55 protein-coding genes and 2 pseudogenes (1 of these 57 only partly in view) are annotated in these 55,788 nt (G+C 69.2%); 30 read left to right on the forward strand and 27 right to left on the reverse strand.

Features of this window, described 5'->3' with window-relative positions:
- The first annotated feature begins 212 nt into the window (after positions 1 to 212).
- Together msrA and ASD25_RS07220 are read left to right on the forward strand one after the other, a co-directional pair.
- Positions 213 to 854 carry a peptide-methionine (S)-S-oxide reductase MsrA gene (gene msrA / locus ASD25_RS07215; protein ID WP_056615643.1) on the forward strand — a complete coding sequence of 214 codons (642 nt, stop codon included), beginning with the start codon at positions 213 to 215 and terminating at the stop codon, positions 852 to 854.
- 64 nt (positions 855 to 918) lie between these two features.
- Positions 919 to 1,209, forward strand: a complete 291-nt coding sequence (locus ASD25_RS07220; RefSeq protein WP_056615646.1) for a hypothetical protein — start codon at positions 919 to 921, stop codon at positions 1,207 to 1,209.
- Positions 1,210 to 1,213: 4 nt separating this feature from the next.
- On the opposite strand, the gene ASD25_RS07225 is transcribed toward ASD25_RS07220, so the two are convergent.
- Positions 1,214 to 1,834, reverse strand: a complete 621-nt coding sequence (locus tag ASD25_RS07225; protein WP_056615648.1) for a TlpA disulfide reductase family protein — start codon at positions 1,832 to 1,834, stop codon at positions 1,214 to 1,216.
- Positions 1,835 to 1,892: 58 nt separating this feature from the next.
- Between ASD25_RS07225 and argH the strand changes: the two genes are divergently transcribed.
- Genes argH through lysA form a run of 3 tightly spaced genes read left to right on the forward strand, consistent with a single transcriptional unit; the run spans position 1,893 to position 4,785 of the window.
- Positions 1,893 to 3,260, forward strand: a complete 1,368-nt coding sequence (gene argH / locus ASD25_RS07230) for an argininosuccinate lyase (protein ID WP_056615652.1) — start codon at positions 1,893 to 1,895, stop codon at positions 3,258 to 3,260.
- 10 nt (positions 3,261 to 3,270) lie between these two features.
- Positions 3,271 to 3,507, forward strand: coding sequence for a hypothetical protein (locus tag ASD25_RS07235; RefSeq protein ID WP_056615655.1), 237 nt, complete (start codon positions 3,271 to 3,273; stop codon positions 3,505 to 3,507).
- A gap of 3 nt (positions 3,508 to 3,510) precedes the next feature.
- Positions 3,511 to 4,785, forward strand: coding sequence for a diaminopimelate decarboxylase (gene lysA / locus ASD25_RS07240; RefSeq protein ID WP_056615658.1), 1,275 nt, complete (start codon positions 3,511 to 3,513; stop codon positions 4,783 to 4,785).
- Here the strand turns inward: lysA and ASD25_RS07245 are convergent.
- Together ASD25_RS07245 and ASD25_RS07250 are read right to left on the reverse strand one after the other, a co-directional pair.
- Positions 4,782 to 5,312: a phosphoribosyltransferase gene (locus tag ASD25_RS07245; RefSeq protein WP_056615662.1), complete on the reverse strand. Its 531-nt coding sequence runs from the start codon at positions 5,310 to 5,312 to the stop codon at positions 4,782 to 4,784. The genes lysA and ASD25_RS07245 overlap by 4 nt on opposite strands.
- A complete protein-coding gene (locus ASD25_RS07250; protein WP_056615665.1) occupies positions 5,305 to 6,246 on the reverse strand; it encodes an MJ0042-type zinc finger domain-containing protein in 942 nt (313 codons plus the stop codon). Before ASD25_RS07250 ends, ASD25_RS07245 begins: the two co-directional genes overlap by 8 nt.
- Positions 6,247 to 6,313: 67 nt before the next feature.
- Here ASD25_RS07250 and ASD25_RS07255 point away from each other — a divergent pair, with 67 nt between their 5' ends.
- The 4 genes from ASD25_RS07255 to ASD25_RS07270 are packed head-to-tail and all read left to right on the forward strand — an operon-like array spanning position 6,314 to position 9,313.
- Complete coding sequence (locus ASD25_RS07255; RefSeq protein WP_056615667.1) at positions 6,314 to 7,024, forward strand: cell division ATP-binding protein FtsE; 711 nt, start codon at positions 6,314 to 6,316, stop codon at positions 7,022 to 7,024.
- Entirely contained in the window at positions 7,021 to 7,902 is an 882-nt protein-coding gene (locus ASD25_RS07260; protein ID WP_056615670.1) for an ABC transporter permease, read from the forward strand. The genes ASD25_RS07255 and ASD25_RS07260 overlap by 4 nt, the downstream gene beginning before the upstream one ends.
- Positions 7,903 to 7,911: 9 nt before the next feature.
- Positions 7,912 to 8,541, forward strand: coding sequence for a YdcF family protein (locus tag ASD25_RS07265; protein ID WP_056615674.1), 630 nt, complete (start codon positions 7,912 to 7,914; stop codon positions 8,539 to 8,541).
- A gap of 1 nt (position 8,542) precedes the next feature.
- The gene (locus ASD25_RS07270; RefSeq protein WP_056615677.1) at positions 8,543 to 9,313 is read left to right on the forward strand and encodes a 1-acyl-sn-glycerol-3-phosphate acyltransferase; all 771 of its coding nucleotides are present in this window, start codon (positions 8,543 to 8,545) and stop codon (positions 9,311 to 9,313) included.
- On the opposite strand, the gene pdeM is transcribed toward ASD25_RS07270, so the two are convergent.
- Positions 9,252 to 9,983: a ligase-associated DNA damage response endonuclease PdeM gene (gene pdeM / locus ASD25_RS07275; RefSeq protein WP_056615680.1), complete on the reverse strand. Its 732-nt coding sequence runs from the start codon at positions 9,981 to 9,983 to the stop codon at positions 9,252 to 9,254. The two genes, ASD25_RS07270 and pdeM, sit on opposite strands and share 62 nt — an antisense overlap.
- The gene (locus ASD25_RS07280; protein ID WP_056615683.1) at positions 9,980 to 12,532 is read right to left on the reverse strand and encodes a DEAD/DEAH box helicase; all 2,553 of its coding nucleotides are present in this window, start codon (positions 12,530 to 12,532) and stop codon (positions 9,980 to 9,982) included. Before ASD25_RS07280 ends, pdeM begins: the two co-directional genes overlap by 4 nt.
- A 91-nt stretch (positions 12,533 to 12,623) precedes the next feature.
- Between ASD25_RS07280 and ASD25_RS07285 the strand changes: the two genes are divergently transcribed.
- Complete coding sequence (locus tag ASD25_RS07285) at positions 12,624 to 15,449, forward strand: ATP-dependent DNA helicase (RefSeq protein WP_200943588.1); 2,826 nt, start codon at positions 12,624 to 12,626, stop codon at positions 15,447 to 15,449.
- Positions 15,450 to 15,594: 145 nt separating this feature from the next.
- Here the strand turns inward: ASD25_RS07285 and ASD25_RS07290 are convergent, their stop codons facing one another.
- Positions 15,595 to 16,029, reverse strand: a complete 435-nt coding sequence (locus ASD25_RS07290) for a VOC family protein (protein ID WP_056617051.1) — start codon at positions 16,027 to 16,029, stop codon at positions 15,595 to 15,597.
- 223 nt (positions 16,030 to 16,252) lie between these two features.
- Between ASD25_RS07290 and ASD25_RS07295 the strand changes: the two genes are divergently transcribed.
- The 3 genes from ASD25_RS07295 to hisC are packed head-to-tail and all read left to right on the forward strand — an operon-like array spanning position 16,253 to position 19,085.
- Entirely contained in the window at positions 16,253 to 17,290 is a 1,038-nt protein-coding gene (locus tag ASD25_RS07295; protein WP_056615686.1) for a DUF2125 domain-containing protein, read from the forward strand.
- Positions 17,290 to 17,973 carry a hypothetical protein gene (locus tag ASD25_RS07300; protein WP_056615689.1) on the forward strand — a complete coding sequence of 228 codons (684 nt, stop codon included), beginning with the start codon at positions 17,290 to 17,292 and terminating at the stop codon, positions 17,971 to 17,973. Before ASD25_RS07295 ends, ASD25_RS07300 begins: the two co-directional genes overlap by 1 nt.
- Before the next feature lie 20 nt (positions 17,974 to 17,993).
- Positions 17,994 to 19,085 (forward strand): histidinol-phosphate transaminase, encoded by a 1,092-nt coding sequence (hisC, locus tag ASD25_RS07305; RefSeq protein ID WP_056615691.1) that lies wholly within the window; start codon positions 17,994 to 17,996, stop codon positions 19,083 to 19,085.
- Here the strand turns inward: hisC and ASD25_RS07310 are convergent, their stop codons facing one another.
- From ASD25_RS07310 to ASD25_RS07320, 3 genes are all read right to left on the reverse strand, one after another.
- Complete coding sequence (locus ASD25_RS07310; RefSeq protein WP_156389211.1) at positions 19,086 to 19,895, reverse strand: TIGR02186 family protein; 810 nt, start codon at positions 19,893 to 19,895, stop codon at positions 19,086 to 19,088.
- Positions 19,892 to 20,815 carry a sulfite exporter TauE/SafE family protein gene (locus tag ASD25_RS07315; RefSeq protein ID WP_056615693.1) on the reverse strand — a complete coding sequence of 308 codons (924 nt, stop codon included), beginning with the start codon at positions 20,813 to 20,815 and terminating at the stop codon, positions 19,892 to 19,894. The genes ASD25_RS07310 and ASD25_RS07315 overlap by 4 nt, the downstream gene beginning before the upstream one ends.
- 123 nt (positions 20,816 to 20,938) lie before the next feature.
- On the reverse strand, positions 20,939 to 23,713 hold the full coding sequence (locus ASD25_RS07320) for a hypothetical protein (RefSeq protein ID WP_235562644.1): 2,775 nt from the start codon (positions 23,711 to 23,713) through the stop codon (positions 20,939 to 20,941).
- Between the two features lie 228 nt (positions 23,714 to 23,941).
- Between ASD25_RS07320 and ASD25_RS07325 the strand changes: the two genes are divergently transcribed.
- The 3 genes from ASD25_RS07325 (at position 23,942) to ASD25_RS07335 (ending at position 25,323) form a co-directional block, all read left to right on the forward strand.
- Positions 23,942 to 24,136 carry a hypothetical protein gene (locus ASD25_RS07325; protein WP_235562645.1) on the forward strand — a complete coding sequence of 65 codons (195 nt, stop codon included), beginning with the start codon at positions 23,942 to 23,944 and terminating at the stop codon, positions 24,134 to 24,136.
- 60 nt (positions 24,137 to 24,196) lie between these two features.
- A complete protein-coding gene (locus ASD25_RS07330; RefSeq protein ID WP_056615702.1) occupies positions 24,197 to 24,706 on the forward strand; it encodes a pyridoxamine 5'-phosphate oxidase family protein in 510 nt (169 codons plus the stop codon).
- A gap of 101 nt (positions 24,707 to 24,807) precedes the next feature.
- A complete protein-coding gene (locus ASD25_RS07335) occupies positions 24,808 to 25,323 on the forward strand; it encodes a hypothetical protein (protein WP_156389212.1) in 516 nt (171 codons plus the stop codon).
- A 32-nt stretch (positions 25,324 to 25,355) separates the two neighbouring features.
- Here the strand turns inward: ASD25_RS07335 and argF are convergent.
- From argF to ASD25_RS07350, 3 genes and pseudogenes are all read right to left on the reverse strand, one after another.
- Positions 25,356 to 26,221 (reverse strand): annotated as a pseudogene (gene argF / locus ASD25_RS07340) (ornithine carbamoyltransferase).
- Positions 26,222 to 26,223: 2 nt separating this feature from the next.
- On the reverse strand, positions 26,224 to 27,417 hold the full coding sequence (locus tag ASD25_RS07345; protein WP_255356145.1) for an aspartate aminotransferase family protein: 1,194 nt from the start codon (positions 27,415 to 27,417) through the stop codon (positions 26,224 to 26,226).
- Positions 27,418 to 27,530: 113 nt separating this feature from the next.
- Entirely contained in the window at positions 27,531 to 28,358 is an 828-nt protein-coding gene (locus ASD25_RS07350; RefSeq protein WP_056615711.1) for an ABC transporter permease, read from the reverse strand.
- A gap of 260 nt (positions 28,359 to 28,618) precedes the next feature.
- Between ASD25_RS07350 and ASD25_RS07355 the strand changes: the two are divergent.
- Positions 28,619 to 29,094, forward strand: a pseudogene (locus ASD25_RS07355) (GcrA family cell cycle regulator); the annotation flags it as partial.
- 197 nt (positions 29,095 to 29,291) lie between these two features.
- Here ASD25_RS07355 and ASD25_RS07360 read toward each other — a convergent pair.
- Positions 29,292 to 30,101: a phytanoyl-CoA dioxygenase family protein gene (locus ASD25_RS07360; RefSeq protein WP_056615716.1), complete on the reverse strand. Its 810-nt coding sequence runs from the start codon at positions 30,099 to 30,101 to the stop codon at positions 29,292 to 29,294.
- 78 nt (positions 30,102 to 30,179) lie between these two features.
- On the reverse strand, positions 30,180 to 30,587 hold the full coding sequence (gene apaG / locus ASD25_RS07365) for a Co2+/Mg2+ efflux protein ApaG (RefSeq protein WP_056615719.1): 408 nt from the start codon (positions 30,585 to 30,587) through the stop codon (positions 30,180 to 30,182).
- Between the two features lie 91 nt (positions 30,588 to 30,678).
- Between apaG and ASD25_RS07370 the strand changes: the two genes are divergently transcribed.
- The gene (locus tag ASD25_RS07370) at positions 30,679 to 31,710 is read left to right on the forward strand and encodes a 2'-deoxycytidine 5'-triphosphate deaminase (RefSeq protein WP_056615724.1); all 1,032 of its coding nucleotides are present in this window, start codon (positions 30,679 to 30,681) and stop codon (positions 31,708 to 31,710) included.
- 129 nt (positions 31,711 to 31,839) lie between these two features.
- On the opposite strand, the gene ASD25_RS07375 is transcribed toward ASD25_RS07370, so the two are convergent.
- The gene (locus ASD25_RS07375; protein ID WP_235562646.1) at positions 31,840 to 33,123 is read right to left on the reverse strand and encodes an MFS transporter; all 1,284 of its coding nucleotides are present in this window, start codon (positions 33,121 to 33,123) and stop codon (positions 31,840 to 31,842) included.
- Positions 33,120 to 33,590, reverse strand: coding sequence for a cupin domain-containing protein (locus ASD25_RS07380; protein ID WP_056615727.1), 471 nt, complete (start codon positions 33,588 to 33,590; stop codon positions 33,120 to 33,122). The genes ASD25_RS07375 and ASD25_RS07380 overlap by 4 nt, the downstream gene beginning before the upstream one ends.
- A gap of 48 nt (positions 33,591 to 33,638) precedes the next feature.
- Here ASD25_RS07380 and dapE point away from each other — a divergent pair, with 48 nt between their 5' ends.
- Positions 33,639 to 34,799, forward strand: coding sequence for a succinyl-diaminopimelate desuccinylase (gene dapE, locus ASD25_RS07385; protein ID WP_056615729.1), 1,161 nt, complete (start codon positions 33,639 to 33,641; stop codon positions 34,797 to 34,799).
- Positions 34,800 to 34,963: 164 nt separating this feature from the next.
- A complete protein-coding gene (locus ASD25_RS07390; protein ID WP_156389213.1) occupies positions 34,964 to 35,899 on the forward strand; it encodes a helix-turn-helix domain-containing protein in 936 nt (311 codons plus the stop codon).
- Between the two features lie 2 nt (positions 35,900 to 35,901).
- Here the strand turns inward: ASD25_RS07390 and ASD25_RS30230 are convergent, their stop codons facing one another.
- Positions 35,902 to 36,039, reverse strand: coding sequence for a hypothetical protein (locus ASD25_RS30230; RefSeq protein WP_156389214.1), 138 nt, complete (start codon positions 36,037 to 36,039; stop codon positions 35,902 to 35,904).
- Between the two features lie 73 nt (positions 36,040 to 36,112).
- Positions 36,113 to 37,435: an amidohydrolase gene (locus ASD25_RS07395; protein WP_056615735.1), complete on the reverse strand. Its 1,323-nt coding sequence runs from the start codon at positions 37,433 to 37,435 to the stop codon at positions 36,113 to 36,115.
- 82 nt (positions 37,436 to 37,517) lie between these two features.
- Between ASD25_RS07395 and ASD25_RS07400 the strand changes: the two genes are divergently transcribed.
- From ASD25_RS07400 to ASD25_RS07410, 3 genes are read left to right on the forward strand one after another with little or no spacing between them, the layout of a single operon-like run.
- Positions 37,518 to 37,868, forward strand: a complete 351-nt coding sequence (locus ASD25_RS07400) for a hypothetical protein (RefSeq protein WP_056615738.1) — start codon at positions 37,518 to 37,520, stop codon at positions 37,866 to 37,868.
- 31 nt (positions 37,869 to 37,899) lie between these two features.
- Positions 37,900 to 39,243: an MFS transporter gene (locus ASD25_RS07405; protein ID WP_056615741.1), complete on the forward strand. Its 1,344-nt coding sequence runs from the start codon at positions 37,900 to 37,902 to the stop codon at positions 39,241 to 39,243.
- Positions 39,244 to 39,286: 43 nt separating this feature from the next.
- The gene (locus ASD25_RS07410) at positions 39,287 to 39,721 is read left to right on the forward strand and encodes an SRPBCC domain-containing protein (RefSeq protein WP_056615744.1); all 435 of its coding nucleotides are present in this window, start codon (positions 39,287 to 39,289) and stop codon (positions 39,719 to 39,721) included.
- 1 nt (position 39,722) lies between these two features.
- Here the strand turns inward: ASD25_RS07410 and ASD25_RS07415 are convergent, their stop codons facing one another.
- From ASD25_RS07415 to ASD25_RS07435, 5 genes are all read right to left on the reverse strand, one after another.
- Positions 39,723 to 41,381: an MFS transporter gene (locus ASD25_RS07415; protein WP_056615747.1), complete on the reverse strand. Its 1,659-nt coding sequence runs from the start codon at positions 41,379 to 41,381 to the stop codon at positions 39,723 to 39,725.
- Between the two features lie 187 nt (positions 41,382 to 41,568).
- Positions 41,569 to 41,706, reverse strand: a complete 138-nt coding sequence (locus ASD25_RS07420) for a hypothetical protein (RefSeq protein ID WP_055831752.1) — start codon at positions 41,704 to 41,706, stop codon at positions 41,569 to 41,571.
- 41 nt (positions 41,707 to 41,747) lie between these two features.
- Positions 41,748 to 43,511 (reverse strand): sensor histidine kinase, encoded by a 1,764-nt coding sequence (locus tag ASD25_RS07425; RefSeq protein ID WP_369816556.1) that lies wholly within the window; start codon positions 43,509 to 43,511, stop codon positions 41,748 to 41,750.
- 24 nt (positions 43,512 to 43,535) lie between these two features.
- Positions 43,536 to 44,147, reverse strand: a complete 612-nt coding sequence (locus ASD25_RS07430; protein WP_056615750.1) for a sigma-70 family RNA polymerase sigma factor — start codon at positions 44,145 to 44,147, stop codon at positions 43,536 to 43,538.
- Entirely contained in the window at positions 44,144 to 44,344 is a 201-nt protein-coding gene (locus ASD25_RS07435) for a NepR family anti-sigma factor (protein ID WP_056615753.1), read from the reverse strand. The genes ASD25_RS07430 and ASD25_RS07435 overlap by 4 nt, the downstream gene beginning before the upstream one ends.
- Positions 44,345 to 44,537: 193 nt before the next feature.
- Here ASD25_RS07435 and ASD25_RS07440 point away from each other — a divergent pair, with 193 nt between their 5' ends.
- Positions 44,538 to 45,335 carry a response regulator gene (locus ASD25_RS07440; RefSeq protein ID WP_056615756.1) on the forward strand — a complete coding sequence of 266 codons (798 nt, stop codon included), beginning with the start codon at positions 44,538 to 44,540 and terminating at the stop codon, positions 45,333 to 45,335.
- 69 nt (positions 45,336 to 45,404) lie between these two features.
- Here the strand turns inward: ASD25_RS07440 and ASD25_RS07445 are convergent, their stop codons facing one another.
- Positions 45,405 to 45,779, reverse strand: coding sequence for a hypothetical protein (locus ASD25_RS07445; protein ID WP_056615758.1), 375 nt, complete (start codon positions 45,777 to 45,779; stop codon positions 45,405 to 45,407).
- Between the two features lie 318 nt (positions 45,780 to 46,097).
- Here ASD25_RS07445 and ASD25_RS07450 point away from each other — a divergent pair, with 318 nt between their 5' ends.
- Entirely contained in the window at positions 46,098 to 47,120 is a 1,023-nt protein-coding gene (locus ASD25_RS07450) for an NADP-dependent oxidoreductase (protein WP_056617063.1), read from the forward strand.
- 10 nt (positions 47,121 to 47,130) lie between these two features.
- A complete protein-coding gene (locus tag ASD25_RS07455) occupies positions 47,131 to 47,538 on the forward strand; it encodes a hypothetical protein (protein WP_056615760.1) in 408 nt (135 codons plus the stop codon).
- A 60-nt stretch (positions 47,539 to 47,598) separates the two neighbouring features.
- Here ASD25_RS07455 and ASD25_RS07460 read toward each other — a convergent pair whose 3' ends face one another.
- Both ASD25_RS07460 and ASD25_RS07465 read right to left on the reverse strand, forming a co-directional pair.
- Complete coding sequence (locus tag ASD25_RS07460) at positions 47,599 to 48,390, reverse strand: SapC family protein (protein WP_056615762.1); 792 nt, start codon at positions 48,388 to 48,390, stop codon at positions 47,599 to 47,601.
- A gap of 107 nt (positions 48,391 to 48,497) precedes the next feature.
- Positions 48,498 to 50,528: a TonB-dependent receptor gene (locus ASD25_RS07465; protein WP_056615764.1), complete on the reverse strand. Its 2,031-nt coding sequence runs from the start codon at positions 50,526 to 50,528 to the stop codon at positions 48,498 to 48,500.
- 105 nt (positions 50,529 to 50,633) lie between these two features.
- Between ASD25_RS07465 and ASD25_RS07470 the strand changes: the two genes are divergently transcribed.
- From ASD25_RS07470 to ASD25_RS07485, 4 genes are all read left to right on the forward strand, one after another.
- On the forward strand, positions 50,634 to 51,116 hold the full coding sequence (locus tag ASD25_RS07470; RefSeq protein WP_056615767.1) for a Fur family transcriptional regulator: 483 nt from the start codon (positions 50,634 to 50,636) through the stop codon (positions 51,114 to 51,116).
- A gap of 52 nt (positions 51,117 to 51,168) precedes the next feature.
- On the forward strand, positions 51,169 to 52,059 hold the full coding sequence (locus ASD25_RS07475; protein WP_056615770.1) for an alpha/beta fold hydrolase: 891 nt from the start codon (positions 51,169 to 51,171) through the stop codon (positions 52,057 to 52,059).
- A gap of 83 nt (positions 52,060 to 52,142) precedes the next feature.
- Positions 52,143 to 53,645: a CoA-acylating methylmalonate-semialdehyde dehydrogenase gene (locus tag ASD25_RS07480; RefSeq protein WP_056615772.1), complete on the forward strand. Its 1,503-nt coding sequence runs from the start codon at positions 52,143 to 52,145 to the stop codon at positions 53,643 to 53,645.
- A gap of 124 nt (positions 53,646 to 53,769) precedes the next feature.
- Complete coding sequence (locus ASD25_RS07485; RefSeq protein WP_056615775.1) at positions 53,770 to 54,666, forward strand: hypothetical protein; 897 nt, start codon at positions 53,770 to 53,772, stop codon at positions 54,664 to 54,666.
- Here the strand turns inward: ASD25_RS07485 and ASD25_RS07490 are convergent.
- Positions 54,663 to 55,788, reverse strand: partial view of an aminotransferase class V-fold PLP-dependent enzyme gene (locus ASD25_RS07490; protein ID WP_056615778.1) — the 3' portion only. Its footprint extends 41 nt past the window's final position; 1,126 of the gene's 1,167 nt are visible here — the last part of the coding sequence; its start codon lies beyond the right edge, outside the window — the gene reads right to left on this strand; the stop codon is at positions 54,663 to 54,665. The two genes, ASD25_RS07485 and ASD25_RS07490, sit on opposite strands and share 4 nt — an antisense overlap.

Here is a 55,788-nt window from a genome sequence, read left to right on the forward strand (position 1 = left end):
CGCGCCACCATCGGCATCAACTTCCGCTAATCCCGGAAGGCCGATCGGCCCCCCTTCGGCCCACGGGCCGAAGGGAACCAAGGCAAGACAACATCAGCCCCCCGTCCTCGAAAGAGGGCCGGGGGTTTTTGCTTGGGGCCTTGAAACCCGGCGCTGCGAGGTCTCGTATATCCGGGGCGGGACGCCGGACGCGTCCGCCGGAGATCGTCTTCATGTCGCGCCGCGCCCTCGTCAGCCTGATCTTCCTTGCCATCGCCGCCTGCTCGCCCGGTGATCCCGCCGAAAGCGCGCCCTCGCCGGCCGCATCCTCTCCCCAAGCCCGGGACAGCGGCCGGCGCGAGGTCGCTGTCTTCGCCGGCGGCTGCTTCTGGTCGACGGAAGCCAATTTCGAACACATGCCCGGCGTGGTCGCGGCCGTGTCCGGCTTTGCCGGAGGACGAGTCGCCAACCCCGGCTATGAACAGGTGGTGCGCGGCGGAACCGGGCATCTCGAGGCGGTCCAGGTCACCTTCGATCCGGCCCGCATCACCTATCGCCAGCTGGTGGATCGCTTCTGGCTGACCATCGACCCGACCGATCCCGACGGCCAGTTCTGCGACCAGGGCCCCTCCTACGCGACGGCCGTCTTCGCCAGCGCCGCCCAGAAACCGGCCGCCGAAGCGTCGCGCGCCGCCGCCGCCGCCCGCATCGGGGCCGCCCGCTTCGTCACGCCGGTCCGCAACGCCACGCGGTTCTGGCCGGCGGAGGCCCACCATCAGGATTTCGCCCGGCTGCACCCCGAGCGCTATGCGGGATACACGCGGTTCTGCGGCCGGGCGGCTCGCCTGCGCGCCGTCTGGGGCGCGCCAGCCTGACGCGCAACCGCGTCCCCTCCTCCGCGTTTACCGCCAAGGTTCCAACGCTGAAGGGGGATTTCCCATGCGCATCCAGACCGTCGCCCTCGCCGCCCTCGCCGCCCTGTCACTCGCCGCCTGCAGCCAGGCCGAGCAGGACAACGCCCAGGCCGACGCCAACGAGGCCGCCGCCGACACCGGCCAGGCTGCCGAGGAAGCCGGGGCCTCGCTCAAGGAGGAAGCCGCACAGGTCGGCTCGGCCATCGCCGCCGGCGCCAGCGAGGCCGCGCAGGAAGTCGACGAGGCCACCGACAAGCTGGCGGAAAAGGCGGACGACCAGAAGGCCGAGACCGCGACGGACAGCCGGGGCAACTAGGGCCCTAGGCCGACTCCGCCAGAAGCGCGTCGATCAGGGCGCGGACTTCCGGGCTGGCCCAGTCGGCCTCGCCCGAGAAATGCGCGCGGATGCGGCCCTGCCGGTCCAGCACAACCGTCTGGGGCATCTTGCCCTTGCCCGGCAGTTCGAAGGGCAGCTGGAATTTCGGGTCGCTGTACAGCGGCAGCGGCTCGTGGACGTCGATGAAGCTCTTCGCATCGGCGATCCGGTCGGCGTCATTGTCGACGTTGATCGGCAGAACGAGCACGTCCTGGCCCTCATAGGCCTCGGCCAGACGGGCCAGGGTGGGCATCTCGGTGCGGCACGGCAGGCACCACATGGCCCAGACGTTGACCACCACGACCTTGCCGCGGAAGTCCGCCAGCCGGGCGTCCGCGCCGTCGCGGGTCTTGAACACATAGGCCGGGGCCGGCTCCAGCGCGGCCGGGGTTTCCAGCGAGGCGATCGAGCCGCGGGCGAACCGCGCCAGCTCGCTTTTCGCGGCGACCGGCGGCGGCGCTTTGTCGATCGCGCCGGGTTTCGCGTATAGCAGCGCAGCGCCGCCGATCACGCCGATCAGCAGCACGCCCGCCGCAACGCCCAGAACCGCTTTCGAGACCTTCATGTCCGATCCTACGCCCCCCGCCCCGACCAAAGCCGATCCGAATGCTCAAGGTCAAGACATGTGGGGCGGACGCTTCTCGGCGCGCCCCGCCGACATCATGCAGGCGATCAACGTCTCGATCGGCGTCGACCGTCGCCTGTGGGCCCAGGATCTGGCCGGGTCGCGGGCCCACTGCCGCATGCTGGCGGCGCGCGGCATCGTGACCGGGGCTGACGCCGACGCCATCCTGAACGGGCTGGAAGCGATCGAGGGCGAGATCCGCGACGGCTCCTTCCCGTTCCGTGACCAGTTCGAGGACATTCACATGAATGTCGAGGCGCGGCTGGCCGAACTGATCGGCGAGCCGTCAGGCCGGCTGCACACGGCGCGCAGCCGCAATGACCAGGTGGCGACCGACTTCCGCCTCTGGGTCCGCGACGCCTGCGACCGGGCGGTCGAGCAGCTGAGGGGCCTGCAGACGGTCCTGCTGACGCGCGCCGAACAGCACGCCAGCGACCTGATGCCCGGCTTCACCCATTTGCAGACGGCCCAGCCGGTGACGCTGGGCCATCACCTCATGGCCTATGTCGAGATGTTCGGCCGCGACGCCGGACGCTTCGCCGACGCCCGCGCCCGGATGAACGAGAACCCGCTCGGCGCGGCGGCGCTTGCCGGGTCGCCCTTCCCCATCGACCGTCACATGACGGCGTCTGAACTGGGCTTCGACCGCCCGATGGCCAATTCGCTGGACGCCGTCTCGGACCGCGACTTCGCGCTGGAAAGTCTGGCCGCCGCCTCGATCGCCGCCGGCCACCTGTCGCGGCTGGCCGAGGAGATCGTGATCTGGATGACGCCGATGTTCGGTTTCGCCAGCCTGCCGGACGATCTGACCACCGGCTCGTCCATTATGCCGCAGAAGCGCAACCCCGACGCCGCCGAGCTGGTCCGGGCCAAGACGGGCCGGATCATGGGCTCGCTGGTCGCCCTGTCGACGGTGATGAAGGGCCTGCCGCTGGCCTATTCCAAGGACATGCAGGAGGACAAGCCGCCGGTGTTCGAGGCTTTCGACGCCCTGACCCTGGCCCTCGGCGCCATGACCGCCATGGTGGCCGCCCTGCAACCGGATACGGAGCGGATGCGCGCCGCCGCCGGCGCGGGCTTCTCGACCGCCACCGATCTGGCCGACTGGCTGGTGCGCGAACTGAACCTGCCGTTCCGCAAGGCGCACCATGTCACGGGCGCGGCGGTGAAGCGGGCCGAGGCGCTGGGGCTGGACCTGTCGCAAATTCCCCTGTCCGAACTGCAATCGCTTGAGGCGGGAATTACGGAAGAGGTGTACAAGGTCCTCACCGCTGAAGCCTCCTGCGCCAGTCGCCAGAGCTTCGGAGGGACGGCGCCGGAACAGGTCCGCGCGCGTATCGCCGAATGGAAGGCGCGTCTTGCGTAGGGGCATTGGGATGAAAAGCATCGTCAGCCTGGGCGTCCTCGCCCTGTTCGCCGTTTCCGCCGCCGGTTGCGGCCGGATGGCCGACCTCGAGGCCCCGCCCGCAAAGAAGACCGAGCGTAGCCAGCGCGACGGCCGCGCCCCCGGCCTGCCCGAGCCCGCCACCGTCTACCGTCCGCCCAGCACCGCGCCGATCGAGGGAGGGCCGACCAGTCCCTACAACGGCCCGGGCGCCCAGCCGAACCGCTAGACCTTGCACCATTTCGACCGGATCGACGGCGCGCTCCACGCCGAGGGCGTGCCGCTGGAAGCGCTCGCCGAGGCCGTCGGCACGCCCGCTTACGTCTATTCCAGTGCGACCCTGACGCGGCACTACGGCCTGCTGCGCGCGGCCGTGGACAGCCACCGGGATGCGCTGGGCGACGCCCTGATCGCCTTCGCGGTCAAGGCCAACTCCAACCTGTCGGTACTGGCGACGCTGGCCCGGCTGGGCTGCGGCGCGGACACCGTGTCCGAGGGCGAGATCCGGCGGGCGCTGGCGGCGGGCGTCCCCGGCGACCGCATCATCTTCTCCGGCGTGGGCAAGACCGACGCCGAACTGGCCTTCGCCATCGAGGTCGGGGTGCGCCAGATCAACGTCGAGAGCGGCGCCGAACTGGACCGGTTGATCACCGTCGCCGCTTCAATGGGCGCGGCCCCGGCCATCGCGATCCGGGTCAATCCGAAGATCGGCGCCGGCGGTCATGCGAAGATCACTACCGGCGGCGCGACCGACAAATTCGGCGTGCCGGTCGAGGAGGCGATCGCGCTTTACGCCCGCGCCTCGGCCTCGCCGCATCTGACGCCGGTCGGGCTGGCCTGCCACATCGGCAGCCAGATCACCTCGCTGGAGCCGATGGAAGCCGCCTTCCGCACCCTGCGCGACGTGGTCCGGACCATCCGCGCCAACGGCCATTCAGTCACCCGCCTCGACCTCGGCGGCGGGCTGGGCGTGCCCTATCACGGCCAGACGGACACCCCCTCGATCGCCGACTACGCCACCATGTGCGCGAGGGTGCTCGAAGGCCTGGATGTCGAGGCGGCCTTCGAGCCGGGCCGGCTTCTGGCCGCCAACGCCGGCCTGCTGCTGAGCCGCGTCATCCAGGTCAACCAGCGCGCCGACGGCAGGCGGTTCCTCGTACTGGACGCGGGCATGAACGACCTGATGCGCCCGGCGCTGTACGACGCCTTCCACGATCTGGTCCCGGTGCGCCCGCGTGAGGGCGAGTTGCTGGCCTATGATCTGGTCGGGCCGATCTGCGAGTCCACCGACATCTTCGCCCGTGACCGGATGCTCCCGCCCCTTCAGGCCGGCGACCTCGTCGCCTTCATGAGTGCGGGCGCCTACGGGGCGGTGCTGGCCAGCGAATACAATTCCCGGCCTCTGGTCCCGGAAGTGCTGGTGGACGGCGATCGCTGGGCCGTCGTGCGGTCGCGGCCCACATACGACGAGATGTGGGCCCGCGAGCCCCGCGCCGACTGGCTCTAGTCCAGCGCGCAGACGTCCGGCAGGCCGCGCAGGGCCCCGGCGTTATCGAGACCGTATCCCACGAGGAACCGGTTCGGCGCCTCCCAGCCGACGAAGTCCGGTTCCGGCGCGCGCGGCAGGGGCCAGGGCTTTTTGGCGAAGACCACGGTCAGGACCTCGGACGCGCCCGCCTCGGTGGCGATCCGCACCGCCTCGGCCAGCGACAGGCCGGTGTCGAAGACGTCGTCGATGATCAGCACCCGACGGCCCGCGATCGGCCGCTGGAACGGGGCGTAGACGTCGATCTTGCCCCGGCTCTCCTTCTCGTCGCCGTAGGAGGCCAGCCACAGGGCGTCGAAGCGGACATTACGGCCCAGACGCGACAGGGCGCGGGTCAGGTCGGCGGCAAACCACAACCCGCCGGTCAGCAGGACGGCGGCGACGGTTTCGTCGTCGATGACGGGCGCGATCTGCGCCGCCAGTTCGGCGACGACGCGCTGAACCTCGGCTTCGGGCAGGAGAACGGTCGGCGCGGGGGTCTCAGCCATTCGTGGCGGATACCGCCTCGACCCCATGCGTGTCCACCACCGGAACGGCGTCGATCGGCTGCATGTCCAGCGGCGCCGACGATCCCGGCGACAGGGCGGGCCGCAGGCCGACGGCGCCGGCCTCGTGCAGCGGCGCGGAACTGGGCGCGTGAACGGCGGGCGGGGCGGCGCGGCGGGTATCGGCCCGGACCGGCGCGGGCGCATGAGGTTTGGCGGCCGCCGTAGCGGCAGGCGCATCCAGCACGAAATCGACGCCGATGCCCTGACCGCGCGCGCCCGGATCGGCGATCACGGCGGCGAAACCTTGCACCTTGCCCGGCAGGACGGGAGCGGCGTCGATGCGGACGACCGCGTGACCGATCTCGGCGCCCTGCGCATCCAGCAGGGCCACCCGCACCGGCGGAGCGGTCCGTTCATTGTCGCGCACATTCCTCAGCGCGCCCGAGACCAGCACCTTGCCCGGATCGCTGGGCAGGGGTTTGGCGGTGATGGCTTCGAAGTCGAGACCCGTCGGGTTCACCGTCAGGCCGACGGCGGCATAGGCCTGGGCCGCGCGCGGGGCCATCTCGACCACCTCGACCCGGAACAGCCATGCGCTGGCCAGAAGGGCGGCGAACCCAGAGGCGATCCCGGCCCAGACCACGCCGTGGGTCGCGGCGCGGCGCAGGCGGCGCTGCTGTTCGGCGCGGGCGCGGAAGGCGCGGGGCAGTTCGGGCGCGGGCGTCTCGGCCAGCGATTCGGGTTCGACCTCTTCGCGCGCGCTGAAAATGTGGACCTCGGCCGGGTTCGACGAGACCGACAGCTCCAGCGGCTCGTCCAGCGTGGCCCGCCACGTGTGCTTGCAGTCCTTGCAGCGCACGGTGCGGCCGCCGGGCCCGATCGCCTCGTCGGGGGTGAAATAGCTGGTGGCGCAGGACGGGCAGGTCAGTATCATGTCGGCTGACTGCGAGGCTCTTCGCCCCCTCCCGTCGCGGTGCGAACCGCGTCCTGACCCAAAATCGATGTCCGTCCAGCCCCGCCGCGCCACACGATCCGCCTCCGCGACCGACACCGTCCGCCTGTCAGGCGTGGGTTTCGGCTATGCGGCGACGCACCGCACACTGCGGGACGTTAACCTCACCTTGCCATCGGGCTCTTTCCACTTCCTTACCGGGCCGTCCGGGGCGGGAAAGTCGACCCTGCTGAAACTTCTGACATTGCAGGCCCGTCCTGATGTCGGGACCCTGCACCTGTTCGGCGAGGACGCCACCGCGGCTCCGCGCCGCGACCTGCCCGATTTCCGCCGGCGCATTGGCGTGGTCTTCCAGGATTTCCGCCTGCTCGACCATCTGTCGGTGTTTGACAACGTGGCCCTGCCGCTGCGGCTCGCGGGTGGAAAGCAGATCGACTACGCCGGGGACGTCGAGGAGATGCTGGACTGGGTGGGTCTGGGCGACCGGATGGACGACCTGCCGCCGTCCCTGTCCGGCGGCGAGCAGCAGCGGCTGGCCATCGCCCGCGCCGTGGTCGCGGGCCCGGACCTGATCCTGGCCGACGAACCGACCGGCAGCGTCGATGCGCAGATGGGCGAGCGGCTGCTGAAGCTGTTCCAGACCCTGAACCGGCTGGGGACCACCGTCTTGATCGCCAGCCATGACGAGGCCCTCGCCGAACGGTCGGGCGCGACCATCCTGCGCCTCGACGGCGGCCGTCTGAGCGGAGGCGAGGCGTGATCTCCGGCCTGTTCGCACGACGCGCCTCCCTGCTGCCCCGCGACGCGGGCGGCGAGCGCTGGCTGGCGTCCCTGATCGCCGTCCTGTGCTTCCTCGCCTGCCTGTCGGCGGTCGGAGCGATCGCCGCCGACCGGGCCGCCCACGGCTGGGCACGCCAGCTTCGCTCCGAGGCCACGGTTCAGGTTCGCCCCCGCGTCGGTGAGACCGGCGCCGAGGCCGCAGCCCGCGCTGCCGAGACGCTGGCTGGTGTCACCGGCGTGACCGAGGCCGAGGCCATGGACCGCAAGACCGCCGAGGCCCTGCTGCGGCCCTGGCTGGGCGACGCCGTCCTGCCCGACCTGCCCATCCCCCATCTGGTCACCGTGCGGCTGGACCGGGCTGCACCCGCCAGCGCCGTCAGCCTGAGCCGCGCCCTGTCCAGCGCCGGTCTCGACGCCACCGTCGACGACCACAGCCTGTGGCGCGGCGAAGTCGAGCGGTCCGCCGCCTTGATCACCGTCCTGGCCCTGGCCGCCTTCCTCTTGACCGCCGGCGCCGCGGCGGCCGCCGTGGCCTACGCCACCCGCGCGGGCATGGCGGCCCAGACGGGCGTCATCGAGACCCTCAGCCTGAACGGCGCCTCGGACAGCGCCATCGCCGGCCTCTATCAGGTTCGCTACGGGCTCGTGGCGGCCGTCGCGGGCGGCATCGGCGCCCTGACCGCCATGATTCTGGTCGCGGGCCTGCGTTTCCTCGGCGGCGCCGAGGGCGTCACCCCCGCCCTGCCGCTGATGTGGAGCGACGTGCTGATCCTCTCGCCATGCCCGCTGCTGGCCGCTACGGTAGCGCTTGCAGCGGCGCGCTTCACGGCGCTGGCGCGATTGAAGGGGCGTCACTAGGTTAACCGCATGAAGTTTCTGACCTTCATCGCGACTCTGGCGCTCATCTGGGCGATCGGACTGTTCGCCTTCGCCGACCGGGTGCGCGGTTTCACGCCTGCGCCCGAGCCCGAGCGCGCCGACGCCATCGTCGCCCTGACCGGTCCCTCGGCCGAGCGCGTCAACGCCGCCATCCGCCTGTTGGAGCAGGACAAGGGCGAGCGCGTGCTGATCTCGGGCGTCAACCGCGAGGTCCGCCGTCAGGAACTGCGCGCCCTGACCCCGGGCTCGAACAAGCTGTTCAACTGCTGCGTCGATCTGGGCTTCGAGGCCGAGGACACCCTCGGCAACGCCCAGGAGATCGCCGCCTGGGCCGCGTCCAAGGACTATGACAGCCTGATCGTGGTCACCTCGGACTATCACATGCCCCGCGCCCTGACCGAGATCCGCGCCGCCGCTCCCGGCGTGCGCCTGACTCCCTATGCGGTCGAGACGCCGTCGCTGGACAATTCGCGCTGGTGGAAGGCCGCGGTCACCGCCCGGCGGATGACGCTGGAATATATGAAATACTTGGCCGCCCTCGGCCGGGCCACGATCGGCGGCGGCCGCCCGTCCCCCGACGCCGCACCCGCGGATGCGCCCGCCGAAAAGGCGGCCTGACGTGACCACCATCCGGTCGTTGCTGTTCGTCGCCTGGCTCTATCTGTCGATGGCCCTGTTCGCCGTCGGCCTGTCGCCGGCCCTGCTGATGCCCTACCGCCAGTCGATGTGGGTGATCCGCAGCTGGTCGAAATTCTGCCTCTTCGGCCTGCGCTGGATCGCCGGGGTCAAGGTCGAGTTCCGGGGGCTCGAGCACCGGCCCACCGGCTCGGCCCTGATCGCCGGCAAGCACCAGTCGATGCTGGACGTGATCGCCCCCTTCGCCGTCCTGCCCGACAACTGCTTCATCATGAAGCAGGAACTGGCCCCCCTGCCCTTCTTCGGCTGGTTCGCGACGAAGACGAAGATGATCGCGGTCGACCGCTCGGCCCATTCGAAGGCGCTGAAGGACATGGTCCGTCAGGCCCGCGCACGTCACGCCGAGGGCCGCCAGATCCTGATCTTCCCCGAAGGCACCCGCGCGCCCGTGGGCGCCCCCGCCGACTACAAGCCCGGCATCGCCGCCCTCTACCGCGACCTCGAGGCCGACTGCACCCCCATGGCCACCAACTCCGGCGTCCACTGGCCGGCCCACGGCTTCCGCCGGTATCCCGGGACGATCGTCTATGAGTTCCTGCCGGCGATCCCGGCGGGGCTGAAGCGGGGGGAGTTCATGGAAGTGCTGGAGGCGCGGCTGGAAGGCGCGTCGAACGCCCTGCTGGCGGACGGTCCTATCGCAGGGATTTCCATGCCAGCGCATGCACCCGATCCCGCCCGAGCGCCGCAGCCATAGGCGGGTCGCCGAACAGGCCGGCGATCGCCGGGTCTCTCACATCCAGCCCGCCTGTGAACGCTCCGAACGCCGGCAGCACCGCGCGCCGACCATCCGTCACGAAACACGGCCGCCGCACGCCGCGCCCGTAGGCCGCCACCCGCGCCGCCGGGTGCAGGTGGCCCGCGATCTCGCCCGGCCGCACGCCCGCCTGCGGCTCGTGGATCAGGCGCAGCGAGCCGAGGTCCATCGTCTCGACCACCTCGCCGACAAGATCGTCCATCGATCCGGCGAGGGCGGCGATGTCGTGGTTGCCCTCCAGCCAGATCCAGTCGCGTCCTGTCGCCAGCCGGTCCAGCCGCGCCTTGTCGTCGGCCGCCATCCGGCCCACCGATTTCGCATCGTGGAAGCTGTCGCCCAGCAGGACCACCGCCTTCGGCTGCAGGGCGTCGATCTCGGCTTCCAGCCGGTCCAGCGTCGCCCGGCTGTCGTAGGGCGGCAGCATCTGGCCGCGCGCGGCGAAGGCCGAGCCCTTCTCCAGATGCAGGTCCGCGGCGATCAGGGTGCGATGGTTCAGCACCCACAGCGCTCCCGAACAGCGCAGCACGCAGGCCTCGCCCTCGATATGCACCCGCAGCCCGCCGCACGGATGCCGCGCCGGCGACAGCGCCTGCCTGAGCGCCGCGTTCATTGCGCCGCCCCAAGGAAGTCGGGCGGAACGTCAGCCATGACCTCGGCGATCAGATCGGCCTCGTCGAAGCCATAGGCCGACGCGTCGAGGATCATCTCGGCCGCCTGCCCGCCCCCGACCCGCTCGCGCCCGATCTGCACCAGCACGGGCACGCAGAAGGGCGAGGGCCGCTCCAGCTTCACGTGCCGGATCTGGCCCTGGATCCGCGCCAGCATCTGCCCCAGCCGCGCCACGTCCAGCGTCTTCTCGTTCCCCGGCTGGCGCCGCTCGATCAAGCCCGAGATCAGGGCGCAATTGCGGAAGGTGCGCTTCATCATAAAGCTCTCCTCCAGCCAGCTTTCCAGATCGTCGCCCAGCATGTCGGGCTCGAACAGCCGGTCCAGATCCAGCTCGTCCATCGGCTTGATCGACCAGATGGCCAGCGAATAGTCGGTGCAGACGAACCCCAGCGGCCCGATCCCCAGCCGGTCCAGCCGCCGCGTCAGCAGCATGCACAGCGTCGCATGGGCCAGCCCGCCCTCGAACGGATAGGCGACGAGGAAATGCCGCGAACCGCGCGGAAACGTCTCGACCAGCATGGTCTGCGCGTCGGGAATGAGCGACCGCTCCTCCTGCAGCTCCAGCCATTCCTGAACGTCGGGCGGCAGGACGCGCCAGTGGTCGCGGTCCTGGATCATGGCCCGCACCCGGTCGGCCAGCGAGGTCGACATGGGGAATTTCGACCCGCCCCACGACGGGATCTTCGGGTCCTTGTCCTGCGCATGGGTGACCAGCGCATCCATGCCGCTGATGCCCTGGAAGGCCCAGACCTGACCGGCGAAGATGAAGGTGTCGCCGGGCGTCATCTGCTCGAAATAACTCTCCTCGGCCTCGCCCACCTTGCGTCCGCCGATCAGCTGTTTCGCCGCCCCGCCTCTTCGCGAGGCGATGCGCACGTTCAGCGTCGCCGCCGCCACGATGGCCCCGACGTTCATCCGGTGCCGCTGCGCCGTCTGGGCGTTGCGCACCTTCCACTTCCCGTCCCGCGTCCGCACGACCCGCGCGAACCGCTCATAGGTGCGCAGGGCGTAGCCGCCGGTGGCCACAAGATCGACCACCTCCTCGAACTGCTCATAGGTCAGCTCGCGATAGGGGCCGCAGCCGATGACCTCCGTATACAGATCATCCATCAGGAACGGCTCGGAACAGGCGCAGCCCATGACGTGCTGGGCCAGCGTATCCAGCGTCCCCGTATGCACCGGCTCCCAGTCGAAAGCGTTCTCGGCCACCGCCTCCCGCGCGGCCTGGCATTCCAGCATCTCGAACCGGCTGGCCGGCACCATCAGCGCGCGGGACGGCTCATCCAGCCGGTGGTTGGCCCGGCCGATCCGCTGCACCAGCCGCGAGGCCCCCTTGGGCGCCGCCAGCTGGATGACCAGATCGACGTCGCCCCAGTCGATGCCCAGGTCCAGGGTCGAGGTGCAGACCACGGCCCGCAGCTCGCCCCGCGCCATCGCCGCCTCGACCTTGCGCCTTTGCTCCGCCGCCAGCGAGCCGTGGTGCAGGCCGATGGGCAGGTCGTCGTCATTGATCGACCACAGCTGCTGGAAGACGAACTCCGCCTGCCAACGCGTGTTGACGAAGATCAGGCTCATCCCCGACCGCTTGATCGCCTCATAGACCTCCGGGATGGCGTGCTGGCCGGTGTGCCCGGCCCACGGCACCTTGCCCTCGCTGACCAGCACATCCACCACGGGGGGCGCGCCGGGGTCGCCGCGGACGATGGTCACTTCTCGTGCGAGCGGTGACCCCTCCACCGCTTCGCGGTCCCCCTCCCCATCGCTTCGCGACAGGGAGGAGACAGGACGCGCCGTCTCCTCCCCATGAAATGGGGAGGGGGACCCCGAAGGGGTGGAGGGGTAGGCAACCGCACCCGGTCGCAGCCAGTCCGCGATCATCTCCGGGTCATCCACCGTCGCCGACAGGGCCACCCGCCGCATCCCCGGCGCGAACTGCTGCAGCCGGCCCAGCCCCAGAGACAGCAGGTCCCCCCGCTTGCCGCTCCAGATCGCATGCACCTCGTCCAGCACCACGCATTTCAGATCGGCGAAATAGGCCCGCGCCCCGTCCCAGGCGCAGAACAGAGCCAGCTGCTCCGGGGTCGTCAGCAGGATGTCCGGCGGAAACTCCCGCTGCCGCGCCTTCTTCGACTGGTTCGTATCCCCGGTGCGGCTCTCGACATGGATGTTGAGACCGATTTCGCGGATCGGCGTCATGAGGTTGCGCTCGACGTCCGTGGTCAGCGCCTTCAGCGGCGACAGATAAAGCGTGTGGATCCCGCTGCCCGGCCCGAACGCCGGCCTCGGCCCCCGCTCGGCCAGCTCGACCAGAGACGGCAGGAACCCCGCCAGCGTCTTCCCGCCCCCGGTCGGCGCGACCAGCAGGGCATGCGACCCGGCGTCGGCGGCCGCGATCATCTCCAGCTGGTGTCGCCTCGGCGACCAGCCGCGCCGCGCGAACCAGTCGGCGAAGAGGGGTGAAAGCGTTGCAGGAGCGGGCGGCGGCGTCACATCGCGCCTATAGCATGTTCCCGTTCCGTTTCACCTGCGGAACGGCTATCTATCGCAGGTGTCCGTCGACTCCCTCACATCCTCCGCCGTCCTGACCGGCGCCGAGCCGTGGCTGGTCCTGCCGCCCGCGCTCGCCATCCCGCCCGGGTCCGGCGCGATCTGCGACGCCGACGGTCCGCGAAAGATCGGGCGCGGCGCGGCCGAGGGCGCCTTCACCACCGCCCCGGTCATGGTCGCCCACGCCAGCCTGACCGCCCGCCGCCTCGGCATCGCCCCGCCGCCGCGCTCGGCCGAACTGCTCGACGTGCTGGAGTTGTTCGCCTTCGTCCGCCCCGCCCGTTTCTGCGCCCCCTCGCCCAGCGGTCTGGCGCTGGCCATGGGCATGAGCGAACCGAAGGGCGCCGAGGCTCAGGCGCAGGCCCTGATGGACGCCGCGGCCGGCCTGCTCAAGGAACTCGCAGACCCCGCCTACCCCGGACGCGAAGACGCCTTCACCCTCGCCGAGACCCTCGGCCGCGCCGGCTGGTCGTGGTCATGGCGCGTCTCGGGCGCCCTGCAGCATCACCCCGTCCGCGAACGCCAGCATCGCGGCAGCGGTCTCGACGCATGGTCCCGCCTGCCCGAATGGGAAGACGAGGCCCCGCGCGGCGAGGCCGGCTCGGCCCCGGTCGATTCCGAGTCCGCCCGCATCCGTCTGGAGAAACTGCTTCAGGCCTCGGGTCTCGACGAGACCCGCCCGACCCAGTCCGACTACGCCGCCGAGGCCGCCTTCGCCTTCTCGCCGCGCAACGAGGAGGGCCGGCCCCGCTTCCTGCTGGCCGAGGCGGGCACCGGCACGGGCAAGACGCTGGGCTACCTCGCCCCCGCCAGCCTTTGGGCCGAGCGCAACCAGGGGGCCGCCTGGGTCTCGACCTACACCCGCGCCCTGCAACGCCAGATCGACCGCGAGAGCGCCGCCCTGTGGCCCGATCCCGTCGAGCGCAGGAAGAAGACCGTCGTCCGCAAGGGACGCGAAAACTACCTCTGCCTGCTGAACCTGCAGGAGATGGTTCAGGCCGCCCAGCTGGGGAACGGCGACCTGATCGGCATGGCGCTGGCCAGCCGCTGGGCCATGCATTCGCGCGACGGCGACATGACCGGCGGCGACTATCCGGGCTGGCTGCCCGGCCTGTTCGCCACGGGGCCGAGCCATCAGGCCAGCGCGGCCAATCTGGTCGACCGGCGCGGCGAGTGCGTTCACGCCGCCTGCCCCCACTACCGCACCTGTTTCGTCGAGAAGACGATCCGCGCCAGCCGCCGGGCCGATCTGGTGGTGGCCAACCACGCCCTCGTCATGACCCAGGCCGCCTTCGACGGCGCGCGCTCGGCGCGCGGCCTGAAGCAGGACGGCGAGACGGCGGCCCTGAAACGGATCGTCTTCGACGAGGGGCACCATCTGTTCGACGCCGCCGACAGCGCCTTCTCGGCCTGTCTGTCGGGTCAGGAGGCCGCCGAACTGCGCCGCTGGCTGCGCGGGCCCGAGGGACGCGGCCGGCGGGGGCGCGGTCTGGAGCAGCGTCTCGGCGACCTGTGCGCCGACAACGAGGCGGCGACCAAGGCGCTTCAGGACGCGGTCCGCGCCGCCGCCCAGCTGCCCGGAGAAGGCGTCTCGGGCCGCATCGCCCCGGCCTCGGGCGAGGTCAATCCGGTCGGGCCGATCGAACGCTTCCTGCTGGCCGCGCTGGAACAGCTCCGTGCACGGACGTCCGAGAACGCCTCGGGCAGCGGCGCCGAGTTCGGCATGGAGTGTTCGCTGCGCCCCGTCACCGAACCGGTGCTGGAAGCCGCCCGCGAAGCCGCCGCGGCGCTGGCCGCCGTCGAGGCGCCGCTGCTGGCCCTGTCGCGGCACCTCGAAGACATCCTCGACGACGAGGCGTCCGAGCTGGACGGCGCATCCCGCGCCCGCATAGAAGGCGCCCTGCGCGGCCTTGATAGGCGCGCCCGCATGACCCTGCCCGGCTGGCGCTCCATGCTCGCGGCGTTGGAAGTATCGTCCGACGAACCGGACCCCGACTTCCTCGACTGGCTGTCGGCCGAGGCCGCCTTCGGCCGCATCATGGACGTGGCCCTGCGCCGTCACTGGATCGACCCGACCGTTCCGCTGGAGGCCGCCGTCATCATGCCGGCGCACGGCGTGCTGGTGACCAGCGCGACGCTATCCGATCCGAACTCGGACGATCCTTTCGACATGGCGCGCCTGCGCACCGGCTCAGCCCGGCTCATCGAACCCGCGCGGACGCTGAAGGTCGAAAGCCCGTTCGACTACGCCGCCAACAGCCGGGTCATCGTCGTCAACGATCTGATCAAGGACGACACCCGCCAGACGGCGGCGGCCATGCGCGAACTCTTCCTCGCGGCCGGCGGCGGGGGCCTCGGCCTGTTCACCGCCATCCGCCGGCTGAAGGCGGTCTATGAGCGGCTGGGTCCCGACCTCGCGAAACAGGGCATCCCCCTCTACGCCCAGCACGTCGATCCGCTGGAGGTGGGGGCGCTGGTCGATGTGTTCCGCGCCGAACAGGACTCCTGCCTTCTGGGCACCGATGCGGTGCGCGACGGCGTCGACGTGCCGGGCCGGTCCCTCCGCATCCTCGCCTTCGACCGCGTGCCCTGGCCGCGCCCTGACCTGTTGCACAAGGCGCGCCGTCTGCGCTTCGGCGGCGAGGGCGCAGGAGGTCGCAATTTCGACGACGCCCTCGCCCGCGCCCGCATGGCGCAAGCGTTCGGCCGGCTGATCCGCCGCGCCGACGACAAGGGCGTCTTCGTCATGCTGGACGCCGCCGCCCCGACCCGCCTGTTCGCCAGCCTGCCGCCGGGCACGGAGGTCCAGCGCATGGGTCTGGCCGAGGCGGTGGAGCTGGTGGGGAGCTTCCTCGCCTGATGTCTCCTCCCTGTCGGCGAAGCCGATGGGGAGGGGGACCGCGAAGCGGTGGAGGGGCTCCAAGCCGCGCTCCCTGCTTCTCCCCCTCCGTCACGGCGCAAGCGCCGCGCCACCTCCCCGTTCGCTGCGCGAACAGGGAGGAGACTTATTGTTCGAACCTGATTTCCACGCTCTTCGCCGACCGCTCGGCCTCGCCGTGGAACACCGCCTCGATATTGTTGCCGTCCGGATCCAGCAGGAAGGCGGCGTAATAGCCGGGGTGATACGGCCGCTCTCCGGGCGCGCCATTGTCCGTGCCGCCCGCCGCGCATCCGACCTTGTGGAAGGCGTCCACCATCGCCCGGTCCTGCGCCTGGAAGGCGAGGTGATGCCGTCCGGTCAGCTTGCCCGCCGCCGCCTCGCTATCGGCGGTGGAGATGAACAGCTCATCGACCCAGAAATAGTTGTCGCCCTCCCCGCCCAGCGGCAGGCCGAGGACCTCGAACACAGCGTCATAGAACCGGCGCGTCGCGTCCAGATCCCTCACCACCAGCTGGATGTGGTCGATCAGACGACCCCGGTGCAGCGACTGCGTTTCCATCATGGGCTCCCGCTTTTCCGGGACGAAAAACGACAGAGATCCGGGCCCAGTTCCCGCACGTCCCGACTTGCTCAGCCGCGCTGGCTTCACCATATCGTTTTGCCCGCCGCCCCTGTGCTTCGGGACGGATGAGACTGATGAGACTCTTGAGACTGTTTTTCGCCGGCCCGGTTCCGGGTTTCAGACGTTTCAGATCGTAGAACACCTTTATCCCGGAGCCCTGATGTCTGCCGAACCCCGCCACAGCCGCAGAGGCCTGCTCGTCCCCTTCGTGATCGTCGGGGTGCTGCTGGCCGCCTGGACCGGCTGGTGGTTCTATCTGACGCAGCAGATCGAGGCCCGGCTGGACGCCCAGGTGGCGGCCATGAGGCAGGACGGCTGGCGCATCACCTACGCCTCGCGCACCACCACAGGCTGGCCCTTCCGGGCGCGCGTTTCCATTCCCCACGCCGACATCGCCGCGCCCTCCGGTCACGGGATCGCCGCGCCGGAACTGGTCGCCGAGGCCAACGCCTACAACCCGGACCGCTGGGTGGTCGTCGCCCCCGACGGCCTGACCCTGACCCGCGCCGACAAGGGCAAGGTGGGCATCAACGGCGACGGGCTGCGCCTCAGCGTCAGCCATCTGCGCGAACGTTTCCCCGACCTGCGGGTCGAGCTGATCCGCCCGACCTTCACCGCCCATCAGGACGCCGAACCCTTCCCCATCGCCTCGGCCGAACGCATCCTGCTCAACGTCCGCCCGCACCTGACCGACGGGCGCGCCGTGACCGACGAGATGGACGTGGCCTTCAGCCTGATCGACGCCCGCGGCCGTCCCGGCGGTCCGGTCGAGGGCGCCACGCAGCAGGGCCGTCTGACCGCCCGGATCGAGGGCACGGTCGTCAACGCCAGCAAGCTCAGCGGCATGGACAGCGCCGGCGTCTTCGCCGCCTGGACCGCCTCGGGCGGCCGCTTCACCGCCATCAAGGGCGAACTTGAGGCCGGCGACAGCCGCGCCCGCATCGACAGCGCCGGCCTGTCCGCCGACGCCGACGGTCGGCTGCAGGGCGAGGTCGCCCTGACCGCCGAGAAACCCGGCGCCGCGATCGCCGGTCTGGCCCGCTCACAGTCCGGGGCCGTCAACCGTCTTGGGGCCGCCGGGGCCGCGGCGGCCACGGCCGTCTCGGGCGACCGGGGCGTCGATCTGGTCATCCGCTTCCGCGACGGCCGCACCTGGCTGGGGCCCTTCGCCCTCGCCCCCGCGCCGAAGCTGTTCTGATGCTGATCGAGCCCGACGAGGACGCCGAACGGCTGGCTCTCGACCGGGCCGTGGCGAACGCCGTCCGCGCCCGTCTGGCCGCCGGCCCGCGCCCGCGGCCCGACGCCGACGCCATCGCCCTGCGTCAGACGCTGGCGGGCGAGCCTCCGGCCGGGTCCGCCGTGCTCCGGGCCGTGCTGGGCCGCATCGACGCTGTGTCGGGCGCGCCGCTGGTGGTCTGGGGTTCGGCCAGCCAGACCCTGGCCGCTGATCGCTACGGCCTGACCGCCCGCACCGCCGCCGACCCGGATCAGGCCCTCGCCGTCGTCCGCGACGGGGCCCGCGCCCTGCTGGACCTGACGCCGTCATCGGCGTGGTGGGGCCGGCTGCTGGCCGAGCCCGCCCTGCGCGTCGTCGGCGCCCTCCCCGATGACCGCCACGGCGTCCCGCGCGCCCTCATGGTCCAGAAGGCCGAACCCGGCCCGACCGGCGACGACCGCACCTTCTGGATCACCGACAGCGCCGCCCCCGCGGCCACAATCGTCGAGGCCCTCGCCGCCGCCGGCCTGGCCGCCAGCCCCCTGATCGCGGCGGGCGGCTTGAAGCTGTTCATGCTCGCGGGCTATGTGCAGGCCGAGGACGGGCGGCTTTCATCCGCGCCCGGCGGCCTCAGCGGCGTCATCGGCGCCGCCCCCCAATTCTAGCCGGACTTCTGAAAGCGCCCATGACCGACGCACCCGCCTCCAAACCCGGCATCCTCGACATCGCCCCCTATGTCGGCGGCAAGTCGCGCATCGAGGGCGTCGCCACGCCCATGAAGCTGTCGTCGAACGAGAACGCCCTGGGCGCGGGCGAAAAGGCCCGCGAGGCCTACCGGTTGGCGGTCGACAACATCCACATGTACCCCGACGGCCGCGCGACGAAGCTGCGCGACGCGGTCGCCGACCACCATGGCCTCGAGCCCGATCGCCTGATTTTCGGCAACGGCTCGGACGAGGTCTTCGCCCTGCTGAACCAGACCTATCTGACGCCGGGCGACAACATCGTCACCGGCCAGTACGGCTTCCTCGCCTACCGCATCAGTGCCCTCGCCAACCAGGCGTCGGTCAAGCTGGCCCCCGAGCCGGGCTTCAAGGCCGAGGTCGACGCCCTGTTGGCGCAGGTCGATGAGCGGACGAAGATCGTCTACATCTCCAGCCCCTCCAACCCGACCGGCAGCTACAACACCGCCGAGGAAACACGCCGCCTGCACGCGTCGCTTCCGCCGCACGTCCTGCTGGTCATCGACGAGGCCTATGCCGAGTTCGTCGCCGAGCCCGACTGGGAAACCAGCTTCCCCCTCGCCCGCGACGCCGACAACATCGTCGTCACCCGCACCTTCTCCAAGATCCACGGCCTCGGCGGCCTGCGCATCGGCTTCGGCTACGCCCCGCTGAAGGTGGCCGAGGCGGTCGATCGCATCCGCCTGCCCTTCAACGTCTCGGTTCCCGGCCTTGAAGCCGCCCTCGCCGCGCTCGGAGACGAGGCGCACCAGAAGGCCTCGCGCGAACTGGTCGAGGCCTGGCGCCCGCGCCTGACCCAGGCCATCAAGGGCTTCGGCTTCGACGTCTTCCCGTCCGCCGGCAATTTCGTTCTGGTCCGCTTCCCGGACGAGGCCCGCAACGCCGCCGCCGCCAACGACTATCTGAACTCGAAGGGCATCATCGTCCGCCCCGTCGGCGGCTACGGCCTGCCCGACTGCCTGCGGATCACCGTCGGCACCGAGGACCAGAACCGGGCTGTCATCGATGCGCTCAGCGAGTTCGCGGCGCGCTGACTACTGCCGCCTGAACACCCGGCTGGCCGCCCAGCCGGTGAAGGCCGCCAGCAGGACGCATAGCAGTCCGTAGGTCCACGGGTGGCGATGGGCGAACTCGAAGACGTCGCGCTCGAAGCCGACCTTTTCGACCGTCAGGGTCAGATTGCTGACCGACACCGGCTCCCCCTCCTGGAACAGCCAGACCTCGGCGAAATAGCGGCCCGTCGGGGCCACGGCGGGCAGTTTGACCTCGGCCCGGAACAGGCCCCGGTCCACGAACTCCACGCCGTCCGGGTCGGTGTTGTACAGGGCCGCCGCCTCGCGCAGCCGGATCACCGCGCGGCGGAAGTCCAGATAGTCCTCGCCCAGCCGGCTGACGACCACGTCGCGCACGCCGTAGCGGGTGACCGTGCGGCTCTCCTGCGGCGCATTGATCCGCAGGTGATCGACGCCCACGCCCAGCCGCCGCAACTGGCCGAAGTCCGCGATGTCGGACAGCGGCCGCGTGGAGGCGGTCATGTAGAAGCCCGGCGCGCCCTCGAACAGCACCGGCCGGCTGTTCAGCCAGACGCCGGTGTTGCGCGTCTTCTTGACCAGACGCACGGGCCCGTCCGGCCCGCGCACCACCACCACCACGTCGGCGGGCTGGTCGCCCGGATTGAAGACCGCACCGTACAGGACGATCGAGGCGCCGCGGAAGCTGGAGTCGACCATCACCCGGGCGTCGGTCAGGGCGGCGGCGACTCGCACCTGATCCGTCGTGCCGACCGAGCGTTCCGGCGCGGGCGCGACGATGGCGGGCGGCGGCGGCGGCAGCGCGGCGATCACTGGGCCACCCCCGGCGCAAAGGCGAACAGATCCGACGGCCGGACGAACAGCTCCAGCCCCATATAGATGCCGACCCCCAGAACGATCAGGCCAAGCAGCAGCCGCAGCTCCTCGGCGCGGAACCGACCCGACAGTTTTGCTCCGTACTGGGCCCCGACCACGCCCCCCAGAAGCAACAGGGTCGACAGGACGATGTCGACGGTCTGATTGCGGCCGGCCTGAAGGATGGTGGTCATGGCGGTGACGATGATGATCTGGAACAGGCTGGTGCCCACCACCACCCCGGCCCGCATTCGCAGCACATACAGCATCACCGGAACCAGGATGAAGCCGCCGCCCACCCCCATGATGGCCGACAGAATCCCGACGAAGCCGCCCAGCGCAAACGGCGGAATGGCGCTGATGTAGAGGCCCGAGCGCGGGAAGCGCATCTTCAGGGGCAGGCCGTACAGCCACAGCGGCCGTCGGCGCTCCCTGTGCGGAGCAACCTCGCCGCGCACCCGGCGCATGATCTGGCCGAGGCTCTCGTAGAGCATCATGGAGCCGACCGAGCCGAGCAACAGCAGATAGGACAGGGCCACGACCAGATCCGCCTGACCCAGCAGGCGCAGGTATCGGAACAGCTCGACGCCGAGAAGCGCGCCCAGCACCCCGCCGGCGGCCATCAGACATCCGATCTTGTAGTCCACCGCCTTCTGGCTGGTGTAGCTGATCACGCCCGAGGTCGAGGAGGCGACGACGTGACTGGCCTGGCTGGCCACCGAGACGGCCGGCGGGATGCCGAGGAAGATCAGGACGGGGGCCATCAGGAAGCCGCCGCCGATGCCGAACAGGCCGGACACGAATCCGACCACCGCCCCCAGCAGGACCAGGAGCGGCCAGTTCACCGAAACCTCGGCGATTGGCAGATAGATATCCAAAGGACGCGCCTTCGGCTGGAACTGAAGTCAGGCGCCGGGAAGGCGACGATGGAAGTCTGGTTGTCCTAGACCCACCCGATGGCCCCTGCCACCCGATGCGCCTGAAAAGCTTGCCGTCCCGTATCAGGCGAGCGGTTCGACCTGGAATTGCTCGGCCTCGGCGCGGACCTGATTGCGGGTCGCCGCGGCGATCGTCTTGTCCAGCCGCTCGACCGCCGCCTGCGCGTCGCCGTCGCCGGCGCGCGCTGCGATCAGGTACCACTTGTAGGCCTGGGCCGCGTCGGGCTGGATAGCGTCGTCGCCGGTCTCGTACAGCTTGGCGACGTTGAACTGGCTGTCGACCAGACCGCGCTCCGCCGCCTTCCTGAGCCAGGCCAGGGCCTCGCCCTGATCCTTGGCGCCGCCGACGCCCTCGAACAGATACATGCCGTAGGCGTGCATGCCCTTCGCGTCGCCGCCGTCCGCCGCACGGCGGGCCCAGACGCGGGCTTCGGGCAGGTTCACCGGCACGCCCTTGGCGCCGTCCTGATACAGGCTGGCGAGATGCAGTTGCGCCGGGGTGTAGCCGGTCCCGGCGGCGCGCTTCAGCGTATCGACGCCGCTTGCGGCGTCTGCGTCGAGAAGCTCGATCGCCTGCTGGTACAGGTCCGCGCCGCGCTCCAGATCGCCCTGGGTCGGCGCGGTCGGCAGGACAGCCAGCGCCGCAATGGGCTGAACTTCGGGGGCCGGCGTCAGGCCGGGGATGTTCATGCCCGAGCCGGTGAGCTGGCCGGTCGCGTATGCGCCGCCGCCCGTCAGCAGGACGGCGATGGCCGAGGCGCCCAGCGCCTTGCGCACCGTGCTGCCGCCGCGCGAGGCCTGTTTGTCGAGGCGCTCCTGCAGCTTGGACTTGCCGCCCTTCTTGAGGCCGAAACCGGTCCGGGCCGGCGCTTCGGCCGGCTCGGGCGATGCCATGGCCGCGCGCGCCGCGTCGATGGCCTGACGGGTCGAGGAGGCGCGTCCCTGGGCCGCGGCGGCGCGCAGGGCGCGGGGGTCGACGAAGTCGGTCTCGCCGTCGAAGTCATCGGGTCCTGCGTCGAAGGCGCCCGGGGCCGTGGCCTCCAGCGCATCCGACACATCGGCCCCGCCGAAGCCGTGGCCGAAGGCGGCGGGTTGAGGCTCGGGCTGCGGCGCCGGGGCGACCGGCGCGGGCTCCACGGCCGCGCTGAAGACGGGCTCGGCCGGCATGTCGGTCGCCGGCGGCGCAGGACGACTGCCGAACGGGGTGGTGTCCGCAGGCGTCTCCGGCTCGGTGCGAGGCCCGCGCATGACGGCGTCGAAGATCGAGTCGGCGCTCAGCACCTCTTCGCGGGGCGCGGCGGGCTCAGGCTCGGGCGGCGCGAGATCCGCCGACCAGGCCTGCTGCTCGGCGTAGACCGGATCGTCGAAGGCGGTCTCGCCGAATCCGGCGTCCGGGAAGGCTGCATCGGGGAAGGCGGCGGCGCGCCAGTCGGGTTCAACCGGGGCCGGACGCGCCGGCTCTGCGCGACGTTCGATATTGCCGCGGGCCTCGGCGATCAGCGCGGCCGTCCGTTCCTCGGACAGGCGCATGCGCTCGGCCAGCTCGCCCGACGCACGGTCGTAGCCCTGTTCGATCTTGCTGGAGCTGTCGGCCAGCCGGCGGCCGATGTCTTCCAGCGCCTGCTGGGAACGGCGCTCCGACTGGGCGATCCGCTCGCTCAGGCGGTCGGAGATGCGGGTGATCTCCCCGCCCAGCTTCTCCAGCGCCAGGGCGTGGCGGTCGTCGGCGGCGGTCAGCCGCTGTTCCAGTCCCTGGGCCAGCCGACCCATGTCGCTCTCGACCTTGCGGGTGATCGCATCCAGCTGAAGCGGTGCGCTCTCGATCGACTGGACCCGGCCGTTCAGGTTCTGGGCGATGCGCAGGACCTCGCGGCCCATGGCCTCGACAGCCTTGGCCGAGCGCTCCTCGGACGACTTGACCTGTTCGCCGATGGACAGGACGGCGCGCTCGATGCGGTCCATCCGGCCTTCGGTCTCGGCGGTGTCGAGCCGCCGCATCATCTCGGCGCGGTTGCCCTCGACCTGACGGCTCAGGGTTTCAGCCAGCTTTTCAAAACGGGCGGCCTCGCGGGCGCCTTCGGGCTCGACCCGGCTCTCGGCGGCGCGCAGGCGCTGGTCCAGACCGGCGAATGAGCGCTCCAGCCCGCGCAGGGCCTCGGTCGTGCGCGTCTGGGCCTGATCGAGCCGCTGTCCGACCTGCGACAGCAACTCGGAGCCGACGCCGGGACCCGCGGCCTTTTCGACCGCGTCCATGCGCTGGCGCAGTTCGTTCGCGCCCGTGCGCTGGCGCTCCTCGATGTCGTACAGGCGGCCGGCGAGCGCGCCCAAGGTCGTCTCGACCTTGCCGAAGGTCTCTGCCGTCTGGGGTCCGACCTCCTGCTCGAAGCGGCGCAGGCGGCGATGGCCCTCTCGCAGCTCCTCGGCGATATCGTCGATGCGGCGAACGTGAGCCTTGTCGCTCTGATCCTGATTGTCGAGACGACGAACGAGGCCGGAGACGGCCTGGTCAACGCCCTGAATGGCGATGGTCGAGCGGCGCTCGGCGGCTTCCAGCCGGGCGGCGATGGCGTCGATCGAGGCGCCGAGGCGTCCCAGCTGATCGTCGGAGCCGCCATAGGCGTCGTCCATCCGGCGACTGCGGCCGCGGCGCTCATAGCTGTCGGCGGCGTGCGGCCGGCGCGACAGCGGAACGACGCCCTCGTCGTCGTCGCCGTCTTCCATAATGATCGTGTTCAGCCACTCACCCAGCGTCATGCCGGAGCGACGGGCGAGGTCCTTGGCGATCTCGCGCGCCTTGGGCTCGATGCCCTTTACGCTCCACGGCGCTGCTGCGCTCACTGATTCGCTCCCACCTACTTGGCGAACGCTAGACGCCAAGATCATGCGTGTAAACGCGTGGTTAACCCCAAGATGTGGTGGCTCGCCAATCTTCCTGTGGAAAGCGCCGACACCGGACGGATTCTCGCGCCGCGGAGGTTAACGACCGGTGAAGATTAACCTGTTGGAAAGGTCTCGGGGCTTGCGCAAGACCCCTGTTCGCGCCACCTCGCGCCGATGGACATGACCATGACCCTGGCCCTCACCGGCGCCGCCATCGCCCTGGCGATCTTCGCCGGCTGGCGGGGCGCCCGGCCGTGGGATCCGAGGCGCGGCGTCCGGATGATGCCCTGGCGTCTGATCATGCTGCTCGCCGGGGCCGGCGTGTTCATCCTCGTCGTCCACCTCGGGACCCTGCTCGGCGTGCCGCAAAGGCCGTACTGACGGAACCCCGCACCCCGCCCGGCCATTCCTGATCGAACCCACCGATCAAGGAGACTCCCCATGGGCGACAAGACCCTGACCGCCGCCGAGGCCGAGAAGGAATTCTGGGACCACCTCAAGAAGTCCAACACCGGCATGCTGGGCCTCGACCAGCCCGGCTACCACGCCCAGCCGATGACCGCCTTCCGCGAGGAAGAGACCGGGACGATCTGGTTCTTCACCCGCGATGACACCGATCTGGCGAAGGACGCTGCGGTCGGCAGCGGCCAGAGCGCCATGTTCCACTACGGCTCGAAGGACCAGAACGTCTGGGCCTGCATCCACGGCCAGCTTTCGGTGCACGGGCAGGACCGCGAGATCATCGACCGCTACTGGAACCCGATCCTCGCCGCCTGGTACCCCGGGGGCAAGGACGACCCCCACCTGACCATCCTCCAGTTCGACGCCGATGATGGCCGCATCTGGGTCAACGAGGGCGGCTTCTTCAAATTCTTCTACGAGGTCGCCAAGGCCAATGTGACGAAGACGTTGCCGGACGCGGGCGGCGTCGTGGACGTCAATCTGAACTGAGCGCTCCAGCAACGCGGAAAGGCTTCGACAGGCGAGGCCTTTCCGCTAACGATGCGGGCTGGGAGTTAACGGGGGCAGACTTGGCCAGCATACTGACCCCCTTGGCGGCCGCGTTGTCACTTGGCGTTACGGGTGCGTCAGGCGTGGCCGGACAGGACGCCGCCCGGCAAGGTCTGGCTTGGGGCGAGACCCCGCAGGCGGTTCAGGCGGCGATGCCGAATCTTCGCGAGGTCCGAAATGGCGATCGACTGGATGCGGGTCGCGTGCGCCTTCGCGGGGAACAGGCCTTCGCAGGCCTGACCGTCGAAACCAGGTATTATTTCAACGATGACGGCCTGAGCATGATCGCCCTCGAGGGGCCCCGTCGGAAATGCCGCGAGATGATCGCCGCGATCGACAGCCGATACGGCCCTACCCTGCGGATCGCCGACGAAATGATCTTGCTGAACGCCATCTGGCACAGTGAGGAAGACGGCGCGCGGATCAGGCTGATGACATCGCCTGCAGCTGGCATTTGCACACTGCATTACGAGCCGCTGCATCTCTACCGCGAGCATGACCTGGCCAGCCCCGGGCTACTTCGCCGCGATCCGAGACGGGATCCGCCGTTCGGCTAGGCGGAACTGAAGCGTCGACCGGCGACGACGGACTACCCGCGGAAACACCAGGCCAGCACGGCCTTCTGGGCGTGGATGCGGTTTTCGGCCTCGTCCCAGACCAGCGACTTCGGCCCGTCGATGACGGCGTCCGTCACCTCCTCGCCCCTGTGGGCGGGGAGGCAGTGGAGGAAGACCGCGTCACTGCTGGCGCCGGCCATGAGGCTGTCGTCGACGCCGTAGCCCTCGAAGGCTTCGAGGCGGGCCTCATAGTCACCGTCGCCCATCGACACCCAGGTGTCGGTCACGACGACGTCGGCGCCGGCGACCGCCTCGCGCGGATCGCTGGTCAGGGTGACGTGATTGCCGCCCTTGGCCAGATCGTGGAGATCGGGGTGGTAGTCCGCCGGGCAGGCAACGTTGAAGTGGAAGCCCAGCTTCGGCGCCGCATGCATGAAGCTGTGGCAGACGTTGTTGCCGTCGCCGACCCAGGCGATCGTCTTGCCGGCGATCGGGCCGCGATGCTCCTCGATCGTCATCAGATCGGCGAGGATCTGGCAGGGGTGCGAGCGGTCGGTCAGGCCGTTGATCACCGGCACGGTCGCGACGCGGGCGAAGCGCTCGACGTCCTCATGGCTATTGGCTCGGATCATTCGCCGCGGCCCAGCTGCATGTCGCCGGCGTTGGCGATGATCGAGGCCCCGCCCAGCTGGCGGATGGCGGCGTCGAAGCTGAAGCGGGTGCGGGTCGAATTCTTCTCGAACACCATGGCCAGGACGCGGTCCCTGGCCGGAGCGTCGGCGTCGACGCGGCCCTTGGGCCAGCCCTTGCGCGCCTGTTTGCGGGCGTGGGCGTCGTCGAGAATGGCGCGCAGCTCTTCGGCTTCGAGCCTGTAGATGTCGAGGAAGTGCCGGACCATGTTCAGGCCGCCATCTTCGAGCGGGCGAACTCGCATGTGCGCTCGAACCGTTCAACCGCCTCGCGGGCCTCTTCGAGAGTCAGGTTCAGCGGCGGCAGGATGCGGCAGCAGTTGTCGCCCCCGCCGGCCACCAGCAGATGCTGCTCGTCGCGCGCCCAGCCCATGAATTCGCGGTTGTTGGGGACCAGTTTGACGCCCAGCAGCAGGCCCTTGCCGCGCACGTCCACGATCACGTCGGGGAACCGCTGCGCCAGACCGTGCAGCTGCTGCTTCAGATAGCCGGCGATCTCGTTGACGTGGGCCAGGGTCTCGGCCTTCGAAATCTCGCCGAACGCCGCCTGACCGACAGCCATGGCCAGCGGATTGCCGCCGAAGGTCGAGCCGTGGACGCCGACGGTCATCCCCTTGGCCGCGTCCGCCGTGGCGAGGCAGGCGCCGATGGGGAAACCGCCGCCGAGCGCCTTGGCGATCGCCATGATGTCGGGGGTCATGCCGGCCCATTCGTGGGCCCACAGCTTGCCGGTCCGGCCCATGCCGCACTGGACCTCGTCGAAGATGATCAGGACGCCGTTCTCGTCGGCCATCTGGCGCATCCAGCGCAGGTCCTCGTCCGGCGTTGCCCGGCAGCCGCCCTCGCCCTGCACGGGCTCGAGGATGATGGCGCAGGTGGTCGGGTTGCGGAACGCGGCCTCCAGAGCCTCCTTGTCGCCCCAGACCAGCTGATGGAAGCCTTCCATCTTCGGACCGAAGCCCTCGGTGTAACTGGGGTTGGCGGCGGCGTTGATCGCGCCATAGGTCCGGCCGTGGAACGAGCCGTCGAAGCCGTAGATGTCGATCCGTTCGGGATGGCCGTTGGCGACGTGGTGGCGACGCGCCGTCTTCAGCGCGCATTCGACCGCTTCCGTGCCCGAGTTGGTGAAGAAGACGACGTCGGCGAACGACTTCTCGCACAGGGCGTCGGCCAGGGCTTCCTGCCCCGGAATCTTGAAGATGTTCGAGACGTGCCAGAGCTTTTCGGCCTGGTCCTTGACCGCCTGCACCAGCACCGGATTGGCGTGGCCCAGGGCGTTGGTCGAGATGCCCATGACGCAGTCGAGATATTCGGTCCCGTCCTTGCCCCAAAGACGCGCGCCCTGTCCGCGATCCACCTCCAGCGGCGCGCGGTTGTAGACACCCATCAGATGTTCAGTGGACACGGGGCAGACCTCCAAAAGCGAGACGGCCCCGGCGCCGGAGAGCGTCGGGACCGCTTGAAAAAGGGTCAGGCCTTGTCGGACGGGGGGCGGGGTTAGTCAACACCGCCCGGGCCTCAGCTCTTCAGCCGCCAGCCGGACCGGAACACCAGCCAGCAGGTCAAGGCCATGACCACGGTCAGGACCCCGCTCATGACCGCTCCAATCAGCAGGCTGCCCTCTGCGTTCTGGGTCCCGATGAAGCCGGCCCGGAAGCCGTCGATCAGATAGAAGAAGGGGTTGAAATGGCTGATGGTCGCGAACGGCTCGGGCAGGTTCTCGACCAGATAGAAGGTGCCGCTGAGGAAGGTCATCGGCATGATGACGAAATTCTGGACCGCGGCCAGCTGGTCAAACTTCTGCGCCCACAGGCCGGCGAAAACGCCCAGCATCCCCATGATCAGACAGGCCAGCAGGCCGAACCACAGGATGGCGCCGAGGTTGGCGACCTCCAGCCGCGCGAACGGCATGACGCAGATCGCCGTCACGATCCCGACCACCAGACCGCGGGTTGCGGCGCCCAGCGAAAAGCCGATGGTCAGTTCCAGCGGGCTGAGGGGCGGGGTCAGGAAGTCGGTCGCCGTATTCATCACCTTCGCCTGGATCAGGCTGGACGAGGCGTTGGCGAACGCATTGTTCAGCATGGCCATCATGATCAGGCCCGGCGCCACGAACTCGGCGAAGGGCGTGCCGTGCAGCGGCGGCCGTGTGCCGCGCAGGGCGACCACAAAGACCAGCATGTACAGCAGGGTGGTCACCACCGGACCGGCCACCGTCTGGGCGCCGACCTTCCAGAACCGCCGCACCTCGCGCAGGTACAGGGTCCTGACTCCGATCCAGTTGACGCCATTGTAGCTGCGGGGCTGCGGCAGGCCGGCGGGACGGGTCGAGGACAGATCGGTCATGGACCGCGAAATGCGCTTGCCCGCTCCGCTTCGCAAGACCCTCCGAAAGGCCCGCAAACCGCAGAGACGTTAACCATCTCTACATCTGGTTCCTGTGGACGGACTGATTCGCACATCTTGCGTCTGTTAGGGGGTCGTTTACGATTAGTGGTAGGTCGAGACCCCGGGAGGGACGTCTGGACCCCATATATTGAATCCGAGACCCGGAGGGTTGGCTATGACCGCAGGCTGGACTGAAGACCGCGTCGGCGCGCTGAAGNTGAAGAAACTCTGGCTCGAAGGCCAGTCGGCCAGCCAGATCGCCAAACAGCTGGGCGGCGGCGTCACCCGCAACGCCGTCATCGGCAAGGTGCACCGCCTGGGCCTGTCGGGCCGAGCCGCCCCCTCGCAGCCGGCGCGCGCCACCTTCCGCCCGTCGCGTCCGCGTCCCGCACAGCCGACCCAGGCGCCGTCGGCCCCTCGCCGCATCGAGGCGGTCCAGCCGCGCGCCGTCGTCGCGGCCCAGTCGGTCCCGGCGCCCATGCCCGACCTGCCCGGCACCGCCACGGTGATGACCCTGGGCGCCCACATGTGCAAATGGCCGATCGGCGACCCGTCCTCGAACGAGTTCAGCTTCTGCGGCCGCCGCTCCTCGGAAGGCGTCTATTGCGTCGAGCACGCCCGCGTCGCCTACCAGCCGCAGGTCAAGCGCGGCGGTGCGACCGATCTGGCCCGGAGCCTGCGGCGCTACATTTAACCCCTTTCAGCCACACGGCTGTCACTGAAGGCTCCTAGAGAGCCGCCCTCCGCTTCATGGCCGCATCCGCATGCGGCCATGAACGCAGGGGCGGGGCTGCGCTTTTCCGGGTTGACGCAGCCCCTCACCCCCGCCCGCCCTCGGGCGGGTTTTTTGTTGGCCTGGCCCGCTGATTGGGGCGCGATCTCGGGCGGGGTTCAGGCCCCATGGACCACTGGATTGCGCGTGTACTCGGGATAGCTCGGCTTCAGGTTCACGGGCCGATAGTCCGTCCGGTTGATCGTGTTGAACCGGATCTGGGCCGTGTAGCGGACTGTGTCGTCCGTGACGTTCAGCCCCGACGAATGGAACAGATCCATGTTGATGAAGGCCACGTCCCCCGGGTCGGCCTCGATATGGACGAGCGGCTTTCCGGCCAGCAGATGCTCGGGGATTGTGTACTGCTCGGACGCGAAGCCCTCGGCCGCCTTGTGTTCCCGCTCCTGCCGACCGGTCAGATGGCTGGCGGGCGACAGTACGACCGAGCCGTTCTCGACCCGGGCCGGCGTGGTCGGAATCCACGCCACCAGATGTTCGTGACCGCCGCCGTTCTCTAGGAAGTAGGCCGAGTCCTGATGCCAGGTGCGGATGTTCCGGGTGTCGCCCGGGATGTCGAAACGGAAGGCCGGACTGACGATGCCGAGGTCGTCGGGCGTGGCGATGTCCAGAAGCTGCATCGCCAGATCCTCGATGCCGATACGGACGAAGAAGGCCTTCAGGTTCCACGAGCCGAGGATGGTCTGATAGATCCACGAACTGCTGGACGGGTGGGCGCGCTTCAGTTCGATGAGGACGCGGTTGAGGATTTCAGCGTCCGCTCCCTCCGCGCCGGACTCCAGACGGACCACATGGGCGACGAAGGCCATCAGGTCGTCGATCGGTTTCGGATCGATGGCGCCGCGGACGATCAGATAGCCGTCGTCACGGTAGGCCTGGACCTGACTGTCGCTCAGTCTGTGCTGGATCATGGATCCGATCTCCGACGCGATTCTAGCTGCGCGCGGAGCGTGAATCGCCGGCCGTTACGACATGGTTACCGCCGGTCGCTAGTTCAGCACCCTGCGATCGCCCGGCACGTCGAGGCTGAAGGCCGGAATGGCGACTTCGAAGGTGCGGCCTGCGTCGTCGGTCATGGAGTAGCCGCCCATCATCGAGCCCGAGGCCGTGCCCAGCGGGCAGCCCGAGGCGTAGGAATAGCTGTCGCCCGGCTGGATGGTCGGCTGCTCGCCGACCACGCCGGCGCCGCGCACCTCTTCCACGTGACCCAGGGCGTCAGTGATGATCCAGCGCCGCGCCGTCAGCTGAACCGGCACGCCGCTCAGGTTCACGATCTCGACCTGATAGGCCCAGACCCAGCGCCCGCCCTCGGGATCTGACTGGCCCGCGAGATAGCTGGGGCGGACGCGGACCACGATCCCGTCGGTTTCTGCTTCATAGGCGCGGGCGTCATGCATCCGGCCATGGTCGCGCAACCCGCCCCCACGTCAAGCGACCGCACGTCGCACGGGAGGGGAGACGCGGCGAAAAATCGTGTAAGCCGAAGCCATGCAGACCTTCGAACACACCACCCCGGGCATCCTGCCCTGCCAATCCATCGAAGCCCTGATCGCCGGCGGCGCGATCGCTTCGGACACTCCCTTCGACGCCGATCAGGTGCAGCCGGCCAGTCTGGACCTGCGGCTGTCGGATGAAGCCTGGCGCGTGCGCGCCTCCTTCCTGCCCGGCCGGCGCACGGTCGAGGACCGCATCGCCGACGTCGCCATGCACCGGATCGACCTGTCGGCCGGCGTCGTGCTGGAGCGCGGCTGCGTCTACATCGCCCGGCTGCAGGAACGGCTCAGCCTGCCCAAGGGCCTGATCGCCCGCGCCAATCCCAAGAGCTCGACCGGCCGGGTCGACGTGTTCGTGCGTCTGCTGACGGATCGTGGCGCCAGTTTCGACGACGTGGCCGAAGGCTATGAGGGCGCCCTGTATCTCGAAATCTCGCCCCAGACCTTCCCCATCCTGGTCCGCCCCGGCACGCGCCTGAACCAGCTGCGTCTCAAGGCCGGCGAGCCGCCCAAACTGGAAACCCGCAGCGTGGGCGTCGAGCTTCAGGGCGGCGAAGGCGCCGTGGTCGGCTTCCGCGGCCGGCGCCACGCCGGAGTGATCGACCTCGACAATATCGACGGCCACGATCCGAAGGATTTTTGGGAGCCCCTGACCCTGCGCCGCGGCGAACTGCTGCTGGATCCGGGCGAGTTCTACATTCTGGCGTCCAGCGACGACGTGGAAATCCCGGTCGACCAGGCCGCCGAAATGACCCCGATCGATCCGTCGGTCGGCGAGTTCCGGGTCCACTACGCCGGCTTCTTCGACCCGGGCTTCGGCACCGACGAGGCGCATGGCGCGGGTTCCAAGGGCGTGCTGGAGGTTCGCACCCACGACACCCCCTTCCTGCTGGAGCACGGCCAGATCGTCGCCCGGCTGGTCTATGAGCCCCTGACGGAACGCCCGACCCGCCTCTATGGCGAGGGCGGCAGCCACTACCAGCGGCAGGGGCTGAAGCTGTCGAAGCATTTCCGGCCGTGGGGCTGATTTAGCCGTCTCCCTCCCCTTTATGGGGAGGGTGGTCGCGTAGCGACCGGGTGGGGGATGGTCCAGACGCACCCCACCCTGTCGCCGCTTCGCGCCGACATCCCTCCCCATAAAGGGGAGGGAGAACGCTCAATCCAGCCGGTCGGCCTTCCTGAGGTCCGGGAACAGTTTCGCCCAGATCCCGGTCGACGCCAGCGCGCCGACGCCCCCGAACACTGCCGCGCCGATAGGGCCGAGGAAGCGCACCGCCACGCCCGAATAGGCCTCGCCCAGTTCGTTCGAGGCCCCGATGAACAGCATGGACACCGAGCTGACCCGGCCGCGCATGTGGTCGGGCGTCGACAGCTGGATCAGGGTCTGGCGGATGTTGACGCTGATCATGTCCGCCGCTCCGCCTATGAACAGCACCGCGCCCGACAGCCAGACCGTCTTCGACAGGCCGAAGGTCAGGGTGCACAGGCCGAAGACGGCGACGGCTGCGAACATCCATCGGCCGCCGTGCTTCACGATCGGGAAGCGGCTCAGATAGAGGGCCATCAGCAGGGCCCCGGCCCCGAACGCCGCCCGCAGCAGGCCGAAACCCTCCGGGCCGACGTGCAGGATGTCGCGCGCGAAGATCGGGGTCAGCAGGGCGACCCCGGCCAGCAGGACGACGATCAGGTCCAGCGAAATGGCGCCCAGCACGATCTTCGTGTTCCAGACATAGGCCAGCCCCTCCTTCACCTGGGCGACGGCCGAAATCCGGTTCGGCGAGGGCGCCGGTTTTCCGCTGGTGCGGATCAGCAGCAGGCTGCCGATGCCGACGGCGAACATCCCGAGCGCGACGGCGTAGGCGTACGGCACCGACAGCCCGACGATGACCCCGCCCAGCGCTGGACCCGCGATGGCTCCGGTCTGGAAGGCGATGGACTGGGCGGCGATGGCCGGCGGCAGGGCGCGGCGCCCGACCACCATCGGAAGGAAGGCTTGGCTGGCCGGCGCAAGGAAGGCTCGGGCTGCTCCGAAAACCGCGGCCACAGCCAGCAGCCCCCAAAGCGGCGGGTTCCCGTGAATGGCCATGGCGAGGAAGGCCAGCGCACACGCGGCCTCGACGATGACGGAGATGGTGACGGTGTGCTTGCGGTCGCGCCGGTCGGCCATGGCGCCGGCCGGAAGCGTCAGGGCCAGAAGCGGCAGGAACTGGCACAGGCCGACGAGGCCCAGATACAGGCTGGCCTCGGCGATCGGATGGTCGCGCCGCGCGATCTCATAGACCTGCCACAACAAGGCCGAGGACTGGATCTGGATGCCCAGCACCGCCGCCACCCGCCCGACCCACAGCAGGCGGAAGTCGCGGATGGCCCAGGGGCTGGACGGCTCTCCCGGCGGCGGCGTGGGCTGGACCGGTTCTGTCGTCTCGATGGTTTCGGTCACGTGCGCCGATCTTGCTTGGGGTAGGGCGTGCCGTCGCGGTGGAAATAGCCGCCCGGGCCGAAGGTCAGGTCGATGTCGGGATAGTCGCCGCGGTCGCCGCCCGGCGTCCGGGTTCCGACCTCCAGCAGAACGGCTTCGGCGTCCGATCGGTTCTCGATCTTGTGGCCATTGGGCACGCCGGCCTTCCAGCCCGCGCAATCGCCCGCGCGCAGGATGGTTTCACCCTCATCCTCGACCAGCACCACCTCGCCCTCCAGCACCCAGACGAACTCGTCCTCGCCCTCATGCCAGTGCCTCTGGCTGGACCAGGCGCCCGCCGGCAGGCGCAGCAGGTTGACGCCGAACTGGTCCAGACCGACCGCGTCGCCCAGCTTCCAGCGGCGTCGCGGCTTGCACGGGCCGGCGAATTCCTCGGGGTATCCCGTGCCGTGTCCGGTCGGCGCGTTGTCGATGTCGATCTTCGGCATGGGGAGAAGCCTTCTCGCAATCGTCCGAACCCCGTAAAGCACAGCCTTATGAGCGTCGCATCAACTCCCGTTATCGATCCTGTCGAACTGACCCGCGACCTGATCCGCAGGCCCTCCGTCACGCCGGCGGACGAGGGCGCGATGGACGTGCTGGAACGCGCCCTCGCCGGCCTCGGCTTCCACTGCCGCCGGATGAAGTTCGAGAACATCGAGAACCTGTACGCCCGGCGGGGGACCGCCTCGCCCAACCTCTGTTTCGCTGGCCATACCGATGTGGTCCCGACGGGATCAGAGCAGGCATGGTCTTCCGGACCGTTCGAGGCGGAGGTGAAGGACGGGGTCCTCTACGGCCGGGGCGCCGTCGATATGAAGGGCGGCATAGCGGCCTGGGTCGCGGCGGTGTCTCACCTTCTGGCCGACGGCGATGTCCCCGGCAGCCTCTCCTTCCTGATCACAGGCGACGAGGAAGGCCCCGCCATGCACGGCACCAAACGCGTCGTTGAAACCCTGATGGCCGAGGGCGAGGTCATCGACGCCTGCGTGGTTGGCGAGCCGTCGTCGTCACAGGCGCTGGGCGACATGATCAAGGTCGGCCGCCGCGGCTCGCTGAACACCTGGATCACCGTCCACGGCAAACAGGGCCACGTCGCCTATCCCGACCGCGCCGCCAATCCGGCGCCGGTGCTGGCGAAACTGCTGGCGCGGCTGGACGATCACGTCCTCGACGACGGCTATCCCGAGTTTCCCCCGTCGAACCTCGAGATCACCACCATCGACATCGGCAATCCGGCGACCAACATCATTCCCGCCGAGGCGAAGGCGCGGCTGAATATCCGCTTCAATCCGACTCACACCGGCGACGATCTGATCGCCTGGCTCAACGCCATGGCGGGCGAGTCCCAGGCGGCGTCCGGCCTGCGCATCGAGCTGGAGCATCTGTGCTCGGGCAACGCCTTCCTGACGGAACCAGGCCCCTTTATCGACGGCGTTCAGGACGCGGTCCAGGCCGCGACCGGCCGACGGCCCGAGGCGTCGACCACCGGCGGCACCTCCGACGCCCGCTTCATCCGGGCCATGTGCCCGGTGCTGGAACTGGGTCTGGTCGGCCAGACCATGCACCAGATCGACGAGCGCGCGCCCGTCGCCGAGATCGAGGCGCTGGCCGAAGTCTACCGCCGGGTGATCGGGACCTATTTTCAACGAACGTGACTCTGGCCTTTCACGGTGGCGCATGAAAGATTGCAACCGTGACAGTAATCATTCCGCCGAGGGAGCGGCCGCCCAGCGTTTCGTGGGCGGTCTCATCCGAGCGTCAGCCCGACGCTTTTGAAATCTACCGCGACTCTTTCACCGCATTGGGTGAGGTCCGCGACGTGGCCGACGCCGGCCGCTCGGGTTTCAGCAGCCAGACCCACGCGCATCTGTTCGGCCCGAGCATCATCGCCCGCGCACGATCCTCGGCCCAGACCCTCGCGCGCGAGGCCGATCACATCCGCCGATCGGGCATCGACCATATCAGCGTGATCGTGAACCTGATCGACACCATCGGCGACTGCGACGGCCAGACGTTACGCGCCGAGGCGGGCTCGGTGCAGTTCCGGGACCTGTCCCGTCCCTCGCTGGCCGCCATGCCCGGGATCGACATGGTCACCGTCATGGTCCCCCGGGCGTCGGTGCCCGGCTGGCTGCTCGCGCGCGGAATCCATGGCCTGGTCCTGCCAGGATCGTCCGCAGGCGGACGACTGGTCGCCTCCCATCTGCTCACCATGACGGATGTCGCCGACCAACTCAGCGACGCGGAAGGCGCGGCGGGGATCGAAGCCGCCTTCGTCATCGCCGAGCGGTTTCTCGGCCATCAGCGCTCGGTCACGCCGGGTCACGCCGACGCCATCCACCGCACCATCCGGGAGCGGGCCATGGCGCTGCTGGACTCCCGCCCGCCGGACTCGAAATGGAGCGCCGCGACCCTGGCCATCGCCATCGGCGTGTCGCGCACGAGCCTGTATCGGGCGTTCGAAAGCACGGGCGGCGTCCGGACCTACGTCCTGCGTCGGCGTCTGGCGCGGACCTATATCGCGCTGAGGGGGCGCCGCGGTCTGTCGCCGTCGGTCGAACTGATCGGACAGCGCAATGGCTTCCCTGACCGCCGGACCTTCGTTCAGGCCTTCAAGGCCCAGTTCGGCATGTCGCCCGACGACGTGGCGCCGTCCGAGCTGCGGTCCGACGCCGTCGCCGGCCGGGAGGCCGCCAGCGCCCGCGCCATGCACGATGTCCTCGCGGACTGGATCCGCATGGGCGAGGCCGCCTGATCTCAGATCAGCAGGCCCAGCCCCAGCAGGGCGGCCCCGAACATCGCCCCGAAGGCGACGAGGAAAAAGAAGATCTCCCGCAGCGTCCCGCCGCGCCGTTCAAGGCGCGCGGGCGGCAGCCGCACCGGCAATTCTCTCAACACACCCTCCCTTGAAGGACGCCAGAGGATGCGCTTGCATACTTGCAAGGATATTGAGGAATATGGTTGCCGATCAGGGCGTCGGCCGCTCCAGGAAGCGCAGCGCGCTGAGCACATGGGTCTTCACGCCCAGCGGCAGGATCGATTCATTGACATCAAAACCGGGCGAATGGTTCGGCGGCGACGTCGCGGGATCGACCCCGTCCTTCGATCCCCCGAGGTGATAGAAGACGCCCGGCACGACCTGCGACAGATAGCTGAAGTCCTCGGCCACCGTCGTCGGGGGAACGGCCGCGTTGACGTTGCCGGCGCCCGCCGCCTCCGTCAGCACCGGGGCCAGCCAGGCCGACAGCTCCTCGTTGTTGTAGACCAGCGCCGCGTTCTGGCGGACCGAGAACTCCGCCGTTGCTCCGAAGGTCTCGGCGACATTGTCGATCGCCACGCCGGCGCGCCGCACCAGATCGTCGCGCTGGGCGATGTCGAAGGTGCGCAGCGTGCCCGACAGCTTCGCCTCGTCCGGGATGATGTTGTAGCGGACGCCCGCGTCCACCGTGGCGATGGTGAAGACCGTCGGCGTCGTGGTCGGATCGATGGTGCGGGCGGTCAGGGTGTTGATCGTCTGGATGATCTGGGCCGAGACGGCGATGACGTCGACGCCCTTCCAGGGCCAGGCGCCGTGCGTCTGGCGACCATGCAGGACGATGTCGATCCGGTCCGACGCGGCCATGAAGCCCTGCGGACGATAGAAGACCGTGCCGGGCCGGCCGGGCACCACATGCAGGCCGAAGATGGCGTCGGGCCGGGGGTTCTCCAGCGCCCCCTCCTCAATCATCAGGGCGGCGCCGCCCTTGGGCTCTCCCGGAGGCGCGCCCTCCTCGGCGGGCTGGAAGATGAAGACGATGGTCCCGGGGATGTCGGCCTTCATCCCGGCCAGCACCTCGGCGGCGCCCATCAGCATGGCGATATGGGCGTCGTGACCGCAGGCGTGCGCCACCGGCACGGTGGCGCCCATATAGGTCCCGGTCGCGGTCGAGGCGAAGGGCAGCCCCGTCGCCTCCAGCACCGGCAGCGCATCCATGTCGGTGCGCAGGGCCACGGTGCGGCCCGGCCGGCCACCGCGCAGGATACCGACCACGCCCGTCTTGCCGACGCCCGTGCGGACCTCCATCCCAAGCGCGCGGAGATGCTCGGCCACCAGAGCGGCGGTGCGGGTTTCGGCGAAGCCCAGTTCGGGGTTGGCGTGGATGTCGCGCCGCCATGCCACGACCTTCGGCGCCCCGGTCGCCACCGCCGCCTCGACCCTCTCCAGCGCGATGGGCGCCTGTTGTGCGTGCGCCAGACCGGCGGACAGGACCAGCGCCAGGCTGGAGGCGGCGAGCAGGCGGCGGATGGTCATGGCGTCCCCGATGGTTGCAGGGTCGCAAGGTGCGCAAAGCCGCCGCCCTTGCGCAAGGGCGCGGGGCAGGCAAACTGGCGGCATGGCCATCCAGACCGCAAAGACCCAGTGGCGCGATGTGGTGCTGGTCTGCCGCAAATGTTCGAAGAAGCTGAACGGCAAGGGCTTCGGCCCTGACGGCGACAAGTCCCTGAAGAAGGCCCTGCGCAAATATCTGAAGGCCGGGAAGGGCAAGAAGGCCGAGCTGGTGGTCAAGGAGACCGACTGTTTCGACATCTGTCCGAAGAATGCGGTGATCGCCGTGAACACGGCGCGGCCCAAGGAGCTGCTGATCATACGGCCCGGGGCCGACCTGTTCGAGGTCAAGGCGCGGCTCGGCCTGGACGATGGCCGTCGTCTGAAACCGTCCCTGACAATCGTCGGGGATGAGTGACCTTGCAGCCGCCGGCGTCTAGGCTGAGCCCGTGAACCTCCGCTCGCCCGCCTTTTTCATCCTGTTCGCCGTCAGTCTGATCGCGGCGGCGGGCAATATGGCGTTGCAGTCGGTGCTGCCCGCGATCGGGCGCGAGTTCCGGCTATCCGACACCTTGGTCGCCGGCGCCTTCGCCATCTCGGCCCTGATGTGGACCATCGCCTCGCCTTTCTGGGCGCGCCTGTCCGACACCCTGGGTCGCAAGCGGGTCATCCTGATCGGCCTGTCGGGCTTCGTCGTCTCCATGACCGGTTTCGGACTGGCCGCGACCTCGGGACTGGAGCAATGGCTGGGCGCGGGTCTGGCCTTTGCGCTGATGGCGGTGGCGCGAACCATCTACGGCGTGTTCGGCTCGGCCGCGCCGATCGCCTCCCAGGCCTATGTCGCCGATCGCACCACGCCCGAACAACGGACCCCGGCGATGTCGCTGCTGGCCTCGGCTCAAGGGCTGGGCACGGTTGTCGGACCCGCGCTGGCCCCCTTCTTCGTCCTGCCGGCGATCGCGGTCGGGCTCGGGGCCGTCTGGTTCGTCATCCCGATGGTCGGTCTGGCCGGGCCGATGTACGCCTTCGCCCTGTTCGGCCTGATCGTCCTGTTCATCGTCTGGCGTCGGCTGCCCAGCGGCGAGGTGGTGCGCGTCCCCTCCCCCAGCGGCCATCGCGACCCGGTCGCCAAGGGGCTGTGGCGCGACCCGCGGGTGCGCGACTATCTGCTGTACGGCCTGCTGGTGACGGGGGCCCAAGCCGTCAACATCTCGGTGCTGGGCTTCCACATCATTGACGAACTGGCTGTGACCGGCGTTGCGGCCCTCGCCGCCCAGCCCTTCATCGGCATCGCCATGCTGGCCGGGGCCGCCGCGACCCTGATGGCCCAGTGGGGGCTGATCCCGCTGCTGAAGCTGCAGCCGCGCGACCTGATGCGCTGGGGGGCCGCCCTGGCCCTGCTGGGCAATCTGATGAGCATCGCAGCCCCCGGCTACTATGGCGTCGTGGTCGGCTACGCCGTGGTGTCGATGGGCGTCGGCTTCGCGCGGCCGGGATTCACCGCCGGCTCGTCCCTGTCGGTCGCACCGCACGAGCAGGGAGCGATCGCCGGACTGATGATGTCGCTGGCCGGCCTCAGCTTCCTGGCGCCGCCCGTGATCGGCGTGGCCCTGTACGAACTGGCCGAGCCCGGTCCCTTCATCGCCAACGCCGTCCTGTTGGCCGGCGCCACGGCCCTGTGTTTCGTCAGCGCCCGGCTGCGGGCCGGACCACCCGACCTGCCCGACCGCGACGAGACCCCTTCGTCGGACACGCCGCCCGCCTCGCAGCCCGGCCCCGAGGGCAACCGCTGACCACGGCCTTTTCTCCGTCCGAAAGCCGTGGCAGATCGGAGCCATGGAAACCGCCCGTATCGAACGCCGCATCGGCGTCCGCGCCACGCCCGAGCACATCTGGGGCCTGATCGCCGACCTCTCGTCCTGGGATCGCTGGAACCCGATCGAGAAAGGGGTGGAGGGCGCCATCGCCTTCGGGGGCGTGATCAACCTCACGGAGACGATCGAAGGCCTGCCCGAACGCCTCGTCGCGGCGAAGGTCGGCGAGTGGGAGCCCTACTCCCAACTGGTCTGGACCGAGGCGCGCGGCCTGTGGTTCCGCTCGACCCGCTATTTCGAAATCCAGCGGCTGGACGAGCCCAACGCCTGCATCGTCTCCAACGGCTTCATCTTCTCGGGCCTGCGCGGCGAGATGTTCTTCGACAAACACCGTGCGCCGTTGCGTCACGCCGTCGACGCCGTCGCCGAGGCCTGGAAGGTCGCCGCCGAGGCCTGAGTCAGGTCTCGATCCGGTCCAGATCGCGGCCCTTCGTTTCCGGCAGCCAGATCAGGCTGACGATCACCGCCAGCACAGTGAAGGCGACCGAATACCAGAGGCCGAAATAGATGTTCCCCGACGCCGCCACCAGGGCGAAGCTGGCGGCGGGCAATAGCCCTCCGACCCAGCCCGTGCCGATGTTGTAGGGCAGGCTCATCGCCGTATAGCGCACCCGTGTCGGGAACAGCTCAACCAGCGCCGCCGCCTGCGGCCCGTAGAGGGCCGTGGCCGCGACCATGAAGATCATCAGGATGGCGAAGACCAGCGGCATGTTGATCCGCGCGGGATCGGCCTTCGCAGGATAACCGGCTTGGACCAGCGCCGCCTTGATGCGGGTTTCGACATCGGTGCGGGCAGCCTTCAGCGCGGCCGGCGCCATGCCGGCGCCCTCGACCGACGCGACCTCGGTTGCGCCGATACGGACAGTGGCGGCCGAGCCCGCGATCGCCTCGGCGTTGCCGTAGGACACGCCCGCGTTCGACAGCACGCTCTTGGCGATATCACATGAGCTGGCGAAGGCTGCCTTGCCGATCGGATCGAACTGCAGGGCGCAGGTGGCGGGGTCGGCGATCACCGTCACGGGCGCCGAGGCCTGGGCCTCGGCCAGCGCCGGGTTGGCGGCTTTCGTCAAGGCGTGGAAGCCGGGGAAGAAGGCGACCAGCGCCAGGATCATGCCGAACAGCATCACCGGCTTGCGCCCCAGCCGGTCCGACAGCCAGCCGAAGAAGACGTACAGCCCCGCCGAGGCGACGGTCACCGCCAGCACCAGCTGGTCGACGGTGTTGGTGTCGACCTTCAGCACCCGCTCCATGAAGAAGCGCGTGTAGAAATATCCGCAATACCAGACCGCGCCCTGGGCGATCATGATGCCGAACAGGGCGATCAGCACGAACCGCCCGTTGCTCCACTGGAAGAAGGCCTCCTTGTAGGGCGCGCGACGTTCGCCGCCCTCGGCCTCCATGCGCTGATAGGCCGGGCTCTCGTTGAGCTTCAGCCGGATCCACAGCGACACCGCCAGCAGCAGGGCGGACAACAGGAACGGGATGCGCCAGCCCCACTCGTCGAACGCCTCGACGCCGACGATCTGACGGGTGATCAGGATGACCGAAAGCGCGCCGATCAGGCCGAAGGCGGCCGTGGTCTGGATCCAGCCGGTCAGCAGGCCGCGCTTCTTCGGCGGCGAATGCTCGGCGACATAGATGGCCGCCCCGCCGTACTCGCCGCCCAGCGCGAAGCCCTGCAGCATCCGCATGATCAGAAGCAGAATGGGCGCGGCAATGCCGATCTGGCCGTAGTCGGGCAGAAGCCCTATGGCGACCGTCGCCAGCCCCATCAGGGTGATGGTGACGAGGAAAGTCGTCTTGCGGCCGGTGCGGTCTCCAAACCAGCCGAACACCAGCGCGCCCAGCGGCCGCACCACGAAGCCCAGACCGAACGTCAGCAGGGCCATGATGTAGGCGACGGTCTCGCCGGCGTCGGCGAAGAAATGCCGCGCGATGATGGTGGTGAGGGAGCCGAAGACGAAGAAGTCGTACCATTCGAACGCCGTCCCCGCCGCCGAGGCGGTGACCACAGTCTTCAGGCCGGGTCCCGCCCGGGTCTCCGCCGCATCCGTCATCGATCGCTCCCCGCGTGTCGCTCCGGCGTCTCTCCGGACACCTGTGCGGCGATGCTAGCGGGCGGGGCGTGCCCCACACAAGCGAAAGCCCGTCGGCGGGGGGCTGACGGGCTTTCTTCAACCGATCCGCGTGTCGGGGGGGAAGCGCGGTCGGGATCTCACGCCGGCGGCTGGCCGGCGAAGTGGATCAGCAGGTCTTGCCGTCCGCGCAGTTGGCGACGGCGGTCCCGGCGGCCGAGGCGTCGCGGCCGACGCCCGAAACGGTGTTACAAGCGGCGGTCGTCAGGGCTGCGGCGGCGGCGAAAAGGACAAACAGTTTGCGCATGGGATGAACTCCTTGATGCCGGGGAGGTGGCGTCTGCAGCATCAACGTGACGGCGCGGCGGAGGTTCCAAGATCGGCGGGGTCCGTAGGCACGACGGCCTCGGGCGTGGCGAAGGTCAGGCGGGCTATGGTGCCTCCGTCCGGAGCCGGAAGCATTTCGACCTCGCCCCTCAGCTGTTTGGCGAACGCCCCCATCAGGGTGCGTCCGACGCCCGCGCGGAAGGTCTCGCTGACGCCCGGTCCGTCATCCTGCACTTCCAGCACGCTCTTTTCGCCGCGGACATTGAAGCGGACCTTCAGATCGCCGCCGCGGCCGGCGAAGGCGTGTTTCTGGGCGTTGGTCACGGCCTCGACCAGCCACAGCGCCAGCGGCGCCAGCTTGTCGGGATCGACCACCAGCGAGTCCGCCTCGACCGACGAGGTCACCACAATCCCGCGTCCCGCCTCGCTGACCACCAGCTGGCCGACCAGTTCGGTCAGGAAGATCCGCGCGTCCGCGTAGCGGAGATCGTCGCTCTGGTAGAGGGTGCGATAGATCAGGGCCAGGGCCGCGATCCGCTGGCGCGTGTCGCCCACCGCCGCCTTGGAGGCCGGATCGGTCAGGGCCCTCTGCTGCATCGAAAGCAGCGAGGAAATGATCTGCAGATTGTTCTTCACGCGGTGATGGATCTCGCGCATCAGCGCGTCCTTTTCCGCCAGCGATGCGGTCAGGGCGGCGTCGCGCGTGACGATGGACTCGGCCAGCTCGTCCAGTGTTCGCGCGAGGACGCGGATTTCCGCCGGCGCGTTCATGGCCTGCAGGGGCCGCACGTTGAAGCGCCCGCGCGCGTAGATGGCGGCGATCCGTTCCAGATAGTTCAGCCACCGGATGACGATCCGTTCGCTGACCAGCATGACCGCGCCGAAGGCGATCAGCCACGCCAGCAGCGGCACCAGCAACGCCCCGACAGGATTCAGACGGGCCCAGGACCACAGGCCGGGCGCGGGCGCCGACAGCAGGGCGTAGACATCCCGTCCTGCAAGGGCCGCTCCGGCATAGACCCGGTGCCGTCCCTGCGCGTCGTCGGCCTCGAAGATCGCCGAGGCGCCCGAGCGCGCGCGACCGACCCAGCCGGTCAGGGTGTCGCCGCCGGACAGCACGAAGGCGTCGGCCTCTGTCACCGTCAGCAGGCGCCCGTCGCCATCGGTCAGGGCGGCTTGCGAGCCTTCCGGGAGGGCCGGGTCGTCGACGTCGGGCTGCAGGCTGGCCAGGGGCAGGAGCGCGACCATGGCGCCGTCGAAGGCGCCCAGCGGCCGCTCAAGCCGGATCGCCACGATCAGACCGGGCGAACGGCCGGCGACAGTCGGCGCACGGGCCAGAACCATGCTCTCGCCGGCCTTGAGCCGGAGGAACCACGGGCTGGCAGGGGCCTGGGCCAGCCAGGCCGGCGCGCTCTGACTCAGCCCGCGCGAGGCGCAGACCGTGGCTCCCGTCGTCGTCAGCCGCGCCAGTCCGTCGAGATTCTCGAGCCGCTCGACCAGATCGGTCAGTCGCGGCTCGCAAAACACTTCCAACGCTTCCGGGCGCAAGGCCTGGAGGAGCACGCCGGTGCTGTCGAGGTGGGATTTGGCGTTGGCCGCGGTCCGTTCGGCAGCCAACTGCAGGTCGGACCGCCGCTCTATATCCTGGGCGCGAAAGGCGGATTGGGTCTGGAAGGCGCCCAGCACCAGAATCGGCAGCAGGGCCAGGGCCATGGCCCAGCCCATCCTGAAACGGATGCCGTGAAACTGCGGCGGCCCCAGACTCCGGCCTACGCGTTTGGTCAACCCTCGTCCGAACCGGACCACCGGTCAGTCCTGCCGGACGCTGCTCAGGCGATCAGCGGCGGCCAGTATGGAACGCATGGCGTCGCCCGCGGCGCGACCATCACGGGCGTAGCCGCCCCGTTCAAGCGTGGCCTGCAGGGCCTTGCGGGCGCGGGAAACGCGGCTCTTCACCGTTCCGACTGCGCATTGGCAGATTTCTGCCGCCTCTTCATAGGCGAAGCCTCCCGCGCCGACGAGGATCAGCGCCTCGCGCTGTTCTTCCGGCAGGGTGGCCAGAGCCAGCCGCAGTTCGTCCAGCGCCACCGGCGACTCAGGATCGTCGACCGCAACGAGCGTGCGTTCGGCGGCTTCCTGATCCAGCTGCGATTGACGCCACGACCGGCGCTTCTCGGAATAGAACTGGTTGCGCAGGATCATGAAGGTCCAGGCCTTCATGTTGGTGCCCATCTGATAGCTGGCGCGCGCGTCCCACGCCTTCATCATGGCGTCCTGCGCCAGATCGTCGGCGGCGGTCGGATCACCGGTCAGCGTGCGGGCGAAGGCGCGCAGATGCGGGATCAGCGCGACCAGCTCCCTCTTGAAGGCGTCGTCGTCGGCTGAAGGAGGCTTGGGCGGCGGGTTGGTCGCACCGCTCATGAGCCGCTCCCGCCCGACGAACGCTCGTCGGCGCGCCGCAGGATGTCCAGGAACTCGTCCGGAACCTGCTCGTTCACGACCTCGTCGAACATGTGGCGCAGCTTCACGCCGATCGCCTGCTGGCGAAGTCGAGCTTCCTCCAGACTTGCGCCGCCCTTGGGCGGGCCCTTGCCCGGAGGGTTGGAATTATCTGTCATTGAAAAAACGGCCGCCACCCTGACGAAAGACTTGTGCGAAGGGCCAAACGCCACTCAGCACAGGCGGTTCCTGGCTCATCGCCGAATAATGCTCAAGCTTGTCGTCAGCGCGGGAACCGTGGCGTATTTGATACGTTGACCGGACTGCTCAGGTTCCAGTCGGGAGCCGCCTTTCTGTCGGGGATTTTGTTTTATGAGCCTGCTGGCCCGCCTTGCGCCGCATCTGCCTTACGTCCGCCGTTACGCGCGGGCCCTGACCGGTGATCAGACCACCGGCGACAACTACGTCCGCGTCGCCCTGGAGGCGCTCGCCGCCGGCGAGCGGCAGCTGCCCGCCGACATGACTCCGCGGGTCGCCCTCTATCATGTCTTCCACGCCATCTGGGCGACCACCGGCGCGCAGCTGGAAGACAAGAGCGGGCTGGAAAGCCGCACCGACGACGCCTCGCGCCGCCTGATGCGTATCGCGCCGCGCTCGCGTCAGGCCTTCCTGCTGACCGCGCTCGAAGGGTTCACCCCCTCCGAAGCCGCCCAGATCCTGGACGCCGACGCATTCGACGTCGAACGCCTGATCTCTGAAGCCCAGTCGGACATCGACGCCGAACTGGCCACCGATGTCCTGATCATCGAGGACGAGGCGATCATCTCGGCCGACATCGAAAGCCTTGTGAAAGAGCTCGGCCATCGGGTCACCGGCACCGCCACCACGCATGACGAGGCCGTCGACGCCGTCGCCCGCCACCGCCCGGGTCTGGTTCTGGCCGACATCCAGCTGGCCGACGGTTCGTCGGGCATCGACGCGGTCAAGGACATCCTCAAGCGGATCGACGTGCCGGTGATCTTCATCACCGCCTTCCCGGAGCGTCTGCTGACCGGCGAGCGGCCCGAGCCGACCTTCCTGATCACCAAACCCTTCCAGCCGGAAACGGTGAAGGCGGCGATCAGCCAGGCGCTGTTCTTCCACCCGTCGCGCCAGAAGGCGGCGGCGTAAGCCTTCTTCCCCGGACAAAGGAAAAGCCCCGGTCTCGCGACCGGGGCTTTTTTGTTGGCGCGCGCCGTTTCAGTGGGGGCGGGCTTGCGGTTCCGCGGGCGCGGCGACGGTCGGCGCATTGACGTTGGGCGCCTCGCCGGTCGGCGGGCTGGTCGGCTCCCCGACGGCGGTGGTGGGAGCGTCGGCCGTCTGCGGCGTGGCCGCGTCGCCCTGGAAGGCCTGGGCGTCGACGGCCTGATCGCCGTTGTTGGCGTTGGTGGCGGCGAAACCGCCCTGGCTGACAAACCACATGCCCAGCAGCAGGATGGCGACGGCAGCCAGCGAGATGACCAGCAGTGTCAGGATGCGCACGCCGCCGCGCCCCCCGCGGACATATTGGGCCTCCACCGGACGGCCCTCATGGACGGCGTCGGCGGCCTTGTCGTGTGGGGATTCATGGGTCATGGCTCGGCTCCGTCTGGGCATGGGATCAGGCTGTTGAACGCGCCGTCCAGCGTAGCCGTTCCGGCACTCTCTACAGACGCGAAAAATCCTCAAGGGGCCCGGAACCGAAGCCCGCAGCCTCCGTTATCGAAATGCGGAGGCGGCGACGCCCCCCCGACTTGAGACTGGCGAAAGCCGGTCTGTCGCCTCCGCGCCTCATTCTCGATGATGCGACTTCAGGCGGACCCGAAACGGTCCGCCTTTTTCTTTGCTCCGGCTGGACAGGCGGCCCGGCTTGCTGACTATGCCCGGGTCCAGAAAGAAAACCCGGAGATCGTCATGGCTCGCGTCAATCGTCAGTGGGTGCTGCGCCAGCGGCCCAAAGGCCTGATCCAGCCCGGCGATCTGGAGCTGATCGAGGCGCCGGTCCCGGCGCTGAACGAATCGCAGGTGCTGGTCCGCACGGTCTATCTCTCGCTCGACCCCACCAACCGCACCTGGATGAACGACGCCGAGGGCTATCTGCCGCCGGTGCCGATCGGCGGCGTGATGCGCGGCCTGACGCTTGGCGTTGTCGAGGAAAGCCGCTCCAGCCGTTTCCGCGCCGGCGACGTGGTCACGCCCCTGTCCGGCGGCTGGTCCGACTATGCGGTCGTCAACGAGATGGAGCTGCGTCAGGTGCACCGCGCGCCCGGCATGCCGCTGACCGCCAACCTCAGCGTCCTGGGCATGACCGGCATGACCGCCTATTTCGGCGTCACCGATGTGCTGAAGGCCAAGGCGGGCGAGACCATCGTCATCTCCGCCGCCGCCGGCGCCGTCGGCTCCATCGCCGGTCAGGTGGCCAAGGCGCGCGGCTGCCGCGTCATCGGTATCGCCGGCGGGCCGGACAAGTGCCGCTGGCTGACCGAGGAACTCGGCTTTGACGCCGCCATCGACTACAAGAACGAGGACGTCGGCGAGGCGCTGGACCGGCTGGCCCCGGACGGCATCGACCTGAATTTCGAGAACGTCGGCGGCGACATCATGATCGCCGTCTTCAACCGGCTGAAGACCCATGGCCGCATGGCCGTGTGCGGCCTGATCTCGGCCTATAACGCCACGAAGATGCCGCCCTCGCCAAACTTCTCGCGCATCATCACCCACCGCCTCAATGTCCAGGGTTTCCTTGTCCTCGACTACGCCCACCGCGGTCGCGAGATGGTGGCGGAGATGGGTCCCTGGCTGGCCGACGGCACAGTGAAGTGGAAGGTCCACGTCGACGACGGTCTGGGCGGCGCGCTGGATTCGCTGAACCGCTTGTTCACGGGCGACCATGACGGCAAGCTGCTCGTCCGCGTATCCGAAGAACCGGCCGCCTGACGGAATTGACATGACCGAGCCGCTGCACGTCCATTTCGAAGACCTGGGCGTGGGCGAGGTCATCTCCCTGGGCGCCTGCATGGTCGATGCGGCGGCGCTGGACGTCTTCGTCGAGCGGTTCTCGCCCGGGTGGGATGTCTCGTACGGCGCGCCGGACGCCATGGTCTACGCCCTGTGGAGCCGGATCTTCGCCGAGAAGGCCTCGGGCTGGGCCCAGTCCAAGGTGCTGGCCGTCGACGGCCTGCGTTTCATGCGCAATCCGCCCGCCGGCGAGCTGATGCGGGGCCGCATGACGGTCATGGGCAAGGACCCGGTCGGCGACGAAAAGGGCATCGTCATCGCCCAGCACGACCTGCTCGACGAGGCGGGACGGCTGGTGTTTTCCTGCCTGACCCGGGCGCTGCTGGCGCGGCGCTGAGACAAGAAAAAGCCCCGCACGGCGAACCGGACGGGGCCTTCATCTGGCAGATTGTGAGCCTTACGCGTTGCCGGCAGCCGGCTGCGCCGCGGCGGCCTTCTGGAAGGCCAGGGCGATCAGACGATCCCAGCCCAGCAGCGACACCAGGTGAGCGTAGATCTGGCCCAGGGCGCCGTTGTCGCGCAGTTCGGCCAGTTTCTTGGCCGGCAGGGCCTTCAGCTTGTCTTCCGAGACGGCGTAGTATTCGGCGATCTTCTGCGGCGCGGCGGCGGTGCCGTCCGGGTTGCGCGGGGTGAAGACGGCCTCGCGCGTGTCCAGCAGATCCATGTCCGTCAGCAGCTTGAGGAAGGCCTCGGTGCGCAGGCGCTCCTGCTCGAAATTGTTGCAGAACTCCATCGCCTGCTGGGTGTAGGGCGAGGGCTGGCCGTCGACGAACAGCGGGGTGGAGCCGCCTTCCTTGATGAAGGGCGCGGCGCGGTCGACGCACAGGATCATGCGCTGCTGGGCGTCGTCGTTTGCGAAGACGAACGGATAGCGGCGGACGTAGGCCGGAATGTAGGCCTCGGGGCGGAACTCGCCGTCCTCGCTGACGAACAGGTTCTCACCGCCGCGCAGCGCCATAACGGCCACCGGCTGCTTGTTCTCGCCGACGAAGATCACCGGATAGGACAGGGCGGCCGGCGCGAACTCGGTCACCATCACCGGCACCAGATTGGTCTGGGCGACGAAGGCGTAGGGCTTGTCGACGGCGTCGACGCCCAGGGCCCCGTGGACCTCGAGGGACAGCGGCTCGGGCTGTGCGTAGAACAGAACATTGCCCTGCAGGGGCGAGGCGGCGGTTGTATCGGTCATGAACGCGATCAGGCTCTGGAAATAAGGGAAGCGCGCTTCTAGCGCAGTCGCCACATCGCCGCAAACCGGCTCGCTCACGGGGTGTCCGACGCGGTTAACGGTTCCCGTCAGAACCGGTAGCTGACGCCGACCCTCAGATTCCGGCCCGGCAGGGGCGCGACATCCTTGAGGAAACTGACGTGTTCGCGGGCCTCGGTGTCGGTCAGGTTATGACCCTCCGCGAACAGGGTCACGGCCTTGTCGGCGAAGGGCCGCCAGGATCCCGACAGGTTCACCATCGTGTAGCCGTCGGTGCCCAGTTCATAGGCCGCCAACTCGTCCTGTTGCCCGACATGGCGGACTTCCAGCGAGGCGTCGAACGGCGTCGAGGTCCAGGCGAGCCGGCCGGTCACGCTCCACGGCGGGATCCGCGCCGCGGGTCCCTGATCGGTCTGCGCATCGACGAAATCGCCGGCCCCTTCCAGGGTCAGCGATCGATCTCCGCTGGTCCACAGGTCGTATTCGCCCTCGACCTCGAAGCCGCGGAACTCGGCGCCCGTCTGGACGAACTGGAAGATGGGGAAGCTCTCGCCGTCGTCCACGAACACCGCACCGGTGTCCCGCTCATCGATAAACCCGTCATATTTTGAGACGTAGACGTGCAGATCGCCCTGGAACCGGCCGGCGGCGTAATGGACCGTGCCCTCCAGCGTCGTCACCGTCTCGTTGTCCAGCGTGACATCGCCACGCTCATAGACGCCGGTGGCCACGTGCAGGCCGTCGGCGAACAGCTCGACCTCGGACGGGGCCCGTTCGTTGTGCGCCAGGCTCAGGCCGAGGAACAGATTGGCCGAGGGCTTGATAAAGGCCGCCGCCGAGCCTGACCAGTTGTCGAACTCGCGTTCGATTTCCGCACCGCCGGACAGCGGCGCAGCCGTCACCGAGCGCCGGTCATAGCGCAGGCCGCCTTCCAGCCCCCAACCGGCCCGGTCCAGCCGCTGGACCGTGTAGACGCCCGCCTCCTCGATTTCGCTGCCGGGCACGAAGGCCTCGGCGCCGACGGCTTCGAACGTGCGCGACAGGACCTGAACCCCGGTGGCGCCGTTCCATCCGTTCCGGGCCTGCTGCACCAGATCGGCCCGCGCCTCCTGCCCGTCCGACTGGAAGACCGTGCCGGGATTGCCCGGCCCCTCGAACTCGGTGTGGGTGTAGTCAGCATGGCCGTACGAGCCGGTCAGCTTCTGGAACAGCCCGCCGTCGAAACGCAGTTCGCCACGCAGGTCCTCACGGGTCTGTTCCAGCTGGATGAAGACATCGGGCTCGGCCACGGTGCCATAGGTGCTGGACAGGTCCTTGAACGATCCGCCGATGAAGCCGCGCGAGCCGATCCATGAGGCGCCGACGCCCCAGCTCTCCAGCTCCGAGAAACTGTTGGGCTGGGTCTCGCCCGGTCCACGCGCGACGCCTTCCGCATCGGCCAGCCGCTGCGAGATGGCGGGCGAGGGAATGTCGTAGTCGTCGGCCTCCTTCTTCACCCCGTCCACGCTGATGGCGATGGGGCCGAGGCCGAAGGTCGCCCGCGCGGAGGTCGACCAACCCTGATCGACGGTCGAGGTCTGGGCCGAAAGGACCCCGTCCACGCCGTCAGGCATTTCGGTGGGAATGCGGTTGTCCAGAACGTTCACGACCCCGCCGATGGCCGTGCCGCCATAGGCGAGGGTCGCCGGTCCGCGGACGATCTCGATGCGGTTGGCCTCGGCCGGGTCGGTCGCGACCTGGTGGTCGGGCGACACCGAACTGGCGTCGATCAGGCCGATGCCGTTCGTCAGCACCTGCACGCGCGGGCCCGACAGGCCGCGGATCACCGGCCGGCTGGCGCCCGGCGCGAAGTCGGTCGAGCGCATGCCGGGCAGGCCCGCGACCAGATCGCCCAGCGACGCGGCCGGCGCCGTGGCCAGCATCTCCTCGTCGATCACCGTCGTGGCGATGGTCGTGGCGCGGGCGCTGATACCGTACGGGGCGCCGGTGACGATGACGTCGTCGAGCACCAGTGCGTCCGGTTGAGCCGGGGCTGCGGACTGGGCCGCCGCAACACTGGTCATGACTCCCCAGCCGAGGGCGGCGGCGAGAGCGGTGCGGGATACGACGGACAGGGACATGCGAACTTCCGGGAGAGCGACAGTGACTCGGTGTTACGAGATAACATCACACACCGTCAAGCGGCTCCGGTTGCGGCGCCCGCGCCGAGGGCTTAGCTCTGGCGCATGAGCGAACACTGCCACCACCATCACGCTGACGGACCGCCGGCCCCCGCCGACGTCGCCCGCGCCATGGGCGAGGCCGACCGACGCCTGACCGCTGAGGGCGAGCGGATGACCGCCGCTCGCCTGCGCGTGCTTGAGCTGTTGCTGGCCGCGGGCGAACCGGTGAAGGCCTATGACCTGATCGCCCGCTTCGGCGACGACGGCCAGCCGGCCAAGCCCCCGACCGTCTACCGCGCGCTTGAGTTCCTTGAGCGCAAGGGACTGGCCCACCGCATCGCCTCGATCAGCGCCTATGTCGCCTGCACCTCGGGCAGCGTCGACCACGCCGCCGCCTTCCTGATCTGCGACTGCTGCGGGGCCACGCAGGAGGTCTCCGCCCCCGTCGCCGGCGATCTGGGTCGGGCCGCCGAGGCGGCCGGCTACGCCATCACTCGCACCACGATCGAGGCCCACGGCCGCTGTCCGGCCTGCGTCGCGAGCTGAGCTTCCCCCGCGTGAACTGGCGCGGAGCCTCGCAACCGCCTATCTCCCCCGCATGGATGCGATCCGGCTCTCCCCGCCCCGTCGCCTGAGCCTTCCGGTGTCGAACCACTGGGGCGAGGGACGCATGAGCGTGCTGGATTTCGGCGACGTCAAACGCCCGGTCGACATCGTTTTCGTCCACGCCAACGGCTTCAACGCCATGACCTACCGCACCCTGCTGGCGCCCCTGTCCGGCAGCCTGCGCATCTGGGCGCCGGATTTGCGCGGCCATGGCGGAACCTCATTGCCCACCGATGTCGTCGGTCGCCGCCACTGGCACGATCACCGCGACGACCTGATCGCCGTGCTGGATGCGCTCGACGGACCGCCGGTGATCCTCGCTGGCCATTCGATGGGCGGAACGACGGCGCTGCTTGCCGCCGCCGAACGGCCCGACCGGGTCGCGGGGCTGGTCCTGTTCGATCCCGTCATCTGGGGCCGGCTGACCGTCGCCGCCTTCAAGCTTCCGCTTCTGGACCGCCTCGCCTCCCGCATTCCCCTGGTCCGCAACGCCCTGCGCCGCCGCGCCGTCTTCGACAGCCGCGAGCAGGCGCTGGCCGCCTATTTGGGACGCGGCGCCTTCAAGGGCTGGCCCGAGATGATGCTGGCCGATTATCTGGCCGACGGCCTGACCGAAACCGCCGACGGCTTCGTCCTCGCCTGCGACCCGGCGTGGGAGGCGTCCAACTACGCCTCCCAGAGCCACGACCCCTGGCGCGCCCTGAAGCAGCTGAGCCGACCGGTCCGCATCCTGAAGGGCGAACACGGCTCGACCTGCTTCCTGACCGGAACCCCGCGCGGCCTGCCCCATGTCACGGTCGAGACCGTGCCGGGCGGGACCCACTTCTTCCCCATGCTGCGCGCCGACATCGCCCGCGACGCCCTGTTCGACGCCGCGATCTAGAGGCGCTGGCGCCCGCGCGGGTCAGGGGCTAAACCGCTGGCCATCCGTACTGACTGTTTCGATTTCCAGGACCGTTTCCGACCATGCGCGACATCAACCACTTCATCGACGGCGCCAGCTTCACGGGCGCCTCGGGCCGGTTCTCCGACGTCTTCAACCCCAACACCGGCGAAGTTCAGGCCCGCGTCCAGCTGGCCTCGGTCGCCGAGATGGACCGCGCCGTCCAGGCCGCCCAGAACGCCTTCGAAGGCTGGTCCTCGACCAATCCCCAGCGCCGCGCGCGGGTGATGTTCGAGTTCAAACGCCTCGTCGAAGCCAATATGAACGAGCTGGCCGAACTGCTGTCCTCCGAGCACGGCAAGGTCATCGCCGACTCCAAGGGCGACATCCAGCGCGGTCTGGAAGTGATCGAGTTCGCCTGCGGCATCCCCCATGCGCTGAAGGGCGAATACACCTGGGGCGCGGGTCCCGGCATCGACGTCTATTCGATGCGCCAGCCGCTGGGCGTGGTGGCGGGGATCACCCCGTTCAACTTCCCGGCCATGATCCCGATGTGGATGTTCGGCGTGGCCATCGCCGTGGGCAACACCTTCATCCTCAAGCCTTCGGAGCGCGATCCGTCCCTGCCGGTGCGCCTCGGTGAACTGATGATGGAGGCGGGCGCCCCCGCCGGCGTGCTGAACGTCGTCCACGGCGACAAGGCGGCGGTCGACGCCATCCTGACCCATCCGTTGATCCACGCCGTCAGCTTCGTCGGCTCGTCCGACATCGCCTCCTACGTCTACCAGACCGGCGCGGCGCACGGGAAACGCGTCCAGGCCATGGGCGGCGCCAAGAACCACGGCATCGTCCTGCCTGACGCCGACATGGACCAGGTCATCAAGGACCTGTCCGGCGCCGCTTACGGAAGCGCCGGCGAACGCTGCATGGCCCTGCCGGTCGTCGTCCCCGTCGGCAAGAAAACCGCCGACGAACTGCGCGAGCGCATGATCGCGGAGATCCCGTCGATGCGGGTCGGCGTCTCGACCGACGCCGGCGCCCACTACGGCCCCGTCGTCACCGCCCAGCACCGCGCCAAAGTCGCCGGCTGGATCGAACAGGGCGTCAAGGACGGCGCCGAACTGGTCGTCGACGGCCGCGACTTCTCGCTGCAGGGGCACGAGAAGGGTTATTTCATCGGCCCGTCGCTGTTCGACCACGTCACGCCGGAAATGGAATCCTACAAGGAAGAGATCTTCGGCCCCGTGCTGCAGATCGTCCGCGCCGCCAGCTTCGAGGAGGCCCTGTCGCTGCCGTCGAAGCACCAGTACGGCAACGGCGTCGCCATCTTCACCCAGAACGGCCGCGCGGCCCGCGACTTCGCCGCCCGGGTCAACGTCGGCATGGTCGGGATCAACGTCCCGATCCCGGTGCCGGTCGCCTATCACACCTTCGGCGGCTGGAAGCGCTCGGCCTTCGGCGACACCAACCAGCACGGCATGGAGGGCGTGAAGTTCTGGACCAAGGTCAAGACCGTCACGGCGCGCTGGCCCGACAGCGATCTCGAACACGCGGACAGCTCGTTCGTCATCCCGACCATGGCCTGACGGCCGACCCCTTCTCCCGCTTGCGGGAGAAGGGCTCCCGCCTCGCCTGACGGGCGTTCGCGGCATCGCATTTCGATGATAGGCGTTATGCTGCCCGAACCGTGAAGCTGGAGCGTCTCCCCGCATGCGTCGATTTTTCATCTGGTCCGCCCTCGCGGCGGTGATCGGCCTCGGCATCGCCATCGGCGGCTTCTGGGCCTATCAGCATTTCTATGCCCGCTTCCAGCCGGTGACGGTGCAGCGCAACCAGAGCCAGATCCAGGACCTGCTCGAACAATCCTCGTGGATTTCGGCGGGCGGCGGCGGCGAGCCCCTCTACATCATCGGCTACCGCGACTCGGCCGCCATGCAGCGGTACGAGATGGAGGAGGTTCCGAAACTCCGCGCCGCCGGCGTCGAGGCCCGGATCATCCTGTTCGCCCGCCCGGACCGCGAGGGTCTGGCGCAATCCACCGCCGCAGAACGCGCCAGCGTGGCCGAGCTGTGGCTGACCCGCGACTGGACCCTGTACCAGCGCTGGACCGCCACCCCGGTGCGCAACTGGACCGCGGCGGGCATTCCCGCCGCCGACGGCAATCTGGCGCGCGGCGCCGTGGTCGAGGCGGGACGCAACTTCGCCGCCAACCTGGCCGAAAAGCTCAACGAGGAAGGGCTGCAGACGCGCTATCCGCTGATCATATGGCGCGATCGCGAGGGCTTCATGAAGGCCTGCGCCTGCGCCGATCCCCGGTCATGGACCTTCATCCGCGACGACCTCGACGCCCCCGACCGGATCGAGACCCCGACCGTCGCGCCGGGCGATCCGGCCGCACCCCCCGTCTACCCCGGCGACGGCAGCCCCGAGAGCCTGCCCTATCCGACCCTGCAGGCTCCGGCCGACGGCTCGGCTCCGGTCCCTGCCCCGACGCCGGGAACCACACCCGCGCCCGGAACGGCGCCGATCGCGCCGCGTCCCGCGACCCCGCCCGTCCCGCGCAAGGCCCCGGAGCCCAAACAGGCGGAAGACACGACCTTCTTCTAGAGCGCCCGCTTGCAGGCGGCGATCAGCCGTTCGACGTCGGCGTCATCCTGATACAGGCCGAAGCCGAAACGGATGACGTCGTCGCGCACATCGGTGACCACGCCCTCGCCCAGCAGTCGTTCCTTCCACGCCCCCGCCTTGTCGTGTCGGAAGGCGAGGAAGCGTGACCGGCCCATATCGCCCGTCACCGGGTTGATCAGCTCGGCCTCGGCCAGCTTCCCGGCCTCGCCGTCCGCGACGGCCGTCTGGAACCGCTGCATCAGATCGCGCGCATGGGCGGAAATGTCAGCCGTCGTCAGACCTGCCTCGTCGAGCGCGGCCCGTACGGCGTTGAACCGGTACAGCGGCGACACGTCGAAGGTCGCCCCCCAGAAGCGGCCGCCGTCGCTGCGGTACTGCACCCCGCCCGGCGGTCCCGACAGGTCCCCGAACTCCGCGAACCAGCCGGTGACGACCGGCCGCGGGCAGTAGCCGTCCGGCGCGTGCAGGAAGCAGACCCCCTCGCCCGACATGGCGTATTTGTAGCCGCCGGCCAGATAGAAGATCCGGTCCGCCACCGCGCCCAGATCGGTCGGCGTGGCCATGAAGCCGTGATAGCCGTCGACCACGACCCAGGGCCCGGCCGGGTCCGCCAGCGCCGCCAGTTCGTTGATCCCGCCGAACACCTGACCGGTCCGGAAGAACACCTGGCTGACGACGATCAGATCGAAGCCGCCGGCCATCGCCGCCGCCACGAGCCGTTCGTCGAAGGTGTCGAACGGCTCCAGCGGCACGCGCGTGATCAGGGCCTCGCCCGCCTCCTCCCAGCGCTCGCCCTGACGCCGGAACGAGTGGAACTCGCCGTCGGTCGACAGGATGCGCACAGGCTTGCGCTCAAGGCCCGACACAACGCGCAGCAGCAGGTCGTGGGTGTTGGGCGCAAACACCACCGTGTCCGGATCGGGCAGGTTCAGCTCGCGCGCCACATGGCCTTGAGCCTTCGGCACGACCTCGCCGAAGATCAGGTCCCACTTCCGGTCCGCGAACCGGTTGGCCTCGACCCAGGCCTGAACCTGACCGTCGAAGCTGGCGTCCGGCCACAGGTGATGGCTGTGCGCCGCGAAATGCAGCCGCTCGGGATCC

Source organism: Brevundimonas sp. Root1423, assembly GCF_001426805.1.

Coding starts and splice junctions, on each gene's coding strand:
- msrA (WP_056615643.1), top strand. CDS start 213: ATGTCGCGCCGCGCCCTCGTCAGCCTGATCTTCCTTGCCATCGCCGCC.
- ASD25_RS07220 (WP_056615646.1), top strand. CDS start 919: ATGCGCATCCAGACCGTCGCCCTCGCCGCCCTCGCCGCCCTGTCACTC.
- ASD25_RS07225 (WP_056615648.1), bottom strand. CDS start 1,834: ATGAAGGTCTCGAAAGCGGTTCTGGGCGTTGCGGCGGGCGTGCTGCTG.
- argH (WP_056615652.1), top strand. CDS start 1,893: ATGTGGGGCGGACGCTTCTCGGCGCGCCCCGCCGACATCATGCAGGCG.
- ASD25_RS07235 (WP_056615655.1), top strand. CDS start 3,271: ATGAAAAGCATCGTCAGCCTGGGCGTCCTCGCCCTGTTCGCCGTTTCC.
- ASD25_RS07245 (WP_056615662.1), bottom strand. CDS start 5,312: ATGGCTGAGACCCCCGCGCCGACCGTTCTCCTGCCCGAAGCCGAGGTT.
- ASD25_RS07250 (WP_056615665.1), bottom strand. CDS start 6,246: ATGATACTGACCTGCCCGTCCTGCGCCACCAGCTATTTCACCCCCGAC.
- ASD25_RS07255 (WP_056615667.1), top strand. CDS start 6,314: ATGTCCGTCCAGCCCCGCCGCGCCACACGATCCGCCTCCGCGACCGAC.
- ASD25_RS07265 (WP_056615674.1), top strand. CDS start 7,912: ATGAAGTTTCTGACCTTCATCGCGACTCTGGCGCTCATCTGGGCGATC.
- pdeM (WP_056615680.1), bottom strand. CDS start 9,983: ATGAACGCGGCGCTCAGGCAGGCGCTGTCGCCGGCGCGGCATCCGTGC.
- ASD25_RS07290 (WP_056617051.1), bottom strand. CDS start 16,029: ATGGAAACGCAGTCGCTGCACCGGGGTCGTCTGATCGACCACATCCAG.
- ASD25_RS07295 (WP_056615686.1), top strand. CDS start 16,253: ATGTCTGCCGAACCCCGCCACAGCCGCAGAGGCCTGCTCGTCCCCTTC.
- ASD25_RS07300 (WP_056615689.1), top strand. CDS start 17,290: ATGCTGATCGAGCCCGACGAGGACGCCGAACGGCTGGCTCTCGACCGG.
- hisC (WP_056615691.1), top strand. CDS start 17,994: ATGACCGACGCACCCGCCTCCAAACCCGGCATCCTCGACATCGCCCCC.
- ASD25_RS07325 (WP_235562645.1), top strand. CDS start 23,942: ATGACCCTGGCCCTCACCGGCGCCGCCATCGCCCTGGCGATCTTCGCC.
- ASD25_RS07330 (WP_056615702.1), top strand. CDS start 24,197: ATGGGCGACAAGACCCTGACCGCCGCCGAGGCCGAGAAGGAATTCTGG.
- ASD25_RS07350 (WP_056615711.1), bottom strand. CDS start 28,358: ATGACCGATCTGTCCTCGACCCGTCCCGCCGGCCTGCCGCAGCCCCGC.
- ASD25_RS07360 (WP_056615716.1), bottom strand. CDS start 30,101: ATGATCCAGCACAGACTGAGCGACAGTCAGGTCCAGGCCTACCGTGAC.
- apaG (WP_056615719.1), bottom strand. CDS start 30,587: ATGCATGACGCCCGCGCCTATGAAGCAGAAACCGACGGGATCGTGGTC.
- ASD25_RS07370 (WP_056615724.1), top strand. CDS start 30,679: ATGCAGACCTTCGAACACACCACCCCGGGCATCCTGCCCTGCCAATCC.
- ASD25_RS07380 (WP_056615727.1), bottom strand. CDS start 33,590: ATGCCGAAGATCGACATCGACAACGCGCCGACCGGACACGGCACGGGA.
- dapE (WP_056615729.1), top strand. CDS start 33,639: ATGAGCGTCGCATCAACTCCCGTTATCGATCCTGTCGAACTGACCCGC.
- ASD25_RS07395 (WP_056615735.1), bottom strand. CDS start 37,435: ATGACCATCCGCCGCCTGCTCGCCGCCTCCAGCCTGGCGCTGGTCCTG.
- ASD25_RS07400 (WP_056615738.1), top strand. CDS start 37,518: ATGGCCATCCAGACCGCAAAGACCCAGTGGCGCGATGTGGTGCTGGTC.
- ASD25_RS07410 (WP_056615744.1), top strand. CDS start 39,287: ATGGAAACCGCCCGTATCGAACGCCGCATCGGCGTCCGCGCCACGCCC.
- ASD25_RS07415 (WP_056615747.1), bottom strand. CDS start 41,381: ATGACGGATGCGGCGGAGACCCGGGCGGGACCCGGCCTGAAGACTGTG.
- ASD25_RS07420 (WP_055831752.1), bottom strand. CDS start 41,706: ATGCGCAAACTGTTTGTCCTTTTCGCCGCCGCCGCAGCCCTGACGACC.
- ASD25_RS07430 (WP_056615750.1), bottom strand. CDS start 44,147: ATGAGCGGTGCGACCAACCCGCCGCCCAAGCCTCCTTCAGCCGACGAC.
- ASD25_RS07435 (WP_056615753.1), bottom strand. CDS start 44,344: ATGACAGATAATTCCAACCCTCCGGGCAAGGGCCCGCCCAAGGGCGGC.
- ASD25_RS07440 (WP_056615756.1), top strand. CDS start 44,538: ATGAGCCTGCTGGCCCGCCTTGCGCCGCATCTGCCTTACGTCCGCCGT.
- ASD25_RS07445 (WP_056615758.1), bottom strand. CDS start 45,779: ATGACCCATGAATCCCCACACGACAAGGCCGCCGACGCCGTCCATGAG.
- ASD25_RS07450 (WP_056617063.1), top strand. CDS start 46,098: ATGGCTCGCGTCAATCGTCAGTGGGTGCTGCGCCAGCGGCCCAAAGGC.
- ASD25_RS07455 (WP_056615760.1), top strand. CDS start 47,131: ATGACCGAGCCGCTGCACGTCCATTTCGAAGACCTGGGCGTGGGCGAG.
- ASD25_RS07460 (WP_056615762.1), bottom strand. CDS start 48,390: ATGACCGATACAACCGCCGCCTCGCCCCTGCAGGGCAATGTTCTGTTC.
- ASD25_RS07465 (WP_056615764.1), bottom strand. CDS start 50,528: ATGTCCCTGTCCGTCGTATCCCGCACCGCTCTCGCCGCCGCCCTCGGC.
- ASD25_RS07470 (WP_056615767.1), top strand. CDS start 50,634: ATGAGCGAACACTGCCACCACCATCACGCTGACGGACCGCCGGCCCCC.
- ASD25_RS07475 (WP_056615770.1), top strand. CDS start 51,169: ATGGATGCGATCCGGCTCTCCCCGCCCCGTCGCCTGAGCCTTCCGGTG.
- ASD25_RS07480 (WP_056615772.1), top strand. CDS start 52,143: ATGCGCGACATCAACCACTTCATCGACGGCGCCAGCTTCACGGGCGCC.
- ASD25_RS07485 (WP_056615775.1), top strand. CDS start 53,770: ATGCGTCGATTTTTCATCTGGTCCGCCCTCGCGGCGGTGATCGGCCTC.